Raw genomic sequence first — 57,671 nt, 5'->3', positions numbered from 1 at the left:
CACAACGATTCCGTCGATTGTTCAGACAAATCCTGACAACTGAAAGGGTCATCCTGTAATCGGATTGAGAATGATTTGCGTTTACGTTAAATTGCGCTATCTCGGAATTAGACGGAGCAGATCGATGGCCATGGCGGAAGTGCTCGACCGACCGGCGGCGGCAGCGGCGAACCCGTTCCTCGGCAGTTGTCCGGACCTGCCGCCGCGCGCCGCGCCGCGTACGCGCCGTGCGTCGGAGCCCCGCGCGCAGGGCGCGCTGCTCGATGTGCTGATCTCGCATCGCACGATGCTCGTCAATGTCGCGCGCGGCTTCGTCGGGTGCGCGAGCCGCGCCGAGGACGTCGTGCACGACGTGTTCGTAAAGCTCGTCGAATTCCCGAACCAGGACGCGGTGCGCCAGCCGGTCGCGTACGTGACGCGGATGGTGCGCAATGCGTCGATCGACGCGTGCCGCCGGCAAAGCCTCGAAAACGTCTATCACACGGAAGAGGACGACGGCTTCGACGTGCCGTCGCCCGAGCCGACACCGGAAGCCGCGCTGATGACGCGCGACACGCTACGGCGCGTGTGGGCCGCGCTCGACGACCTGCCGGCGCGCAGCCGCGCGGCCTTCGAGATGGTGCGGCTGCGCGAGGAAACGCTGCAGACCGCGGCGCGCGCGCTGAACGTATCGCAGACGCTCGTGCATTTCATGGTGCGCGACGCGGAGCGCCACTGCGCGGAATGCCTCGACGCGTGCCATCGCGGCGTCGCGTGCCCGGTGTTCCTGGGCGGCCGCGCGCGGCGGCGGTAAAAAAACGCGCCGGCCAATCGTCTATCAGACAGGAGCGGCCGAAACCGCCGCTTCGCCTCCTTCAACCGCCTCAGCGATTTCCGATCATGACGCAAGCCCCGACGCCTACCGCCGACACCGACGATCTCGTCTACACGGTCGTCATCAACGACGAAGAACAGTATTCGATCTGGCCGACGTTCCGGCCCGTGCCGGCCGGCTGGCGCGAAGTCGGCGTGAGCGGCCCGAAGGCGGACTGTCTCGCGCACATCGAGACCGTCTGGACCGACATGCGCCCGGCGAGCCTGCGCCGCGCGATGGACGGCGAGCGCGCGACGCGCGCATCGTGACCTGCTGCGCCGTGCCGGCGCGCCACCTGAAGAGGACGTTGCATGACCCTGCTTTCGTTGCCGACGCTCGACGACCTGCGTATCGAGCCGGGGCTGCCCACCGTCGTGTCGCCGCGCGGCGGCGACGGGATGTCGATCGACGATGTCGCGCCGCTCGCGCGCGAGATCGCGGCCGACACGCTCGAACGGGCGGGCGGTGTGCTGTTCACGGGTTTTCACGTGCCGTCGATCGACGCGTTCCAGCAGTTCGCGGCATCGTTCGGCGATCCGCTGATCGGCTATGAATACGCGTCGACGCCGCGCAGCCAGGTCGAGGGCGCGGTCTACACGTCGACCGAATATCCGCCGCACCGCGCGATTCCGCTGCACAACGAGCAGTCGTACACGCGCGAATGGCCGCTGCGGATCTGGTTCCACTGCGCGCTCGCCGCGCCGAAGGGCGGCGCCACGCCGATCGCGGACAGCCGCGCGGTGTATCGCGCGCTCGATCCGGCGCTGGTCGCGCGTTTCAAGAAGCGCGAGCTGCTGTACGTGCGCAATTTCGGCCAGGGGCTCGACCTGCCGTGGCAGCAGTCGTTCGGCACCGACGAGCCGGCCGAGGTCGAGCGGATGTGCGCGGCGCGCGGCATCGAATGCGCGTGGCGCACCGACGACGACGGCGAGCTGCTGCTGCGCACGCGCGAACGCTGCCAGGCCGTCGCGCGCCATCCACGCACCGGCGACCGCGTGTGGTTCAACCAGGCGAACCTGTTCCACCTGTCGGCGCTCGACGACGACATGCAGGAAGCGCTCGTCGATGCGGTCGGGCTCGAGAACGTGCCGCGCAACGTGTACTACGGCGACGGCGAACCGCTCGAGGCCGACGCGCTCGCGGAGATTCGCGGCGTGCTCGACCAGCAGCGCATCGTGTTCCCGTGGCGCACCGGCGACGTGCTGATGCTCGACAACATGCTGACCGCGCACGCGCGCGACCCGTTCGAGGGGCCGCGCAAGGTCGTCGTCGCGATGGCGCAGAGCTATACGGTCCCGCGCGACCGAACGGAGGATTGATGACGCGTAGTACCGCCGCGCTTGCCGCGCGCGGGCTGTCGGTAGGGTATCGCGACCATGTCGTGATCGACGGGCTGGACCTGTCGATCGCGGCCGGCCGCGTCACCGCGCTGTGCGGACCGAACGGCTGCGGCAAGAGCACGCTGCTGCGCACGCTCGCGGGCCTGCAGCCCGCGCGTGCCGGCCATGTCGAGGTGAACGGCCGGCCGCTCGCATCGTTTCGCCGTCGCGCGCTCGCGCGCGAGCTGACGATGCTCGCGCAGTTCAACCAGATTCCGTCGGGCCTCACGGTGCGCGAACTCGTCGCCTACGGGCGCTATGCGTACGGCGGCTTCCTGCGCGGCCTGTCGCGGGCCGACCATGCGGCGATCGACGAGGCGCTCGACACGAGCGGCCTCGCCGACGACGCGGAGCGCGACGTCGGCGCGCTGTCGGGCGGGGAACGCCAGCGCGCGTGGATCGCGATGGCGCTCGCGCAGCAGGCGCCGATCGTGCTGCTCGACGAACCGACGACCTATCTCGACATCCATCACCAGCTCGACATCCTCGACGCACTGCGCACGCTGAACCGCACGCGCGGGCTGACGATCGTATGGGTGCTGCACGACCTGAACCAGGCGGCCGCGTACAGCGACGAGATCGTGCTGATGCGCGCAGGCCGTCTCGTCGCGCAGGGCACGCCCGACGCGATGCTCGATCCGGCGCGGCTGCGCGCGGCGTTCGGCGTCGACATGCTGAAGCTCGCGCATCCGCAGACGGGCGCGCCGATGTGCGTACCGGCCTACGGTCCGACCACCGACGGCGCGCCGCGGGCGGCCGGCGTCTTCGACCGGGATCTCGCCGTATGACGACGTTCGCGATGCGCAAGCGCCTCGCGGCGGCGGGCAAGGGCGCGGCTACCGGGCGGGCCGGCGCGATCGCGTTCGGCCTTGTCGCGCTGATCGCCGTACTCGCGGCGCTGCGTGTCGCGCCCGACCTGCGCGTGTGGTGGGACGCGGCGCCCGGCAGCGATGCCGCGGCGCTCGCGCACGTGTTCCTGTTCGACCTCAACCTGCCGCGCGTCGCGGCCGCGCTCGTCGCGGGCGGTTGCCTCGGGATCGCCGGCGCGTTGTTCCAGTCGCTCACGCGCAATCCGCTCGCGTCGCCCGACCTGCTCGGCGTCACGGGCGGCGCCCAGCTCGGCCTGCTCGCGGCGATGCTCGTGCCGGCGCTGGCGGGCGTCGCGTCGGTGCCGCTGCTGTTCGTCTGTGGGCTGGCCGCCGCCGCGTGCGCGATCGCCGCGGCCGGCGGCTGGCGCGCGACGCCGCTGCGGCTCGTGCTCGCGGGCAGCGTGTGCATGCTGCTGTTCGCCGCGCTGTCGACGCTCGTGCTCGCGTTTTTCGAGCAGAACATCGCGGGCGCCGCGCTGTGGACCAACGGCAGCCTTTACCAGCCGGGCGCGACTGGCCTCGCGCTCGCCGCGCGCTGGCTCGTCGTGCCGCTGGTCGCGCTGCCGTTCGTGATCCGGCCGCTGAATCCGCTCACGCTCGGCGACGACGCGGCGGCCGCGGCCGGCGTGCGCGTCGATGCGACACGGCTCGCCGCGACGATCGTCGCGGTCGCGTTCACGAGCGTGGCCGTCAGTATCGCGGGCCCGCTGTCGTATGTCGGCCTCGTCGCGCCGAACCTGCTGCGCCAGGTGCGCGGCGCGCGCGCCGCGCGGCTCGGCGTGCTGGTGCCGCTGTCGGCGCTCGCCGGCGGCGCGCTCGTGCTCGTCACCGACAGCGCGGTACTCGCGTCGGGCCTCGACGCGACGCTGTCGACCGGCGTCGCGATCGCGCTGGTCGGCACGCCGTTGATGCTCGCGATGATCCGGCGCGGCGCCGCCTGGTCGGGCGTGCTCCATGCCGCGGCGGAACCGGCGGCGGGCGGCGGCTCGGCGCGGCTCGTCGGCTGGCTCGAACGGCTCGGCTGGCCGCTGCGCACGGCGCTGTTCGTCGTGGTCGGCGCACTCGCGGTGTGGGTCGGCGTGTCGGCCGGCCCCGAATGGCTGTCGCCCGCGCGCTGGTCGGCCGCGCTGTCGGGGCAGGATGGGCTCGCGCGGATGCTGATCGACCTGCGCATGCCGCGCCTGCTGTGCGCGCTGCTCGCGGGTGCGCTGCTCGCCGTCAGCGGCGTCGCGATGCAGAGCGTCGTGCGCAATCCGCTCGCGGGCCCCGAAGTGCTCGGCGTCACGCAGGGCGCGGGGCTCGTCACGTTGTTCGCGTTGTCGACGTGGCCGCTGATGGGCCACGTGACGCTCGCGGCCGCCGCGCTGATCGGCGGCGGCCTGTCGCTCGCGATCACGCTCGCGCTGAATCACCGGCATCGCTACGCGCCGCTCGCGGTCGCGCTGACCGGGATCGTCATCGGCGCGTTGTGGACCACGCTCGCGCAATGGCTGATCACGCAGGAAAGCGTGCAGCCCGCGCGCTTCGTCGTGTGGCTCGTCGGCGGCACCTATGGCCGCAGCTGGGGCGAGGTGTCGATGCTGCTGCCGTGGTGCGTGCTCGCGGTGCCCGTGTTCGCATGGCTCGCGAAACCGCTCGACATGCTCGCGCTCGGCGACGACCAGGCCGCCGCGCTCGGCTTGCCGGTGGCCGTGCTGCGGCCGCTCGCACTGACGATCGCGACGCTCGCCGCGTGTGCGGCCGTCGCGGCGGTCGGGCCGGTCGGCTTCATCGGGCTGATGGCGCCGCACGTCGCGACGATGCTCGGCGCGCGCCGGCATCGCACGCGGCTGTGGCTCGCGGCCGCGTGCGGCGCGCTGATCCTCGGTGTCGCGGATCTGGCCGCGCGCACGGTCGTCGCGCCGCGCGAAGTGCCGGCAGGCGTGCTGACCGCGCTGATCGGCGCACCGTATCTGCTCGGGCTGCTGATCCTCGAGGGGCGCCGCGCCCGGCGCGCGGGGCGATGACGCCGGTGCTCGACGAGACGCGCGCCACGCGCTTTTCGGCGTTCGCGCCGCAACCGTTCGCCGAACCTCTCGATGTCGTCTGGCTCGGCATGCCCGACGACGCGCACGCGCCGGATCGCATCGTCGTGCCCGTCACCGAATTGCCCGCGCATCGCGACATCGTGCTCGACGCGATGGTCGGCCACTACGGCGGCGATCCCGCGCGGCATGCGCGCGCGCTGATGTCGCAATGGAGCAAATACTATTTCGGTCGCGCGGCGCCGGCCGGTGTCGTCGCCGCGCTGACGCTCGGCCGGCCGCTCGACATGAACCCGGCGCGCACGTTCGTCGCGCTCGACGACGGGATGCCGGCCGCGCTGTATTTCGCGCCGGACGCGCTCGGCGCGCCGTGCGACGATCCCGCGCCGCGCTATGCGGGGCTCCTCGCGCATCTCGGCGCGGTGATCGACCTGCTCGCGGCGATGGGCCGCGTCACGCCGCGCGTGCTGTGGAGCAACGCGGGCAACCTGCTCGACTATCTGCTCGATACGTATCGTTCGCTGCCGTGCGCGGCCGACCCCGTCCGCGATGCGGACTGGCTGTTCGGCTCGACCTGCGTGCGCGGCGAACCGAATCCGCTGCGGATGCCCGTGCGCGACGCCGTGCCGCGCTCGGCACTGCTGCCGACGCCGTTTCGCGCGCGCCGCGTGTGCTGCCTGCGCTACGAAATTCCTGGAGAAACGCAACTGTGTGGAAGCTGCCCCCTGCTACTGACGATGGACGACGCGGCGCTGGCCGAGCAGGACGCGATCCGGTGACGCACGCCGGCCGCCGGCATGCGCTCGGCGCACTCGCGGCGGCACTCGGCGCCGCGTGTTGCGGCGCGTTTCCCGCCTCGGCTGCCGCGGCTTCCGTTGCCGACGGCGCGCGCGGCACGCAGGGCACCGCGTCGCTCGCCGGCAACCCCGTCGTGTCGCAGGCGAGCGCGAAGATGCCGGTGCGGCCGCAGCGCGTGGTCGCACTCGACTTCATGTTCGCGGAAAGCGTGATCGCGCTCGACCTCGTGCCGGTCGGGATGGCCGATACCGCGTTTTATCCGGGCTGGCTCGGCTACCGGAGCGAGCGGCTCGCGCACGTGACCGACATCGGCTCGCGGCAGGAGCCGGGGCTCGAGGCGATCGCGGCGGTCAAGCCCGACCTGATCATCGGCGTCGGCTTCCGCCACGCGCCGATCTTCGACGCGCTCGACCGGATCGCGCCGACGATCCTGTTCCAGTTCAGCCCGAACGTATCCGACGGCGGCGTACCGGTCACGCAGCTCGACTGGATGCGGCAGATCTTCCGGACGATCGGCGCGGTGACGGGGCGCGACGCGCGTGCGCAGGCGGTCGATGCGCAGCTCGACGCCGGCATCGCGCGCAATGCGGCGCGGCTCGCGGCCGCGGGCCGCACGGGCGAGCGCGTCGCGCTGCTGCAGGATCTCGGCTTGCCCGATCGTTACTGGGCCTACACGGGCAACAGCACGTCGGCGGGCCTCGCGCGTGCGCTCGGGCTCGATCCGTGGCCGCGCAAGCCGACGCGGGAAGGCACGCTGTACGTGACGTCGGCCGATCTGCTTCGTCAGCGCGACCTGGCCGTGATGTTCGTCACCGCATCGGGGATGGACGTGCCGCTGTCCGCGAAACTCGATTCGCCGGTGTGGCGCTTCGTGCCCGCGATGAAGGCGCGCCGGATCGCGCTGATCGAACGCAACATCTGGGGGTTCGGCGGACCGATGTCGGCGCTGAAGCTGGCCGACGTGATGACCGATACGATGCTGACGCTGCCGGCCGTGCGCAAGAGCTGACGGGCAGGGTGTCGCGATCGGCGCGATCAGTGCATTGCCCGCCGGCACGATTCGCTTCCGAAATGCAAATCGCCGACGCACTGCCATGGCAGCGCGTCGGCGATTTTTTTGTCGCCCGTCGCTCAGGCGCTCAGTGCATCGACACCATCCTGCGCACGCGAGCGCGCCGGCATCGTGTCGCTGACGATGCGCCCGTTGTCGAGCTTCAGCAGCCGGTCGGCGAGATCGAAGTAGCGGTCGTCGTGCGTGATCACGATCACGGCCTTGCCGCGCGCGCGCAGCTCGGGCAGCAGCTGCTCGTAGAACACGGCCTTGAACGACGGGTCCTGGTCGGCCGCCCATTCGTCGAACAGGTAGAACGGCCGGTCTTCCAGATAGGCGACGACGAGCGCGAGCCGCTTGCGCTGACCGGTCGACAGCGCGCGCGTCGAGAACGCGCCGTCGACCACCTTCACCTTGTGGTCGAGCGCGAGCTTCGCGACGAGCGCGTTCGCCCGTGCGTCGGCCTGTGCGCGCGACGGATCGTCGGGATCGACGATGCCGAGCAGCGCGTCGAACAGGTGGAAGTCGTTGAATACCGCGCTGAAGCGCTGCCGGTACGCGGCGCGCTCGCGCCAGCCGATCGTGCGGCCGTCGACCTCGATCGTGCCTTCCTCCGGTTCGTAGAGCCCCGTCAGCACCTTCGCGAGCGTCGTCTTGCCGCTGCCGTTGCCGCCGACGATGAACACGAGTTCGCCCGGCTTGATCGTCAGGTCGATCGGCCCGATGCTGAACATCCGTTCGTCGCGTTCGTGGAAGTACGCATGCGTGACGCCGCGCAGCGTGACGGCGCCGGCCGGCGGCACGTCGGGTGCGTCGGCGGCGGGCGGCACCGTGCGCAGCGCGCCGAATTCGGCCATCACGCCTTCGATCCGCGTGAGCGACACGCGCGCGGCGTTGACGGTCGGCAGGTTGTTCAGCAGACCGTCGAGCGGCACGAGCATGAACAGGAACACGACGACGTAGCCGGCGGCGGCGGCCGGGTCGGCATGCACGCCGAGCTGTGGCCAGAACGACGCGACGCCGAGGAACACGTAGAACAGGAAGATGATCCAGCCGACCCCGACCGCGTATGCGCTGAACGCGCGGCGGCGGTGGTCGCGCACTTCGCCGATCGCGGCGCCGAGCTGGCCGTCGACGAACTGGCGGGCACGCGCGTCGTGCAGCTTCAGTTCCTTCGCGCCGGAGAACAGCGAGCCCAGATAGCCGAACAGGCGGTCCTGCGCGTGGCCGGCCGCCTCGAGCGACGCGATCGCGCGGCGGTCGCCGGTGTGATAGCCGAGCGAGCCTGCGATGATCGCGGCCAGCGCCAGCAGGCACACGGGCCACGACAGCCAGGCGAGATAACCGAGGCAGCCGAACACGATCGAACCGTGCATGACCAGGTTCGGCAGCGCGAAGAACAGCATCGACACGTTGGTCGCGTCGTCGGTCAGCACCGACTGCACGGGCGCCGCGCCGATCCGCTCGATGTCGCGCAATTCGGCGGCGCCGACGCGTCGCGCGAGATGGACGCGCAACCGCGCCATCGTGTCCTGCGACAGGCGGGCGAACAGCGTGCCCGACACGATCCGCGTGACGAGCGCGATCACCGCGCACAGGGCGAAGCGCCACGCGAGCGATGCATCGGCCGCGCCCGGTTGAGAGAGCGCGCGGTTCAGCGTCGCGACGAGCAGCACGCTCGCGACACCATTCAGGACGCACGCAGTGAGCGCAAGCGTGAGCGACACGCGGCTTTCGCGCAGCAGCGCAAGGATCAGGCGCGCCGCGGGGCGGCCGGGAGAGGCGTCGAGGGACGGCGGGGAGGAAGGCTCGTGGGCGGCTGTCATCGGCAACGTCGGTAAAGGGAAGGCAGGCAAAAACGCGGAAACGGTGAATCTGACGCGAAAGCGGCGGGCGAGGCGGGGCCCCGTTCCGGCTTCCTCCCTGATAGACGAACGGGGCACGCAAATATTTAGCGGCACCGTCAAAAAAATGCGGCCGCACGCACTTTGCGTGCAAAACGGTAAAAAATCGGCCGCGTCGTTCGTCACACCAGTGAAGCCGCCCCAAGCGGCCCCGAGACTTGGCCGAAGCGGCCGGACCGAAGGACTTCACGCACATGACGAGTTTCCCGACTGCGCTGCATCACCGAATCCGCGAACTGGCGCGCATCGCGCCCGACGCACCCGCGATCGCGGTTCCTTTCCAGAATGACCTGCGCCTGTCGCGCGGCGCGCTCGACGCGCGGGCGGCGTACCTGGCCCGGCAACTGCGCGCGGCCGGTGTCGGCGCGGAAGTGCGGGTCGGCGTCTGCGTCGAGCGTTCGTGCGAACTGTTCGTCGCGCTGCTGGCCGTGCTGAAGGCGGGCGGCGTGTTCGTGCCGCTCGATCCGCGCCATCCCGCCGCGCGCCTCGACTGGATCGTCCAGGATGCGCAACTGCGGCACGGCATCGTCGACGCGGCCGGCCGCGCGGCGCTCGGCACGCCGTTCGAACATGCGTTTGATCCGGCGGCGGCATCGGGCGAGCAGGATCTCGTCGCCGGCGACGAAGCCGTGCCGGTTCACCCGCGTTCGGCCGCCTACATGATCTATACGTCGGGCTCGACCGGCACGCCGAAGGCGGTCGTCGTCGAGCACGGACCGCTCGCCGCGCATTGCGCCGCGCTCGCGGCCGCGCTGCCGATCGAGGCCGGCGACCGCCTGCTGCATTTCGCATCGGTCAATTTCGACGCCGCGCACGAATGCTGGCTCGCGCCGCTCGCCGTCGGCGCCGGCATCGTCGTGGCGCCGCCGCAGCCGTTCGCGCCGGACGCCGCGCATGCGCTGCTCGTGCGCGAGTCGGTCAACGTCGCCGCGTTCCCGCCTGCCTACCTGCGCGAATTCGCGGCCGTCGCCGCGCGCGACGGCGTGCCGCCGGCGCTGCGCGTGCTCGCGTTCGGCGGTGAAGCGCTGCCGCAACAGGCATTCGAGTTCGTACGCGGCACATTTCCGTCGGTACGACTGATCAACGGCTACGGGCCGACCGAGGCCGTGATCTCGCCGATGCTGTGGCCGGTCGAGCCGGGCGAGACGCCCGTGCTGGCGGCCGACGACGCGTATGCATCGCTGCCGATCGGCCGCGTGATCGGCCCGCGCGTCGCGCGCGTCGACGGCGCCGCGGCCGATGGCGTGGGCGAGCTGCTGCTCGGCGGCGTCTGCGTCGCCCGCGGTTATCACGGTCGCCCGGCCTTGACGGCCGAACGTTTCATTCCCGATGCGCAGGGTGAACCCGGCGCGCGCGTCTACCGCACCGGTGACCTCGCGCGGCTGCGCGACGACGGCGCATTCGATTATCTCGGCCGCCTCGACGATCAGGTCCAGGTGCGCGGCGTGCGCGTGGAGCCGGCGGAAATCGCCGCGTGCCTGCGCTCGCACCCGGCCGTGGCCGACGCGGCCGTGGTCGCCGAAACCGGCAACGGACCGACGCGGCTGATCGCGTGCGTCGCGCTGCGCGGGGCGGCCGACGATGCGGCGCTGAAAGCGCACGTGGCCGCGCAATTGCCGGCCGCGTGGCAACCGCACCGCTTCGTGCGGGTCGATGCGTTGCCGTATACGTTGAACGGCAAGATCGACCGTGCCGCGCTGCGCGAACGGATTGCCGCCGCGCGCGACACGGTGCAAGGCGCCGGCGATGCGCCGCGTACGCCGACCGAGCGGCAGCTCGCCGCCCTCTGGCAGACGCTGCTGGGCCTTGACGTCATCCCGTCGCGTGACGACCGGTTCTTCGCGCTGGGCGCCGATTCGCTCGCCGCGATGCAGCTGCAGGCCGCGATTCGGGCGACCCTGCGCGTGAACCTGCGGCTCGACACGCTGTTCGCCGATCCGGCGCTGGCCGAACTGGCCGGGACGGTCGATCGGGCGGAACGCGAGACCGGCGAGCCGCTGGCCGCGATTTCCGCCCGTCGCGCCGCGGCCGATCCGGCGGCATCGGGCGCGCCGCATGTCGACCGTGCGGCCTCGCTTGCGCAGCAACGTTTCTGGGTGCTCGCGCAAACGCGTGACGCGAGCGCCGCGTATCACATCGCCGCGCACTGGACGATCGACGGTGCACTCGCGCGCGACGCGCTGCAGCGCGCGCTCGATCACGTGATCGGGCGTCATGAGGCGTGGCGCACGACGCTCGTCGACAACGACGACGGCATCGTGATGCAGCGGATTCATGCGCATCTGCCGGTGCCGATCGCCGATATCGACCTGCGCGACCAGCCGCCCGCCGCGCGCGACGCACAAGCCGCGCGCCTCGCCGAGCGCGACGCGGCCGAGCCGTTCGACCTCGCGCGCGGCCCGCTGCTGCGCGCGACGCTCGTCGCGCTCGCCGACGATCGTCACCGCCTGCTGTTGACCGCGCATCACGCGATCACCGACGGCTGGAGTTCGCGCTGCGCGTTCGACGAACTGTCGGCCGCGTACCGCGCGTACGCCGAGGGCCGCGAGCCGTCGCTGCCCGAGCTGCCGATCCAGTACGCCGACTACGCGGACTGGCAGCGCGACATGCTGGCCGGCGGCGAGGGCGAGCGCCAGCTCGACTACTGGCGCGGCGCATTGCGCGACGTGCCGGGCCCGCTTGCGCTGCCGGTCGACCGCCAGCCGGGCGCCGTGCGCACGCTGCAGGGTGCGCGCGTGTCGGTGCGCCTGCCCGACGCGGTCGCGGCAGACGTGCGGCAACTCGCACGCGACGCGCAGGCGACCGTCTTCACGGTGCTGCTCGCCGCGCTCGACGCGTGGCTGTCGCGCCTGACCGGCGCAACGGATGTCGTCGTCGCGGTGCCGGTCGCGCATCGCCAGCGCCCCGAAACGCGCGCGCTGCTGGGCCTGTTCCTGAATACCGTCGCGCTGCGCGTGCAAGTGGCGCCCACGCTGCCGTTCCGCGCGCTCGTCGACGCGGCGCGCACGGCGGCGCTCGATGCGGTCGCGCACCAGGACGTGCCGTTCGAGCGCGTCGTCGATGCGGTGAAGCCGCCGGTCAAGCGCGGCGACGAATGGCTGCGGGTGAAGTTCGCGCAACAGTTCGATGCGCGGCACGACAGCGTGCTGCCGGGCGCCACGGCAGTCGCGACGCCGGGGCCCGATCTCGCCGCGCGCTTCGATTTCGCGGTGGATTTCACCGACGACGCGAACGGGATCGAACTGGTCGCCGCGTACGCGACCGACTGCATCGACGCGGACACCGCGCGTGCCTGGCTCGACAGCTATGCGGCGCTCGTCGGCGCGGCCGCGCACGATCCGCAACACCCGACGGCCGTACTGCCGTGCGACGCGTCGGCAAGCTCGCGCCAGCCGCGCGACGGGCGCGCACTGCGCATCGAGCATGCCGACGTCGTCGCCGCGTTTGCGCGGCAGGCGGCGGCCTACCCGCATCGCGTCGTGCTGTCCGACGCATCGACCTCGCTGACGTTCGCCGAGCTCGACGACGCGTCGAACCGCGTCGCCCGCGCACTAACGCAGCGCGGCGTGGCCGCCGAGGCGCCCGTGATCGTCTGCGTCGAACGGTCGGCACGTTTCGTCGTCGGCCTGCTGGGCGCGCTGAAGGCCGGCGCGCTCGCCGTGCTGCTCGATCCCGCGCAGCCGGCCGCACGACTCGGTGCCGCGGCGGCCGACTGCGGCGCACGCTGGGCGCTCGTGGCGGACACGGCCGCGTGGCCGGCCGGCATCGATACGCAGCCGCTCGACGTCGACACGCTCGCGCAGGATGCGACGCTCGCCCACGCGGCCGGCGTGCGCGTCGCGCCGCATCCGGAGCAGGGCGCGTACCTGATCTACACGTCGGGCTCGACCGGCACGCCGAAGGGCGTCGTCGTGTCGCACGGCGCACTGGCCGACTACGTGCAGGGGATGCTCGATGAACTCGCGTTCGCACCCGACGCCTCGTTCGCGATGGTGTCGACCGTCGCGGCCGACCTCGGCCATACGACGCTGTTCGGCGCGCTGTGCGCCGGCCGCACGCTGCATCTGCTGCCGGCCGCCTGCGCGTTCGATCCGGACCAGTTCGCGGACGAAATGCGCCGCCGTGAAGTCGGCGTGCTGAAGATCGTGCCGAGCCACCTGCAGGCGCTGCTCGACGCGCGCGTGCCGGCCGACGTGCTGCCGCGCCACGCGCTCGTGACGGGCGGCGAGACGCTCACGTGGGCGCTCGTCGCGCGCCTGGCCGCGCTCGCGCCGGCCTGCCGCGTGATCAACCATTACGGGCCGACCGAAGCGACGGTCGGCGCGATCGCGTGCGACACCGCGTCGATCGCCGCCGATGCGCGCGACCCCGCGAGCGGCGTGCCGCTCGGGCTGCCGCTGCCGAATGCGCGTGCGCTCGTGCTCGACGCGTTCGGCGCCTGCGTGCCCGCCGGCGCGACGGGCGAGCTGTATCTGGGCGGGCCGGGCGTCGCGCGCGGTTACCTCGGGCGCCCGGCGCAAACCGCCGAGCGTTTCGTGCCCGATCCGTTCACGCCCGGTGCGCGGCTGTATCGCACGGGCGACCGCGTGCGACTGCGCACGGATGGCCGTCTCGCGTTCCTCGGCCGTATCGACGACCAGGTGAAGATCCGCGGCTACCGCGTCGAGCCGGGCGAGGTGAGTGCGGCCGTGCGCGCGGCCGCGCCGGTCGCGCAGGCCGAAACGCTCGCGATCGAGCACGACGGCCGCCTGCGGCTCGCGACGTTCGTCGTGATGCGCGACGACGCGGCCTTCGACGAAGCCGCCGTGCGCGCGGCACTTGCCGCGAAGCTGCCCGACTACATGGTGCCCGCGCAGTTCGTCGCGCTGGCTCGCCTGCCGGTGACGGCGAACGGCAAGATCGATCGCGCGGCATTGCGCGAGCTGGCTGCCGCGCCGGTTGCGGTTGCGTCCGGCGATGCGCCGCGCGGTGCGGTCGAAACCGTGCTCGCCGACGTCTGGCAGGCCGTGCTGAAAGCGCCGAAGGTCGGCCGCGACGACAATTTCTTCGAACTCGGCGGCGATTCGATCCTCGTGCTGCAGGTGATCGCCCGTGCCCGCAAGCGCGGCGTGCGCTTCACGCCGAAGCAATTGTTCGACGGCCCGACGGTGGCCGAACTCGCGCGCATCGCGAAGACCGACGACGCGGCCGCCGCCGTCCAGCCCGCGAGCGCTGCCGCGACGCCGGTGGCCGCATCGGTCCTGACGCCCGCGCAGCAGCGCTTCTTCGCGCTCGACGTTCCGCATCCGGGCCACTGGAACCAGTCGGTTGCGTTCGACGTGCGCGGTGCATTCGACGCCGACGCATTCGCGCGCGCATTCGACGCGCTGCTGACGCATCACGACGTGTTCCGCCAGCGCTTCGCGCGCGGCGCGGACGGCGTCTGGCGCGCAAGCGAGGCAGCCAAGCCGTACGACGCATTGCCGTTCGTCGAAGTCGCCGCACGCGACGCAGCCGACGGGCTCGCACGCTTCGACGCGCTGCAGCGCCGTCTCGACCTCGGCCGCGGGCCGCTCGCCTGTGCATGCGCGGCGCGCCTGCCGGACGGCTCGACGCAGCTGTATCTGGCGATTCACCACGCGATCGTCGACGGCGTGTCGTGGCGCATCCTGCTCGACGACCTCGACACGGCCTACCGCGCCGCATGCGAACGCACGCCGGTTCGCCTGTCGCAGCCGGGCCTGCGCGCAGACGCATGGGCCGCGCGGCTCGCGCGTGCCGCGACGGAACCGGGCTCGCCGTTCACGGCGGAGGCCGCATACTGGGCCGGCATGGCGCAGGGCGACGACGTCGTCCCCGATCATCCGGACGCAACGGCCACGAACGCCGATGCGGCCGTCGTCGTGCAGACGATCGACGCGGCATTGACCCGCGCCGCGTTGACCGACGCGCATGCCGCCTATCGCACGCAGACGATCGAGCTGCTGGGCGCGGCGCTCGCGCTGGCGCTGGCCGGCGCGCGCGACGCCGCTGCGTGCCGCGTCGAACTGGAAGGACACGGCCGCGAAGCGCTGTTCGACGATGCGGACGCGAGCCGGACGATCGGCTGGCTGACGAGCCATTACCCGGTGACGCTGCCGGTCGCGGCAACCGCGCGCGACACGCTGTGCGCGGTCAAGGACACGCTGCGCGCCGTGCCGCACAAGGGGCTCGGCTTCGGCGTGCTCGCGCACTACGGCGATGCGGCGACGCGCGCGGCGCTGGCCGCCGTGCCGCGCCCGCGCGTCACGTTCAACTATCTCGGCCAGTTCGACGCGCCGCGCGATGCCACGCTCGTACCGCGCTTCGGCGGCACCGGCGTCGAGCGCGATCCGCGGGGGCCGCTCGGCAACACGCTCGCGATCCACGCATACCTCGATACGGACCGCGACGGCGCGCGCACGCTCAAGGTGCACTGGGTCTACGGTGCGCCGCAGTTCGAGCGCGCGACGATCGACGCGTTGGCCGAACGCTTTGCGTCGGCACTGCGCGAACTCGTCGACGCGTGCGCGTCGCGCATCGCGCATCGCGGCGCCGGCGCGACGCCGGGCGATTTCCCGCTCGCGCAGGCCGCCGGGCTCACGCAGGCCGCGATCGAACGCACGCCGCTCGACTGGCGCGCGATCGACGACGTGTATCCGCTGTCGCCGATGCAGCAGGGCATCCTGTTCCACGCGCTGTTCGCACCGGGCCACGCGAGCTACGTGAACCAGCTCGTCGCGACCGCGACCGCGCTCGACGCCGACCGGCTCGCGACGGCGTTCGACGCGTCGATCGCGCGTCACGACATTCTGCGCACGAGCGTGATGCCGGACGAAGCCGCGCCGCTGCAGTGCGTGCACCGCCATGCGCGGATCCCGGTCGAGCAGCTCGACTGGCGCGAGCGCGGCGACACGCTCGACGCCGATTTCGACGCCTGGCTCGCGGCCGACCGCACGCGCGGCTTCGACTGGCGCGAGCCGCCGCTGATGCGGCTGACGCTGATTCGCGTGTCGGACGACGCATGGCGCGTCGTGTGGACGCGTCACCATGTGCTGCTCGACGGCTGGAGCACGGCGCGCCTGCTCGCGGACGTGCTGCGCGACTATCGCGACCCGGATGCCGTGTCGCCGTTCGCGAGTCGTCCGGCGCTGCGCTACCGTGACTTCATCGCATGGCTCGGCACGCGCGACCGCGACGCCGACGAGCGTTTTTGGACCGGGCGTCTTGCCCGCCTGGATGCACCGACGCTGATTGCCGACCGGTCGGCCGATCGCGCCGAGGCCGAGATGGTCACGTGGCGTGCGACGCTCGATGCGCACGCGCTGGCGCGCGTCGCGCAGACGGCGCGCGCGCTGAAGCTGACCGTCAACACGCTGGTGCAGGGCGCCTGGGCGCTCGCGCTGCAGCGGATGACGCACCAGCCGGCCGTCGCGTTCGGTGCGACCGTCGCGGGCCGTCCCGACGCGCTCGCGGACGTCGACTCGGTGCTCGGTCTGTTCATCAACACGCTGCCGGTCATCACCGCACCGGCGCCGCAGCAACGCGCGGCCGACTGGCTGCAGGCGCTGCAGCGCGAGAACGCGGCCGCCGCCGAACATGCCCACACGCCGCTGGCCGACATCCAGCGCTGGGCGCGCGGGGCAGGCGGCGCACTGTTCGATACGCTGGTCGTGTTCGAAAACTACCCGGTCGACGACACGGCGCGCGACGCCGATCCGCGCGCGCTGGCATTGAGCGGCGTGCGCAGCATCGAGGCAACCGATTTCGCGCTGACGCTCGTGATCGAAAGCGGCGCCGAACTGACGATCGACTACGGTTACGACACCGCACGTGTCGATGCGCGTCAGGTCGAGACCTGGCATCGTGCGTTCGCATGTGCGCTCGATGCACTGGCCCGTACGCCGGACGCGCTGCTCGGCACGCTGTCGATCGCCGACGCCGCCACCCGCGACGCACTGGCGCATGCGCAAGACACCGCGCATGCGTGGCCGATCGCGCAACGGCAGCCGCTGCACCTGCAATTCGCCGAGGCGGCGCGGGCGACGCCGGACGCGATTGCACTCGAATACGCCGACGTTCATGGCGGCGTGCATCGTGCGACCTATCGCGAGCTCGACGTGGCAACCTCGCGCATCGCGGCCGCGCTGCGTCGGCGCGGTGTGCGGCCCGACACGCCGGTCGCGCTGTGCGTCGAGCGTTCGTTCGACATGGTGATGGCGCTCGTCGGCGTGCTGAAGGCCGGCGCCGCGTACCTGCCGGTCGACCCCGACTATCCGGCCGAGCGCATCGCGTACCTGCTGCGCGACGCGCGGCCGGCCGTCGCGATCACACAGGCCCATCTGCGCGAGCAGGTCGAGGCCGCGCTGGGTGAAGGCGCCGACACGCAGTTGCTGACGGTGGCGGACCTGCTTGCCGATGCGGCGGACGAAGCGGACGGCGCGCCCGCAAGCGGCACCGCCGCGATCGACGACGCACGGCTCGCCTACCTGATCTATACGTCCGGCTCGACCGGCAAGCCGAAGGGCGCCGGCAACACGCACGGCGCACTCGCGAACCGGATTGCGTGGATGCAGCACGCGTACCGGCTGACGCGCGACGACGTCGTGCTGCACAAGACGCCGTTCGGTTTCGACGTGTCGGTCTGGGAATTCGTGTGGCCGCTGGCGATCGGCGCGAAGCTCGCGATCGCCGCGCCGGGCGACCATCGCGACCCGGCGCGTCTCGCGGCCGCGATCCACGCGCACGGCGTGACGGTGCTGCATTTCGTGCCGTCGATGCTGGCCGCGTTCGCCGCTCATCTCGACGACTTCTCGGCCGCCGCGCAATGCGACAGCGTGCGCCTGATCGTCGCGAGCGGCGAAGCGCTCGCGCCCGAACTCGTCGCGAAGATGGCGCGGCTGCTGCCGAATGCCACGCTCGTGAACCTGTACGGACCGACCGAAGCCGCGATCGACGTGTCGCACTGGACTTGCGGCCCCGACGACGCGAATGCGGTCGCGGTGCCGATCGGTCATCCGATCGCGAACCTGCAGCTGCACGTGCTGGACGCCGCGTGGCAGCCGGTGCCGGCTGGCGCGACAGGCGAACTGTACCTGGCGGGCGCCGGTCTCGCGCGCGGTTATCTCGGCCGCCCGGCGCTGACCGCCGAGCGCTTCGTGCCCGATCCGTTCGTGCCGGGCGCGCGCATGTACCGCACCGGCGACCTCGCGCGCCGGCGCGCCGACGGCGCGCTCGACTACCTTGGCCGCGTCGACACGCAGGTGAAGCTGCGCGGCCAGCGGATCGAGCCGGGCGAGATCGAAGCGCTGCTGCGCGCGGCGCCCGGCGTGAACGATGCGGTCGTGATCGTGCGCGACGAGCAATTGATCGGCTACGTGGCCCGCGGCGATGCGGGCCCGCTCGACCGCGCGGCGTTGCTCGACGCACTGCGCGCGCAACTGCCGGCGTACATGGTGCCGTCGCAACTGATCGCGCTCGACGCGTTGCCCGTCACGCCGAACGGCAAGTGCGACCGTCATGCGCTGCCCGCGCCGGTGCGCGACACGGCCGAAGCCGTCGAACTCGCGACCGACACCGAACGCGCGCTCGCGGCAATCTGGCAGCGCGTGCTGCACGTGGACGCGATCGGCCGCGACGGCGATTTCTTCCTGCTCGGCGGCCACTCGCTGCTCGCGACGCAGGCCCACGCGCAGGCCAACCTGCACTGGGGTCTTGCGCTGCCGCTGCGCACGCTGTTCGACACGCGCACGCTGGCGCGCTGCGCGGAAGCGATCGACGCGGCCTGCGCGGCGCGCGGCGAGACCGATGCGGCGAGCGCGATCGACGCGCTGCTCGGCGAACTGGAAACCCAATAAGGACGACGGATGACGAAGGCTCAACCCGACTGGCTCGCGCTCGCGACGCGTTTCGCGCAACTGCCCGACGCGCAGCGCGCGGTCTTCATCGACAAGCTCGGCGCGGCCGGCATCGACTTCCGCGTGCTGCCGATTCCGCCGCGCGCGCCGCGCAGCGAGCGCGTGCCGGCTTCGTTTGCACAGACGCGGCTGTGGTTGCACGCGCGGCTGATCGACGCGCCCGACGCGTATCACATCACCGAGCGCCTCGCGCTGACGGGCCCGCTCGACGTGCATGCGCTGCGTCTCGCGTGCGATGCGCTGATCGCACGTCATGAAGCGCTGCGCACGACCTTCGACGAAGCGCAGGACGGTGTCGCGCAAACGATCCACGCGCCGCTGCGCTGCCCGTGGCGCGAGACCGACCTGGAAGCGTTGCCGGCCGCGCAGCGCGCGGCGCGCGCGGAGGCCGTCGCGACGGCCGACGAAGCCGAGCCGTTCGATCTCGGCACGGCGCCGCTCGTGCGCGCGCACCTGGTGCGCTTCGACGCGACGCATCACTGGCTCGCGCTGACCGTCCATCACATCGTGTCGGACGGCTGGTCGTCCGGCGTGATGCTCGACGAACTCGCGGCGTTCTATCGTGCGTATGCGTCCGACCGGCCGGTGCCGCTCGCGCCGCTGCCGATCCAGTACGCCGACTACGCGCTGTGGCAGCGCCGCTGGCTCGATGCCGGCGAGCGCGACCGTCAGCTCGCGTTCTGGCGCGAGCGCCTCGACCCGCAGCGCGGCGTGCTGACGCTGCCGGGCGCGGCCGCGCGGCCGGCGCGCCGCAGCGCACGCGGCGCGCGTCATGTGTTTTCGCTCGACGCGCGCGTCGGCGCGCAACTGCGCGCGTTTGCGGCCGCATCGGGCGCGACGCCGTTCGCCGTGCTGCTGGCCGCGCTCGATGCACTGCTCGCGCGCGCGACCGGCGACGCGCGGATCTGCGTCGGCGTGCCGGCCGCGAACCGCGAACGCGCGGAAGTCGCCGGCCTGATCGGCTTCTTCGTCAACACGCTGGCGATCGACGTCGACGTGCCCGCGCACGGCGATTTCTCGTCGCTGGTCGCACGCACGCAGCGCGCGCTTGTCGACGCGCAGATGCACCAGGACGTGCCGTTCGAGCAGGTGGTCGACGCGCTCGGCGTGCCGCGCAGCGCGAGCCATCATCCGCTGTTCCAGGTCATGGCCGCGTATGGCGAGCGGCGCGCGCTGCCGGCGCTCGGCGCGGCGTCGGCCGCGTTGCTGCCGTCCGGCACGCCGTCCGCGAAATTCGACCTGACGCTGTCCGTCGAGGCGACGCCCGACGGCACGTTCGACGCCGCTTTCATCTACGCGCTCGACCTGTTCGACGCGGACGCGATCGCGCGGCTGGCCGCGCGATTCGTCACGTTGCTGACCGATGCGCTCGCACGCCCCGACAGGCCGGTCGGCGATCTCGACTGGCTGCCCGCCGACGAGCGTGCCCAGCTCTTTGCATGGAACGCGCCGGCCGGCGCGACCGATGCCGAACCGTTCGTGCCCGTGCATGCGCGTATCGCCGCGCATGCGCAAGCGCGGCCGCACGCGCGCGGTGTCGCCGATATCGACCGCGCGCTGACGCGCGGCGAAGTCGATGCACGCGCGGCGCGCCTCGCCCGCCATCTGGTCGCGGCCGGCGTCCGGCCCGAGATGCGCGTCGGCGTCGCGCTGCAGCGCTCGGTCGACCTGCTCGTCGCGCTGATCGCGGTGCTGAAGTCGGGCGCCGCGTTCGTGCCGCTCGATCCCGCGCATCCGCGCGAACGGCTCGCGCAGATCGTCGGCGACGCGAACATCGCGCACGTGCTGACCGACGGCGCGAGCGCCGCGTCGCTGCCCGAACTGCCGGCGCTGCGCGTCTGGCGCGCCGATGCGATCGATGCGCTCGACGAGGCCGGGCACGTCGTGCTGCCGGACGTGCTGCCGGGCCACGCGGCCTATGCGATCTACACATCGGGCTCGACCGGCAAGCCGAAGGGCGTGATCGTCGACCACGCGTCGTTCGCGCTGCATTGCGCGGCGATCGCCGAGCGCTACGGCGCGGGCGAGCACGACGTGTTCCTGCTGTTCCAGTCGGTCAACTTCGACGGCGCGCATGAAGGCTGGTTTTCGCAATACATGTCGGGCGCCGCCGTGTCGGTGACGGCCGACGTTCTGTGGCCGCCCGCGCAGACCTGCGCGATGATGGTGCGCGACGGCGTGACGATGACCTATGTGCCGCCGGGCTGCGCCGCGCAACTCGCCGAATGGGCGCTCCAGCACGGTGCGCCGCCGACGCTGCGTTCGCTGACCGTCGGCGGCGAGGCCACGTCGCGCGAAGCGTTCGCGATGCTGCGCCGTGCGCTGCCGAACGTGCGCGTGGTCAACGGCTACGGCCCGACCGAGACGGTCATCACGCCGACGCTGTGGATGTTCCGGCCCGGCGACGATCTGGCGAAGCTCGGCGACGCCGCGTACCTGCCGATCGGCACGCCGGTCGGCGCGCGCACCGCGCATGTGCTCGACGCGCGGCTGCATCCGCTGCCGGTCGGCGTGATCGGCGAACTGTATCTGGGTGGCGAGGGGATCGGCGTCGCGCGCGGCTATCTCGACCGTCCGGCACTGACGGCGGAGCGCTTCGTGCCCGACCCGTACGGCGCGGCGGGCGCGCGGCTGTACCGCACCGGCGACCTCGTGCGCCGCCGCGCGGACGGCGTATTCGACTTCATCGGCCGCGTCGACCACCAGGTGAAGCTGCGCGGGCTGCGCATCGAACTCGGCGAAATCGAGGCGCAGCTGGCCGCGCACGATGCGGTGCGCGAGGCGTGCGCGGTCGTGCACGGGCAGGGTGCGCTCGCGCAGCTCGTCGCGTATGTCGAGCTGACCGCCGATGCGCGGGCCGCCGCGCAGCCGGTCGAAGCCGCGACGCTCGATGCGCACCTGCGCCGCACGCTGCCCGATTACATGGTGCCCGCGCAACTGATCGTGCTCGACGCGCTGCCGCGCAACGCGAACAGCAAGGTCGACCGTGCGCGGCTGCCGGCGCCGGTGCGCGTCGAACGCGCGTACGAGGCGCCGCACGACGGCGACGAAGCCGCGCTCGCGGCGATCTGGTGCGACGTGCTGAATCTCGAGCGCGTCGGCCGCGGCGATCACTTCTTCGATCTCGGCGGCCATTCGCTCGCGGCCGTGCGGGTCGCGACACGCGTGGCGGAACGGCTCGGCCGCGACGTGCCGGTACGCGCGCTGTTCGAGGCGCCCGTGCTCGCCCAGTACGCGCGGCAGGTGGCCGATGCGCCGCGCGCCGCGCATGCCGGCGCCGCCGCGCCGGGCGTCGCGGTGGCGAAGCCCGACGCGCATGGCGTGTGGCCGCTGTCGCCCGCGCAGCTCGGCCTGTGGTTCCTGTGGCGCGCGCAGCCGGACAGTGCCGCGTACAACATTCCTGTTGCGCTGCGCGTGCGCGGCCCGCTCGACGTCGATGCGCTGCGCGCGGCGTTCGCGGATGCCGCCGCCGTTCATCCGGCATTGCGCGCGCGGCTCGTGGCGCGCAACGGCGCGCTGCCGGGCCAGCGGATCGACGCGGATGTTGGCGTCGAACTGCCCGTGATCGACCTGTCGGCCCAGGCCGATGCGCTTGCCCGAGCCGCCGCACTGACCGACGAGGATGCCCTCGCGCCGTTCGACCTTGCGGCCGATGCGCCGCTGTGGCGTGCCCGCGTGCTGCGGCTCGACACGGACGACCACGTGCTGTCGGTGACGATCCATCACATCGTGTCGGATGGCGAATCGATCGAGCTGTGGCTCGATGCGGTGCGCACGCGGTATGTCGCTCGGGTGCACGGCGACGCGCTGCCGGCGCTGGACGCGATCCAGCCGGCCGCGCCGCTCGTGCTGCCCGCGCCGTGCCATCCGGCCCGCGTCGCGTATTGGCAGGATGCGCTGGCCGATCTGCCGTCGCGCGTGCTGCCGCAGCGTGCGGACGCGCCGGCCCATCCGCAATGGCGAGCGGCCCGTCTCGCATTCGAATTCGATGCGCACCTGATCCGCGCCGCACGCGACGCCGCATCGGCCGCGCACGCCACGTTGCCGATGCTGCTGCACGCGGCGCTCAATACCGCGCTGTTCCGCGTGACGGGCGCGGCCGACCAGCCGGTCGGCGTGCTGGCGTCGACGCGCGCGCTCACCGGCGATGCGGCCCGCGACGCGCTCGGTCTCTTCATCAACTCGGTCGTCGTGCGCACGCGGATCGACCCGGCAGACCGCCGCGCGGACGTGCTCGCGCAGGTGCGCGATACGGCGCTCGCCGCGTATGCGCATGCCGACGTGCCGTTTGCCGACGTCGTCGCCGCGCTGCGCGCACCGCGTGCCGCGCAGGCCAATCCGCTGTTCCAGGTGATGTTCAACTACCTGCGTCCGACCGGCGCGGCCGCGCGCGACTGGGCCGGTCTGTCGCTCGCCGAATTCGACGACGTGCGCCATCGCGTCGTGTTCACGCTGGAGCTGGACGTCGTCGAGCATCCGGACGGGCGCGTCAGCGCTGCGTTCTCGTATGCGGACGAACTGCTCGACCGCGGTTTCGTCGATGCGCTCGTCGATGTCTATCACGATGAAGTTGCCCGCTTCGCCGGTGCGTCGGAAGCGGCGCTCGGCGTGCCGGACGCACGCGACGCCGCGTTCGGCGCGCATGCACACGCGGCAGCACGGGGCCACGCGCCGTCGTCGCATGCGGCGGCGGTGCTGGCGGCCTTGTGGTCCGACACGTTCGCGACCGCCGCACCCGAGCCCGATGCGGACCTGTTCGAAGCCGGCGCGACGTCGTTCGACGTCGTGCGCTTCGTCGACGCGGCCGGCCGTGCCGGTCACGCGCTGACGGTCGCCGACGTGTTCGCGTCGCCGACGCTCGCAGCCCTCGGTGCACGGCTGGATGCGCGTGCGGAAACAGCACAGGAGGCGCGCCATGCTGGCTGAAGTGCGTCCGGACGGATTCACGATGCTCGATACGTACCGCCTCGCATTCGCGGACGGCCTGTTCGCGCTGCGCGACGGCACGGAGATCCGTGTCGCGCAGGGCGACGGCATCGGTGCGCAGCTGCTGCGCGCGCAACTCGGCGACGACGGTGCGCTGCGCCTCGTCGCATACAACCATCGCGCGGCGCCGGCCGACCAGCGGCGCGCGCTGCTGGCGGCGCTGGCCGCGGCGTTTTCGGACAGCGCGCGCCATGCGGCGATCCGGCTCGACCCGGCCGCATGGCCGGCGGTCGCGCTCGATGCGCTGCGCGCGAGCGGCGTGCTCGCCGACGGCGGCCGCTGCGTGCGTGACGGCTGGGCGCAACAGGCCGACCTGTGGCTCGTCGGCCCGCATCTGCCGTGCGCGACGCTGCCGATGCTCACCGACGGCCGGCGCCACCCGCGCCGGCCGCCCGCGCCGCGCGGCGAGGTCTACGCGCGCGACCTGCCGGCGCTCGGCGTGCGCTTCACGCTGCGCGGCTGGCAGCCGGCGGAGGACACCGAACGGCTCGCGCGCTGGTTCGACGAACCGCGCGTGCGCGACGGCTGGCCGGGTGCGCACCCCGCGCCGCGCGGCACGGACGGCGCGCGAGGCGCCGCCCTCGACGCCGATCCGCACGTGACGCCGCTCGTCGGCTGCTTCGACGGCGAGCCGTTCGCGTATTTCGAAGCGTTCTGGCTGAAGGAAGACGCGCTCGCGCCGCACGTCGCAGCGCGCGACTACGACCGCGGGCTGCGGATGCTGGTCGGCGAGTCGCGCTGGCGCGGCCCGCATTGCGTGGCCGGCTGGTTGCCGTCCGTCGTGCATTACCTGTTTCTCGACGACCCGCGTACCGAAGCGGTCGGCTGTGCCGTTCCGGCCGGCCACGCGCGGGTTGCCGACCATCTCGCGCGGCATGGCTTCGCGCGGCAGCGCCGTCTCGCGCTGGCCGACGCGCAGCCGCTGTGGATGCGCACGCTGCGCGAGACGTTCTTCTCCGGCCGTCACGTCTGACGGGCCGGATTCACCGACAAGGGAGCTGAGACATGCAGAGAGAAACCGTATTCGACCTGATCGGCGTCGGCTTCGGGCCGTCGAATCTGGCGCTGGCCGTGCGCCTCGCGGAGCGCAGCGGCGCGCGCACGTTCGCCCATTGCTTCGTCGAGCGCCAGCCGGAATTCGGCTGGCATCGCGGGATGCTGCTCGACGACTGCCGGATGCAGATTTCGTTTCTGAAGGATCTCGTCACGATGCGCGATCCGAAAAGCCGCTACACGTTCATCAACTACCTGTTCGAGCGCGGCCGGCTGAACGAATTCGTCAACCTGAAGAACTTCTATCCGACCCGCGTCGAATTCCACGACTACCTGAGCTGGGTCGCCGACGCATTCGACGACCGCGTGCACTACAGCGAGACCGTGCTGGCGATCGAGCCGGTACGTGGCGATGGCGCGAAGATCGACGCGCTGCGCGTGCTGTCGCGCGACGCGGCGGGCCACGAGCGCCAGCGCGTCACGCGCGCGCTGTCGGTCGGCGTCGGCGGCACGCCCGCGATTCCGGACGCGTTCGCCGCGCTCGGCCGCGACCGCGTGATCCATTCGTCGTCGTACCTGACCGACATCGACCGGCTCGTCGCATCGCCCGACGGCGAGCGCCGCCGCGTCGCGGTGATCGGCGCGGGGCAGAGCGCGGCCGAGGTGTTCATCGATCTCGCGCGCCGCTTCCCGCATGTCGACGCGAGCCTCGTGATGCGTGCCGGCGCGCTGAAGCCGGCCGACGACAGCCCGTTCGTCAACGAGATCTTCAGCCCCGAGTTCACCGACGTCGTCTATGCGCAGCCGCACGACGCGCGCCGCGCATTGCTCGAGCGCTACCGCGACACCAACTACGCGGTGGTCGACCGGCCGCTGATCGAGCAGATCTACGAAATGCTGTACCTGCAGCGCATCGACGGCACGCCGCGCCATGCATTGCTTGCGAACAGCGCGATCGAGGCCGCGGTGCGCACGGCCGACGGCCGCATCGAGCTGACGCTGCGCGACCGGTTGAGCGGCGCCACCCGCGTCGAGCGCTTCGACGCGCTTGTGCTCGCGACCGGCTACCGCCGCGACACGCACTCGGCCTTGCTCGAAGGGCTGGCGCCGCACCTCGGCGATGCGCTCACGCGCGGCGACGTCACGCGCGATTACCTGCTCGCGACGCCCGCGGACTTCGCGCCGCGCATCTACCTGCAAGGCTGCTGCGAAGACAGCCACGGATTGTCCGACACGCTGCTGTCGGTACTGGCGCGCCGCGCGGACGAAATCTGCGCGTCGCTCGAAGACGGGATCGCGCCCGCCCATGACGAAGGCGCGGCCCGGGCAATGCACGAAAAACGACCGGAAAACGGGGTGAGCGCGGGCCGGATGGCTTTCGCTCTTTGACAAAGGCGCGGTCGGAGACCGCATGAAAAAAGTGGAGCAGAGAAAGATGGAGTGGGCAACAGGCACGCGTTTGCGTGCGATCGCAGCCGCGGCGAGCGTGGCGTTCGGTACGGCGGCGGCAGGGCACGCATACGCCCAGACGGCGCCGGCCGTGGACGCGGGCGTCGCGGCGTCGGCCAGCAGTGCACAGAACGGCGCGGCGGCCGGTTCGTCGACCAGCGCGCAGAACGGCACGCTGCCGGCGATCACCGTCAACGCGGCCTCGGCCGGCGACGGCACGGTCGGGCTCGTCGCGAAGCGCAGCCGGTCCGGTACCAAGACCGACACGCCGATCAACGAGATCCCGCAGACGATCAACGTCGTCACCGCGCAGCAGATCGAGATGACCGGCGCGACCGACGTGAACGCGGCGCTGCGCTACGTGCCGGGCTTCTCGTCGTACGGTTCGGACAACCGTTCGGACTGGTATGCGGCGCTGCGCGGCTTTACGCCGACGGCCTACGTGAACGGCCTGCAGGTGCCGAACACGATCAACCTCGCCAGCTGGCGTGTCGATCCGTACATGATCGACAGCATCAGCGTGCTGCGCGGGCCGACCTCGGTGCTGTACGGCGCGGGCGACCCGGGCGCGATCATCGACGTGCAGACCAAGCTCGCCGACGGCGAGCGCGTGCGCGAGGCCGGGGTGCAGATCGGCAACTACGCGCGCAAGCAGTTCATGATCGACGTCGGCGACAAGCTCGACCCGGACGGCAAGTACGCGTACCGGTTCGTCGGCGTCGCGCGCGACGGCAACGCGCTGACCGGTCCGAACAACGACCAGCGCGTCTCGCTCGCGCCGTCGTTCCGCTGGCGCCCGGACGCGGATACGTCGCTGACGCTGTCCGCGACGTACCTGCAGGACTGGGGCGACATCTCGTCGAACTTCGTCCCGGCGGTGGGCACGGTGCTGCCGAACCCGAACGGGCAAATCAACAAGGACGTCTACGAAGGCGACCCGAACTTCAACTACTACCGCAAGAAGCAGTGGTCGGTCGGCTACCAGTTCGAACGAAACCTGACGCCGGCGTGGACGTTCCGCCAGAACACGCGCCTGATGCACCTGTCGCTCGACAACGGCTCGGTGTTCGGCAACGGCTTCGTCGACGGCAGCACGACCGACGTGTCGCGCTGGGCCGGCGTGTTCCAGATGAACTACAGCCGCTTCGACATCGACAACAACCTGGAAGGCCGGTTTGCAACGGGCCCGCTCCAGCACACGCTGCTGCTCGGCTTCCAGTACAACCGCCAGACCGCGACCGACAGCGAATGGCTCGCCGCCGCGTCGCCGCTGAACATCTACAACCCGGTCTACACGCCGGTCACGCTGTCGGTGTTCTCGAATCCGGACACCACGTTCCGTACGAACACGTACACGACGATGAACACGTTCGGCCTGTACGCGCAGGACCAGATCAAGTGGAACCGCTGGACGCTGACGCTCGGCGGCCGCGAGGACTGGGTCAACATGCGGATGGACGACCGCGCGGGCGGCACGTCGACGAAGGCGGACGTCACGGCGTTTACCGGCCGCGTCGGCCTCACGTACCAGGGCGATTACGGGCTGTCGCCGTACGTGAGCTATGCGACGTCGTTCAACCCGCTGATCGGCGTGAACCTGCTCGGCGGCGGGCTGCCGCAGCCGACGCGCGGCAAGCAGATCGAGGCCGGCCTGCGCTGGCAGCCGCCCGGCAAGAACCTGATGCTGAACGCGGCGATCTACCAGATCAACCAGACCAACGTGCTCACGTCGGCGTTGCCGAGCCAGGACCCGACCGGCACGAAGTCGGTACAGACGGGCGAAGTGCGTTCGCGCGGGATCGAGCTGAGCGCGACCGGCAAGGTCACGTCGAATCTGTCGGTGATCGCGTCGTACGTCTACCAGGACGTGAAGAACGTGCAGGCCAACGACGTGTCGCTGAACAACTGGCCGGTCGACATTCCGCGGCCGCGCCAGATGGCGTCGCTGTGGACCGACTGGACGTGGCACACGGGGCCGCTCGCGGGCTTCGGCCTCGGCGGCGGCATCCGCTACCAGAGCGCGTCGGCCGGTGCGGCGGACAACTCGCTGACGGTGTCGAGCGTCACGCTGTTCGACGCGGGGCTGCATTACGACGTGCGTAACTGGCGCTTCGCCGTGAACGGGACGAACCTGTTCAACCGCCATTACATCAGCGGTTGCCAGTCGTACAACGTCTGCGTGTTCGGAACCGACCGCACGGTGATCGCGACCGCGAAATACAACTGGTGACGTTGCGCGCCGCGGCCCGCCGGCCGGCCTTCGCGGCCGGCGCGGGCGGGCCGCGGCGCCTTCGTCCGCTTTTCCTCGACGCATCCATGCCGAAAAAAAATCTCGTCTACATCCAGTCGCTGCGCAACGGCGCGGCCGATCGCGCCGGCCAGCCGGTCGCTTATCGGGGCGGCACGCGCTACATGAAGGCGCCGCTCGAATTCCTCGTCGAACGCCTGAACGATTCGCCGCTCGGCGAGCGCTACACGCTCAAGGGCGTGATCGTCGACGACGACGAAGGCTCGCCGGCCGACCGCGCGAAAGTGGCCGACTACGGCTTCGCGCGCACGCCGGGCCGCCCGTGGATCCTGCCGGAGGGGTTGACGGTGCAGGGCACGCCGGTCGACGCGCTGTTCAGCGCGATTCCGTCGACGTACCGGCGGCTGCCGCGCGACGCGCGCGAGCGCGTGGCCGGCAAACAGGCGTTCGAGCGCCGCCTGCTCGAGCGCCTGCTCGACCTCGACGCCGACATCGTCGTGCTCGACGGGCTGCTCGTGATTCTCGACGAGCTCGTGCGGCCGGGCGCGCGCTTTCACCGGCGCATCGCGAACATCCACCCCGGCATCACGGCCGACGATTCGCCGTACCAGCGGCGCGGCGCGTGGGCGACGCTCGATGCGCTGCACGGCGCGCGCGGCGAACGGGTCGACTGGGCGAGCGGCACGACGTCGTCCGTCGAGCCCGTGACGATGACGGGCGCGTCGTTTCACTACGTCGACAATGGCATCGATTCCGGCGAGGTGATCTGCGACGTGCTCGACACGCCGATCGCGCCGGACGACACGATTCTCGAACTGCGCTGGAACAACTTCCAGCGCAGCCTGTTCCCGGCGCTCGAGCGGGGGCTGCATGTCCTCGCCGACCGCCACGACGCGGGAGTACTGTGATGGAAGACACGCTGACGAAACCGGCCGGTGCCGCCGACGCCGTCGCAGGCGAGGTGGCTGCCGCGCTCGACGGCGCCGCGCAGGGGCAGGCCGTGGAGGTCGTCGAGCACACGCTCGACGCCTGGCGGCCCGACGGTGCGCCGGACGAGCTGCTCGCGGCGTTCGTCGCGCTGTTCAACACCGACACGCGGTACGACATCGCGACGATTTCGGTGCCGCTCGCCGGCGCGGAGGCGGCAGCCGTCGAGTCGTACGTCGCGCGCGCGGTGCGCGAGGGCGTGATCGACGGCGCGCAGGTCGTGGGCGACACGCTGCGGCTCGCCGTGTCGCGCACGACGTTCTGGCAGAACCCGCGGCCGTGGCTGAAGGCGCCCGCGTCGGGCGGGATGCCGCTGCGCTACGCGATCACGAACGGCCACCGGCATCCGGTGCGCCCGCCGTCGCCGGCCGGCGAGATCTATGCGCGCTACATGCCGCAGGTCGGGATGACCTTCAGCCTGCGCACCGTCGACGTCGACGCGCATGCGGACCTGTTCAGCGGCTGGATGAACCTCGATCGGGTCGCGCATTTCTGGGACCAGCGCGGCACGCGCGACGAGCACGCGGCCTACCTTGCCGAGCGGCTCGCCGATCCGCACATGCACCCGATGATCGGTTATTTCGACGATACGCCGTTCGGCTATTTCGAGTTCTACTGGGCGAAGGAGGACCGCCTCGCGCCGTTCTACGACGCGCACGACTACGACCGCGGCTTGCACCTGCTGATCGGCGACTCGCGCTTCCAGAGCGCCGGCAAGCTGCATGCGTGGTGGAGCGGGGTGCTGCACTACATGTTCGTCGACGAACCGCGCACGCAGCGGCTCGTCGGCGAGCCGCGCGTCGATCACGTGCGGCACATCGCGTACATGCACCGGCTCGGGTTCTACACGCTGAAGGAATTCGATTTCCCGCACAAGCGCGCGGCGCTCACGGTGATCGAGCGCGATACGTTCTTTGACACTTTCCGCTTGCCGTGACGGCGCGGGCGCGCGGCGTCGGCACGCGCACGGGCCGCGCATCGAAGCGCCGGGTTGCGCGGCCGAACGCAGGGCAGGCTTCGTCGAGAAGGTGCTGTTTCGACCTCGGGAGCGTGGTGTTCTTGCGCATCAGGAAGGATCGCTTGTTCACTTTTGCATCAGCGCACACAAAAAACGTACAAGCGTCGAAAAGTGAACAGGATTTCGCAAGCCTTTGATGTAAAGGCACTATTTTCTCTACATGAGCGGCCACGCTTTCCTCTCATACGAACCATCGATGTGAAGCGCGCAGTTTTGCGTGTCGACGGCACGCCGGGCAGTCGTCCAGATGGTCGGGCCCCTGCGGCGCGAGTCGTGCCCGCATCCGGCAACTCCAGGTTGCCACCGCGACGACTTTCCGTCTGTCCGGTTGCCGTCGAATCGACTATCGTTGCCTGCATGTTCCGCACCGTACTTCAGGAGACGACACCGTGACGCACAGCGTGATCCCCGCAGGCCTGGCCGACGAAATGATCCAGATCCGGCACCGCATTCATGCCCACCCCGAACTGGGTTTCGAGGAATTCGCGACGAGCGACCTCGTCGCGGAGCAGTTGCAGTCGTGGGGTTATACGGTGCATCGCGGGCTCGGCGGAACCGGCGTCGTCGGGCAGTTGAAGGTGGGCGATGGCGCGCGGCGCCTCGGCCTGCGCGCCGACATGGACGCGCTGCCGATCCACGAGGCGACCGGGCTGCCGTACCAGAGCACGATCGCCGGCAAGATGCATGCGTGCGGCCACGACGGCCACACGGCGATGCTGCTCGCGGCCGCGAAGCATCTCGCCCGCGAGCGCCGTTTCTCGGGCACGCTGAACCTGATTTTCCAGCCGGCCGAGGAAGGGCTCGGCGGCGCGAAGAAGATGCTCGACGAAGGGCTGTTCGAGCAGTTCCCGTGCGATGCGATCTTCGCGATGCACAACATGCCGGGCTTCCCCACCGGCCAATTCGGTTTCCTGCCGGGGCCGTTCATGGCGTCGTCGGATACCGTCGTCATCGACGTGCAAGGCCGCGGCGGCCACGGCGCGGTGCCGCACAAGGCGATCGATCCCGTCGTCGTGTGCGCGCAGATCGTGCTGGCGCTGCAGACGATCGTGTCGCGCAACGTATCGCCGCTCGACATGGCGATCGTCACGGTCGGCGCGATTCACGCAGGCGACGCGCCGAACGTGATTCCCGATCGCGCGCAGATGCGCCTGTCGGTGCGCGCGCTGAAACCCGACGTGCGCGACCTGCTCGAAACGCGCATCAAGGAAGTCGTCCACGCGCAGGCCGCCGTGTTCGGCGCGACCGCGACGATCGACTACCAGCGCCGCTACCCGGTGCTCGTCAACGACGCGGAAATGACGGCGTTCGCGCGCGGCGTGGCGCGCGAGTGGGTCGGCGATGCAAACCTGATCGACGGGATGGTGCCGCTCACCGGCAGCGAGGATTTCGCGTTCCTGCTCGAAAAGCGGCCGGGCTGCTACCTGATCATCGGCAACGGCGACGGGGAGGGCGGCTGCATGGTGCACAACCCGGGCTACGACTTCAACGACGCGGCGCTGCCGACCGGCGCGTCGTACTGGGTCAAGCTGGCCGAGGCGTTTCTGGTGTGACGCGGTTTCGCGAACGTCGTCGTTGCCGGGCTCGCATGAGCTTTTCCGGCCGCGACGGATGTGCTCGGATTTGACGCTCCTTGACATCGGCGGGACAGGTCGCGTGCTACGCTGCGCGCGACGCCGGATTGGCTCGATGAATACAGGTGTGAATGACATGCGAAAACAGCTTCTGACCGTGCTGACGGCCTGTGCGGTGGGCGTTCTGGCGGCCGGGTGTGACGACCAGAAGGTGGCGGACGCGGTGAATTCGATCAAGCCCGACCCGCTCGCGTTCGGCAAACTGCAGCCGGGTGTCTCGACGACCGAGGACGTGCTCCGCCAGGCGGGCAAGCCCGAGATGGTCAGGCAGGGCGACGATGGCTCGCAGCGCTTCGAGTATCCGCGCGGCCCGTACGGCACGCGTACCTACATGCTCGATTTCGGGCCGGACGGCCGGCTCGTGTCGATCACGCAGGCGCTGACCGCGGCCAACATCGCGAAGGTCGTGCCCGGCATGTCGAAGGACGACGTGCGGCAACTGCTCGGCAAACCGACCGAAGTCGCGCAATACGCGTTGAGCCATGAAGAGGTGTGGAGCTGGCACTGGGCCGAGGGCGGCGTATCGGGCGACGCGATGTTCAACGCGCATTTCTCGCCCGACGGCACCGTGATCCGGACGTCGCGCTCGGAGGCGCCGGGGCGCGAAAAGCCCTGACGTCGCGGCACGCACGCAGGCTGTTCCGTCAGAATGCCGTGCCGCCGAACAGGGCCGCCGCCATCTCCGGATTCGACGGCCAATACATGTGCATGTACGTCGCGACGATCGCGCCGCTGCGGTAGACGGCTTCGCCGCTGCCCGGCGCGCCGTCGGGGCGCGCGGCGCTCGCGACCGGCACCAGCGGCGTCGCGAACCGCGAATAGTGGAACGTATGGCCGCGCATCGGCCCGTTGCGCGTCTCGAGTTGCTGCATGCCGAGCGCCGCGAACCGGCGCTGCATCGTCGCATGACCCGGCAACACGCCCAGCATCGGCGTCGTCACGCCGTCCACGTCGGTCAGCGATTCGCACAGGTACACCATCCCTCCGCATTCCGCGACGATCGGCCGGCCGGCCGCCGCGTGCGTGCGAATCGTCCGCGCGGTCCCGGCATTCGCCGCGAGCGTCGCCGCATGCAGTTCCGGATAACCGCCCGGCAGGAACAGCGCGTCGCAATCGTCGGGCACCGGTTCGTCGGCGAGTGGCGAGAAGAACCGCACCGCCGCACCGAGCGCATCCAGCAGCGCGAGGTTCGCCGGATAGATGAACGAGAACGCCGCATCGCGTGCGACGGCGATCCGCTTGCCCGCAAGCGCGCGCGGCAGCGGCACCGCGGCGTCCGGTGCCGCGAACGCGACGGCCGGCGGCAATTCGGCGAGCGCCGTCCGCGCGAGCACGTCGGCCGCGCGCTCGAGCCGCGCATCGAGATCGTCGATGTCGGCCGGTTGATGCAGGCCGAGATGCCGCTCCGGCAGCGTGATGCCCGCATCGGCCGGCACGTGTCCGAGCCAGCGGAGGTCGCCGGGCAGCGCCTGTTGCAGCAGTTCCGCATGCCGCGCGGAGCCGACGCGGTTTGCCAGCACGCCGTGAAACGGCAGTGCCGGCCTGAACCGGGCGAGCCCGAACGCGATCGCCGCGAATGTCTGCGCCATCGCCTTCGCCGAAATCACCGCGACGACCGGGACGCCGAACGCGGCCGCGAGATCGGCGCTGCTCGGCGTGCCGTCGAACAGCCCCATCACGCCTTCGATCAGGATCAGATCCGCGTCGCGCGCGGCATCGGCGAGCAGCGCGCGGCAGCCGGTTTCGCCGACCATCCCGAGATCGAGCGCATGCACGGGCGCGCCGCTCGCGCGCTCGAGCAGCATCGGATCGAGAAAGTCGGGCCCGGTCTTGAACACGCGTACGCGGCGGCCCAGCCGGCGGTGCAGCCGTGCAAGACCGGCCGTCACCGACGTCTTGCCCTGGCCCGACGCGGGTGCGCTGACGAACAGCGCGGGGCAGGCCGGCACGCTCAGAACTCCACGCCGCGCTGCGCCTTCACGCCTTGCTCCTTGTACGGGTGCTTGACGAGCCGCATTTCGGTGACGAGATCGGCCGCGTCGATCAGCGCATCGGGCGCGTGCCGCCCCGTCACGACGACGTGCACCGAAGCGGGACGTGCGGCGAGCGTCGCGAGCACTTCGTCGAGCGGCAGGTATTCATACTTCAGCACGGTGTTCAGCTCGTCGAGGATCACCATCCGGTAGTCGCCGCTCTCGATCATCCGGCGCGCCTCGTCCCAGCCCTTGCGCGCGGTCGCGATATCGGCGTCGCGGTTCTGCGTGTTCCACGTATAGCCGTCGCCCATCGTCACGAAATCGCACTCCGCGACCGCGCCGAGAAAGTCGCGCTCGGACGTATGCAGCGCGCCCTTGATGAACTGCACGACACCGAGCCGCATGCCGTGGCCGAGCACGCGCACGGCCATGCCGAACGCGGCCGTGCTCTTGCCCTTGCCGTTGCCGGTATTGACGATCAGCAGGCCCTTTTCCAGGGTGGCGGCGGCCTGCTTCTTCTCGTGGCCGGCGCGGCGGCGTTCGGTCATCCGCTGATGGGATTCGGCATCGGTCTTCATCGGAAATCGTCCTGTCGAAAGCGAAACAAAGGGTTCAGAGCGGGCCGGCGAGGGCAACCGTCACGCCGTCCCGGATGGATTTGGGGCCCAGCAGCCGGCCATGCGGCGCCGCGAGCTGCGCGCAGGGTTCGGCCACGCCCGCCACCCCGAAGCGCGCCAGCGCGGCGTCCGACGGGCCGCTCGCGGCCAGTTCGGGACGGCTCGCCAGCTGCGCCGCGTCGAACGCGACGAGCGGCCAGCCGCGGCGCGCGCACAGCACGCGCAGCGCCCGCGCACACGCCTTGTCGGCGAGCGTCGCGACGAGCGCCGGTTCGGCGGCCGGGTAACGCGCCAGCGCCGCCCGGATCGCGGCATCGAGCTGCGCGGCCGTGACGCCCGCGCGAAAACCGATGCCGAGCGCGACGCGCATCATGCGCGGCCGCCGAGCGCCGCACGCACGGCCGGGTCGTCGGCAAGCGCCGCGACGCGGCCGATCACGACGATGGCCGGTGAACCGATGCCGGTTGCGCCGACGCGTTCGACGAGCGTGTCGAGCGTCGCGAGGACCTGCCGCTGCTCGGGGCGGGTCGCATGCTCGATCGCCGCGCACGGCGTATCGCCGGGCAGGCCGCCGCCGCGCAGCGCGGCGGTGATCGCGTCGAGCCGGCGGATGCCCATGTAGATCACGATCGTCATGCGCGTGGCCGCCAGCGCGCGCCAGTCGGGCTCGTCGGCGCCCGCGCCGTGGCCCGTGACGAAGATCACGCCCTGTGCGGCGCCGCGCTGCGTGACCGGGATGCCGAGCGCGGCCGGCGCGGCAATGCCTGCGGTGATGCCGTTCACGATCTCGACCGCAAAACCCGCCGCGCCCAGCGCGGCCAGTTCCTCGCCGCCGCGGCCGAACACGAACGGATCGCCGCCCTTGAGCCGCGCGACGCTGCGGCCCGCCCGCAAGTGCGCGAGCATCGCGGCGACGATCGCTTCCTGCGGCGTCGACGCATGGCCGCCGCGCTTGCCGACGTGCTCGACCTGCGCGTCGGCGCGTGCATGGCGCAGCACGTCGGGATTCACGAGATCGTCGACGAGCAGCACGTCGGCCGCGCCGATCGCACGCACGGCCTTGAGCGTCAGCAGGTCGGCGTCGCCGGGGCCGGCGCCGATGAGCCACGCGCGGCTCATCGCACGCGGCACGGCACGCACCGTGTCGAAACAGTGGAAAGGAACAGGCGGGCGGCACATCGGCGGCCGGCGGGCAGGCAGTGCATGACGGATCGGACGAAGCCCGCGCGGACGCGGGCGGAATGCGCACCCCATCCGTCCCCCGCGGATCGGGCGTTCGGCGAGCATCGGGCTCGCCCCTTGCGTCGGCCGGTATCCGGGCTGGCCGCTTGCCAGGCCGCAGCCTTCCCGCCCGCTGAAGGGCAGTGGCATCGCGGGCGGCCTGGGCGCGTGCGCGGGGAGCGCGTCGCGCGGGCGGCGTACCGTTGCGGGGACAGCACAGGCCGGGCGGTCGTCCGCCTCCTGTTTCCCGTTTAACTGCATGCGCGGAATGCGCATGCGAGCACCGAACGCGGCGCATACGATAGCACAGCGGTTCGCCCGCGCGAACCGGCCACGGCCGGCCTCCGGCACGGTGCGCCGGCGGTGCGCAACGCAGTCCGGCGCCCCGTGCCGCCTTGACGCTCCCGGCCCCGCCGCCTACACTCGCACGCGTTTTGGTGCTCGCGCGTGCCGCTCCGGCGCGCGCAGTTAAACGGGAAACAGGGAGCCTGCCTGCACCGCAGTCGAGCCAACCTGTGCTGCCCTCGCAACGGTAAGCGAACGTGTCGCGCGCGAGCGCGATGCAGCGCCGCTTCGCCGCCTGCCGCGAGCAGGCGGACGACCGCCACTGGATGCCGCGCGCATCCGGGAAGGCGAAGCGGCGTGTTCGCCAGCCCGGATACCGGCCTAAACGTTGGGGTTCAGCGCCGCGGGGAGGCGGCGCATCGTCCACGGCCGCAGCAGGCCCGACGCCCGGGGTGTTCCGCTTCCTCCGCCGATCTGCCCCCCGCGCGAACGCGCCGGGCCGGGACGGCGAACGGCAGGCGGCGCGGGCAGGGCCGGCGGCAGCCGTGTTGGCATTCACGATGTCGACCGTTCGCAAGGAAGCACCATGTCCGATTCGTTGTTCCGCCCGTCGCGCGGTTGTTCGCGCGGATCGCGCGGCGGTCTGCCTGCGCGTCGCCCGATGAATGGCCTCGCCGCCGCCAACGCGACGATCCCGTCCTGATTCCCTCTTCGACACCGGACCTACCATGACCCTACGCAAGCTTCCCGTCACGATCGTCACGGGCTTTCTCGGCAGCGGCAAGACGACGCTGATGCGCCACATCCTGCAGCACGCCGCGGGCCGCCGCATCGCGGTGATCGTCAACGAATTCGGCGAGCTCGGCATCGACGGCGAGATCCTCAAGGGCTGCGGCATCGGCTGCGAGGACGCCGACGGCGCGCAGGGCGAAGCGTCGGGCCAGCTGTACGAACTCGCGAACGGCTGCCTGTGCTGCACCGTGCAGGAAGAGTTCTACCCGGTGATGGAGGCGCTCGTCGAACGGCGCGCGGACATCGACCACGTGCTGATCGAGACATCGGGCCTCGCGCTGCCGAAGCCGCTCGTGCAGGCGTTCAACTGGCCGACGATCCGCAACAGCTTCACGGTCGACGCGGTCGTGACCGTGGTCGACGGGCCGGCCGCCGCGAGCGGCCAGTTCGCGGAAAACCCGCAGGCCGTCGACGCGCAGCGCCGCGCCGATCCGAATCTCGACCACGAATCGCCGCTGCACGAACTGTTCGCCGATCAGCTGTCGTCGGCCGATCTGGTGATCGTGAACAAGGCCGATCTGGTCGGCGACGCGGAATTCGCCCGGATCGAAACCGCGATCCGCGACGAGATCCCGCCGCAGGTGAAGATCGTTCGCGCGACGCGCGGCGAGCTCGATCTCGCGATGCTGCTCGGCCTCGAATCGGCATCGGAAGAAACGATCCACCTGCGTCACGATCATCACGGCTCGGCCGACGACGGTGATCACGATCACCATCACGACGATTTCGACTCGGTGGTCGTGTCCGGCGACGCCGGCACGCGCGAGGCGACGATCGCCGCGCTGCAGCGCGTGGTCGAAGCGCACACGATCTACCGCGCGAAAGGGTTCGCCGCGCTGCCCGGCGCGCCGATGCGGCTCGTGATCCAGGGCGTCGGCCGCCGCTTCGACAGCTATTTCGACCGACGCTGGCAGGACGGCGAAACGCGCGCGAGCCGCTTCGTGCTGATCGGCGAGGATCTCGACGCGGCCGCGCTGCAACGCGCGTTCGACGCCGCGTGCGCGGCCGAGCCGCAACAGGCGTAACGCACGATGCATCTGCTGCGCACCACGCCGGGCGGCTTCGTCGACGATACGCAGGGCGTCGTCCGGATCGACCAGCAGCCGGCCGACATCGTGATCCTGAGTTCGGCCGACACGACGCTGTCGCTGCTCGCGAGTGTCGTGCCGCGGTTGCCGGCCGGGTTCCCGAGCGTGCGGCTCGCGAACGTCACGTTCCTGCGGCAGCCGGCGTCCGTCGATTTCTACGTCGATGACGTGCTGCGTCATGCGAAGACGGTCGTGATCGATCATCTCGGCGGCGAAGCGTACTGGCCGTACGGGATCGAGCAGGCCGTGTCGCTCGCGTCGAAGCGCGGGCAGCAGCTCGCGATGTTCTCGGGCGACCTGCAGGAAGATCCGAACCTCGTCGCGAAGAGCACCGTCACGCCGGCGCTGTGCCGGCTGTGGTGGCGCTATCTGCGCGAGGGCGGCGTGCACAATGCCGACGCGCTGCTGCGCAGCATCGCGTTCCATACGCTCGGTTTCGGCGCCGAACCCGAGCCGCCGCGCCCGCTGCCGGCCGCCGCGCTGTATCACCCGGCGCGCGACCGCGCGAGCGTCGACGACTGGCGGCCGCGCTGGACGCCCGGCGCGCCCGTCGTCGCGATCCTGTTCTATCGCGCGCACTGGCAGGCCGCGAACACGGCCGTGTTCGACGCGCTGGCCGACGCACTGATCGCCGAGGGGCTGAATCCGTTGCCGATCGCGGTGACGTCGCTGAAGGATGCGGTGAGCCGCGAAGTCATCACGCAACTTTGCGACACGCACGGCGTCGCGCTCGTATTGAACACGACCGCGTTCGCGGCCGGCGCGATCGACAGCCCCGAACACGACGTGCTCGCCGGCGACGCACCGGTGCTGCAGGTGATCCTGTCCGGCGGCAACCGCGACGCGTGGGTGGCCGACAACCAGGGCCTGCATGCGCGCGACATCGCGATGCATATCGCGCTGCCCGAAGTCGACGGGCGCATCGTCACGCGTGCGGTGAGCTTCAAGGGGCTCGCGTATCGCTGCCCGCATACCGAGGTCGACGTCGTGCGCTATCAGCCGGACGCCGAGCGGATCGCGTTCGTCGCGGCGCTCGCGCGCGGCTGGTGCCGGCTGCGCACGCTCGACAACGCCGACAAGCGCATTGCGCTGATTCTCGCGAACTACCCGCAAAGCGAAGGGCGGATCGGCAACGGCGTGGGGCTCGACACGCCGGCATCCGCGCTGCGCGTGCTCGCGGCGCTGCGCGACGCGGGCTACACGCTGGCCGACCTGCCGCCCGATGGAGACGCGCTGATCGCGCGCCTCACCGAAGGCGTGACCAACGACGCGGCCGTGCATGCATTGCGACCCGCGTTCCAGAGCTTCCCGCTGGCCGACTACATCGCGCGCTTCGCGCGGCTGCCGGCCGCCGTGCGCGACGCGCTGAACCAGCGCTGGGGGCCGCCCGAAGCCGACCCGACGCTGCGCCATGGACGTTTCACGATCGCCGGCTGGCGCGCCGGCAACGTGTTCGTCGGCATCCAGCCGTCGCGTTCGCGCGGCGAGAACGACTACGCGAGCTATCACGATGCGGATCTCGTGCCGCCGCACGCGTATCTCGCGTTCTATTTCTGGCTGCGCGATGCGTATCGCATCGACGCGGTCATCCACCTCGGCAAGCACGGCAACCTCGAATGGCTGCCGGGCAAGAGCGTCGCGTTGTCCGACGCGTGCTGGCCCGACCTGACGCTCGGGCCGTTGCCGCATCTCTATCCGTTCATCGTCAACGATCCGGGCGAGGGCAGCCAGGCGAAGCGCCGCGCGCAGGCCGTGATTATCGATCACTTGATGCCGCCGCTCACGCGCGCGGAAAACTACGGACCGCTGCAGGATCTCGAGCGGCAGGTCGACGAATACTACGAAGCGCTGATGGTCGACGCGCGGCGCGCGAAGCTGCTGCGCAAGACGATCCTCGCGACGATCGCCGAGCATCGCCTGCACGACGAGCTGAGCGTGTCGCCGCCGCGCGATGCGGGCGACGAGGATGCGCTGCTCACGCGCGTCGACGCGTGGCTGTGCGAACTGAAGGAAGCGCAGATTCGCGACGGGCTGCACGTGTTCGGCGCATCGCCGGCCGCTCGCCAGCGCCGCGACACGCTGCTCGCGCTCGCGCGTTTTCCGGTCGGCGATGGCAAGGGCGCGCGGGCGGGGCTGATCGGCGCGCTGGCGCGCGATCTCGCGCTCGGCGACGACTTCGATCCGCTGTCGGCGGACTGGGCCGCGCCGTGGGTCGGCCCACGCCCGGCGATCCTGCAGGCGCTCGACGCATCGCCGTGGCGCCACGCGGGCGATACGCGCGAGCGCCTCGAATGGCTCGCGCAACAATGGCTGGACGGGCTGTGCGCGGCCGACGGCGGAAACACGGGTGCCGACGCGACGCCGCCCGGCGAATGGCCCCACACGCTCGCGGTGCTCGGGCGCGTTCGCGCGACGCTGCTGCCCGCGCTCGACGCGTGCGGCGGCGAGGAAATGCGCCAGCTGCTGCGCGGGCTCGACGGCCGTTTCGTGCCGCCGGGGCCGAGCGGTTCGCCGTCGCGCGGCCGCCCCGACGTGCTGCCCACCGGACGCAACTTCTACTCGGTCGACACGCGGGCGGTGCCGACGCAGGCCGCGTGGTCGCTCGGCCTGAAATCCGCGCAGCAACTGATCGAGCGCCATCTGCAGGATCACGGCGACTATCCGCGCGCGATCGGCCTGTCGGTATGGGGCACGGCGACGATGCGCACGGGCGGCGACGACATCGCGCAGGCATTCGCGCTGCTCGGCGTCCGGCCGAAATGGGCGCACGGCAGCCATCGCGTGACCGACTTCGAGATCCTGCCGATCGAGATCTTCGACCGGCCGCGCATCGACGTGACGCTGCGCGTGTCCGGCTTCTTCCGCGACGCGTTCCCGAACCTGATGCACCTGTTCGACGCGGCCGTGCAGGCCGTCGCCGCGCTCGACGAGCCCGAGGAACTGAACCCGATCCGCACGCGCGTCGAGCGCGAGCGCGCGAAATGGATCGCGCAAGGGGTGACGCCCGACGAAGCGCGGCGCCGCGCCGGCTGGCGCGTGTTCGGCGCACGGCCGGGCAGCTACGGCGCGGGCTTGCAGGACCTGATCGACCAGCGCCGCTGGCAGACCGACGCCGATCTCGCCGATGCGTATCGCCAGTGGGGCGGCCACGCGTATGCGCAGAACAGTGCCGGCGACGCGGCGGCCGACGTCTTCGGCGAGCGGCTCGCGACGATCGACGTCGTCGTGCAGAACCAGGACAGCCGCGAGCACGACATCCTCGATTCGAACGACTACTACCAGTTCCAGGGCGGGATGACGGCGGCCGTGCGGCACTTGTCCGGGCAGCAGCCGAGCATCTACCACGGCGACCATGCGAACCCGGTCGCGCCGACGATGCGCACGCTGCGCGAGGAAATCGCGCGCGTGATCCGCTCGCGCGTCGTCAACCCGAAATGGCTCGACGGCGTGAAGCGTCACGGCTACAAGGGCGCGGCCGAGATGGCCGCGACCGTCGACTACCTGTACGGTTATGACGCGACCGCGCGCGTGCTGTCCGACCACCAGTACGCGCTCGTCGCCGACGCGTACCTGTTCGACGACGCCACCCGCGCATTTCTCGAACGGCACAACCCGAAGGCGCTGCACGGCATCTGCGAACGCTTCGTCGAGGCGATGCAGCGCGGCCTGTGGCAGCAGCCGGGCGACTATCGCGAGCGGATCGAAGCGGTCTGGCTCGCGAGCGAACAACTTCAGGAAGGGGGACGGCGATGACCGATCCGACGACGCACCGCGCCCGCGCGGTCTTTCCGTTTGCGGCGCTCGTCGCGCAGGACGCGCTGCAGCAGGCGCTGCTGCTCGCCGCGATCGACCCGTCGCTCGGCGGCGTGCTCGTGAGCGGCCCGCGCGGCACCGCGAAATCGACCGCCGCACGCGGCCTCGCGGAACTGCTGCCGGAAGGGCAGTTCGTCACGCTGCCGCTGTCGGCGAGCGACGAGCAGGTGACGGGCACGCTCGATCTCGCGCATGCGCTGGCCGGAAACGGCGTGCGCTTCCGGCCTGGATTGCTCGCACGCGCGCACCTCGGCGTGCTGTATGTCGACGAAGTGAACCTGCTCGCCGACGGGCTCGTCGATACGTTGCTGGACGTCGCCGCGAGCGGCGTGAACATCGTGGAGCGCGACGGCGTGTCGCACGCGCACGACGCGCGCTTCGTGCTGGTCGGCACGATGAATCCGGAAGAGGGGGAACTGCGCCCGCAACTGCTCGACCGCTTCGGGCTGATGGTCGAACTGGAGAACTGTTTCGACGCCGCGCAGCGCGAACGGATCGTGAAGGCGCGACTCGCGTTCGATCTCGACCCGGACGCATTTCGTGCACGTCATGCGCCCGTCCAGCGTGAACTCGGCGACCGGATCCATGCGGCGCGCGCGCGGCTGGCGACGCTGGATTTCGACGATGCAGTCCATGCGCGCGTCAGCGCGCTGTGCATCGACGCGGCCGTCGACGGGTTGCGCGCCGACCTCGTGATGCTGCGCGCCGCGCGCGCGCTGGCTGCGCTGGAGCAGGCCGACGCGGTGACGGTGTCGCATGTCGAGCGTGTGGCGCAAGCGGTGCTGCGGCACCGGCGCCATGCGGATACGCCGCCGTCGCACGGGTCGTCGCAACACGGCGGCGAACACGACGAACGTTCCCCGCTGGATGCGCGCCAGCGGGACGACAACCGGCAGGACGAGACGCGAGGCGGGGCATCCGCCGCGCAGAGCGACTGGGGTTATCTGCCGCCCGAGCCGGCCGGCCTGCGCGAAGTGAAAGGCGTGGTGCCGCTGCCGCTAAAAAAACGCTGAGCCATCGAGCCGGCGCCGCCGCGAACGCCGTTCGCGGTCCTCGATGGCAGTCAGGCGCGGCCGCGCACGTACCGGGCACGGCCCGCGCGGGCACGACCGTTGCGTGGCCGGCGACGCTCGCCGCGAAACGTGGCGGCCCGCTGCTTCACGAACATGTGCGGTTCCGGAAACGCGCAGGGACGCCGCATGCACTGCATTGCTTCGTGCTCGACTGTTCGGCGTCGATGCTGTCGAACGACCGGCTCGCGCTCGCGAAGGGCCTGATCGTCGCGTATTTCGATCGGGCCGCGCGCGATCGGGTCGAAACCGCGCTGATCTGCTTCGGCGGTCAAGGCGCTGCCCGGCGTTTCGGCCCGGCCGTCCCGCGCTGGTGGAACGCACGCTGGCTCGAACCGGTCGACGGCGGCGGCGGCACGCCGCTCGCGGACGGCATCGCCGCGGCCGCGCAGCTGCTCGCGCGCGACGCACGGCGCGAGCCCGGCAAGCAGCGCTGGCTGTGGGTGCTGTCCGACGGACGCACGCGCGAAACGCCGCCGAAACCCGCGTCGGCCGACCACGTCGTGTTCGTCGACTTCGACGATGCGGCCGTGCGGATCGGGCAGGGCGCGCGGCTCGCCGCCGCCTGGGGCGCGCAGTGGCTGACGGCCGACGCGCTTCGCACGGATCTCGCGCGCCGAGGGCCGGCCGGCGGTGCGCTATGATCGCCGCTTCTGCTCATGCTTACCGGAAAACCCCGCCATGCAAGTACTGGTCGATGCCGACGCGTGTCCCGCCGTCATCAAGGACATGCTGTTTCGCGCCGCGCGTCGTGCCGAAATCAGCGTGACGCTGGTCGCGAACCAGTTCCTGCGCACACCGCCGTCGCCGTTCATCAAGGCCGTCCAGGTGCCGGCCGGCTTCGACGTGGCCGATGCGCGCATCGTCGAGCTGGCGGAAGCCGGCGACCTCGTGATCACGGCCGACATCCCGCTGGCCGCGGCCGTCCTCGACAAGGGCGCGCATGCGCTCGACCCGCGCGGCAACTGGTTCAGCCGCGAGAACATCGAGGAGCGCCTGTCGACGCGCGCGATGATGGACCAGTTGCGCAGCGCGGGCATCGACACGGGCGGGCCGGCGCCGTTCAGCGCGCGCGACGGCAAGGCGTTTGCGTCGCAGCTCGACCGGTTCCTGGCGCGGCAGGGCAAGCCGTAAGGCTGCATGTCGACAGGCACGCGTTGCCGCGTATGTGCAGATGGAACCGAAGCGCGCACACGTGGTGTATGAATCGTCCGCCGATGCGCAGCGGTGCGCGCGCATCGCGCCTGTCCAGGATGCAGGGTTGCGCCGACGCTGCTATCGTGACGCAAACCACAATACAGGAGCGCACGCGTGTCACCGACCCAACTTCTCGTTCCGACCTTCACCCAGATGCTGCGCGCGCAGTCCGCATGGCTCGACAAGGCCGTCGCGCACCGGCAGGCCGCGGGGATCGAACCCGACGCGGTGACGACGTTGAAGCTCGCGCCCGACATGTACCCGCTCGCCGCCCAGGTGCGCTTCTCGTGTTTCCAGGCGATGGAACCCGTCTACCGGCTGCGCGGCGAAGCGTTGCCGGCTGCGTTGCTGTCGTTGCGTGAAGCGGGATGGAACGCGGATGCGCAGCCGGGTTCGCCGGGCGACGCGCAGTCGATCATCGCCGGCACGCTCGCATTTCTCGGCGAACTCGCGCCAGATGCGCTCGATGGGGGCGCCGCGCGGCCGATCGCGCTCGAACTGCCGAACGGGATCGCGTTCGACATGACGGGCGAACAATACGCGCGCGACTGGGCGCTGCCGCAGTTCTACTTCCACGCGATCGCCGCGTACGCGATCCTGCGCCATCACGGCGTCGATCTCGGCAAGGCCGACTACGTGCCGCACATGCTCGCGTACGTGCGGCCGGACACCATTCCGCAAGGGTAAGCGGGCCGCCCGCGGCCAAGCGCGAAGCGACATGACACGGACACTGTTCATCTGCAGCCGCAACCGGCTGCGCAGCCCGACGGCCGAAACGGTGTTCGCCGCATGGCCGGGCATCGAAACCGACTCCGCGGGCCTCGCGCCCGATGCCGACACCCGCCTGTCCGCCGAGCAGCTCGACTGGGCCGACATCGTGTTCGTGATGGAGCGCGCGCACAAGGCAAGGCTGTCCACGCTGTTCGGTGCGCATCTGAAGGGCAAGCAGATCGTCTGCCTCGAGATTCCCGACCGCTACGCTTTCATGCAGCCCGAACTCGTCGCGCTGCTCGAGCGCAAGGCCGGGCCGTTCCTGCGCGCGTGACCGGCGTGCGCAGCACGGCCCTCAACGAAGCGGGCCGTTGACGATCGCCGAAAAACAGTCGAGACGCAGCAGCTCGATGATCTTGCGCGTCGGCACGCTCGCATGGAGCGTGTCGAGCCGGTCGGCGGCGAACCACTTGCAGCGGGCGATCTCGTTGCTCGCGCGCGGCGTCAGGTGCGCCGGCACCTCGGCCACGAACACGTGATGGAGCTTCGTCAGCCCGCCGAACTGCACCGCGTAGTCGAGCGCGAGCCCTTCCAGCCGCGTTTCCTCGGCAAGCTCCCGCCGCGCGGCTTCGAGCGGCGTCTCGCCGCGCCGGATCGTGCCGCCCGGCAGCGACCAGCGCGATGCCGTGCGGGCGACCAGCAGCACGCTGCCGCGCTGACGGCACACGATGGTGGCGCGTTCCTTGGTGACGGCGAGGGTATCCGGCCCGGTGCTCATGTTCGGCAAAGCAGGTACTGAATCGTGGGGAAGTGCGCGGCGGCGGCGGGTTGTCCGGCAACGGGGCGCGACGGCGTACAAGCTGCCGCGTGGAGGTTACCCGCCGTTCGTGACAGTTCCGTGCATGGCGCCGGGCGCCGCGTTACGCGTGCGTATAGATGCCGTTGCGCGTCGGCTTCGCATGGCGCGAGTGGCGACGTTTGTGAACGGCGCGCCGGTGATGCGGCGACGGCGCGTGCCGGGCCGTGGGCGCGCCGGCCTGCGGTGCCGCGGCGGGCATGCGCGTCTGTCCTTCGCCGAAATGGAAAGTTTGGGTTTGCGCGCGCGCGACGCCGAGCGTCGACGCCAGCATGAAGGCCGCCAGCCATATCCGTTTCATGAATGCTTCGCCTGACTATTTTCGGGATGAACGTTTCCGCCAGCTTAACGAAGGGCGGGCCGGCCTCGCAACCGGCCCGCATTCGGTGTCGTCCCCACTTGCGCTCGACCACGTTATCCGCGCGGCACGCCGGGTGTATCCGGGCTTGACAATGAAATTCCTGAGTGTGAATATAAATTCACACACAAGAATTATTCGTCGAGTCCGACGGGCGCGCCGCAGGCATTGGCCCGCCGGTGCCGACAGTCCGATCAACCGGAACCAGGAGCGGGACGCATGGCGGAACACGAGCAGCAGGGCGCGCTGGCGGGATTGCGCATCATCGACCTGTCGCGGGTGCTGGGCGGCCCGTACGCGACGCAGATCCTCGCCGACCATGGCGCGGAGGTGATCAAGGTCGAGCCGCCGTCCGGCGACGAGACACGTACCTGGGGGCCGCCGTTCGACGGCGACACCGCATCGTATTTCCTCGGCGTGAACCGCAACAAGCTCGGCGTTGCGCTCGACCTGACGCAGCCGGCCGACCGCGAGCGGCTGCTGGGCCTGCTCGAACACGCGGACGCCATCGTCGAGAACTTCAAGATCGGCACGATGGAGCGCTGGGGGCTCGGCTTCGACGCGCTGCATGCGCGGTTTCCGCGCCTCGTCCATTGTCGCGTGTCGGGGTTCGGCGCGGACGGGCCGCTGGGCGGGCTGCCCGGCTACGACGCGGCCGTCCAGGCGCTCGCGGGGCTGATGAGCGTCAATGGCGAAGCGGGCGGCGCACCGCTGCGCGTCGGCGTGCCGATCGTCGATCTCGTCACGGGTCTGAACGCGGCGCTCGGCGTGCTGATGGCGCTGCGCGAGCGCGATGCGAGCGGCCGCGGCCAGTTCGTCGAATCGACGCTGTTCGACTGCGCGCTGTCGATCCTGCATCCGCATACGCCGAACTTCTTTCATTCGGGCAACGCACCCGTACGTACCGGCAACGCGCATCCGAACATCACGCCGTACGACAGCTTTCCGACGGCGAGCGTCGACATTTTCCTGGCGGTCGGCAACAACGGGCAATTCGCCGCGTTGTGCGACGTGCTCGGCACGCGCGGCTGGCTCGACGATCCGCGTTTCGCGGACAACCGCGCGCGCAGCGCGTACCGCGCCGCACTGCGTGCGCTGCTCGAAACGGCGCTGGCCGGACATGACGGCGCGGCGCTCGCCGAGCAGCTGATGCGCCGCGGCGTGCCGTGCGCGCCGGTGCTCGGACTCGATGCGGCGCTCGATCATCCGCATGTCGCGCATCGGGAGATGAAGGTGACGCTGGGCCGGCATCGCGGCATCGCGTCGCCGATCAAGCTCGGTCGCACGCCGGCGACGTACCGTCGACCGCCGCCCGCGCTGAACGAGCACGCGGCGCAGGTGTTTGCGGACCGCGACGGCCGCCACGACGATCGCAGGGACTGACCGGCATCACGGCCGCCGGCCGTGCGGGCCGGCACACCATCATTCGGACATCACGCCGGCTTGCGCACGGAAGACGCCGTACCGGCGGAAGAGGAGACGCATCATGCTTGCATGGATCGGCGCGATCGCCATCGTCGCGCTGTTCGGCCTGATCATCACGAAGCGGCTGTCGCCGCTCGTCGCGCTGATCGTCGTGCCGGTGGCCGCGTCGCTCGCGGCCGGCTTCGGATTGACGACCGGCAAGTTCGTCGTGCACGGCGTACAGAACATCGGCCCGATCGCCGGGATGTTCGTTTTTGCGATTCTATTTTTCGGAATCCTCACCGATGCGGGGATGCTCGACCCGATCATCGCCGGCGTACTGCGCTTGATCGGCTGCCATCCGCCGCGCATCGTGATGGGCTCGGCGCTGCTCGCGCTGCTGATCCACCTCGACGGCTCGGGCGCCGTCACGTTTCTCGTCACGCTGCCGGCGATGATGCTGCTCTACACGCGCCTCGGGATGGACCGGCGGATTCTCGCGTGCGTCGCGTCGATGGCGGCCGGCGTCAATTTCCTACCGTGGGTCGGGCCGATGCTGCGCGCCTCGGCGGCGCTGCACATCCCCGGCTCGGCGATCTTCACGCCAATGATTCCGGTGCAGATCGTCGGGCTCGCGTTCGTGTTCGGCACCGCTTACGTGCTCGGCGTGCGCGAGGCGAAACGGCTCGGGCTCGACCGCGCCGGCGCCGCGTCGCTGGCGATCGCGCCGCGCGAGCTGACCGACGCCGAACGCGCGTTGCGCCGGCCGGGCCGCTTCGGGATCAACGTCGTACTGACGCTCGTCGTGCTCGTCACGCTGGTGTCGGGCATCGTCGACCCGATGGTGTTGTTCATGCTCGGCACGGTCGCCGCGCTCGTGATCAACTACCCGGACGTGCAGGCGCAGCGCGAGCGGATCGACGCGCACGCGAAGGCCGCGCTGATGATGGCGAGCGTGCTGCTCGCGGCCGGCGCATTCACCGGCATCATGTCCGGCACCGGCATGCTGAAGGCGATGGCCGAGGTCGTCGTCGCGCACGTGCCGGTCGAGCATGCGCGCCACATGCCGTTCGTACTCGGGCTGCTGTCGATGCCGCTCAGCCTGTTGTTCGATCCCGATTCGTTCTACTTCGGCGTGCTGCCGGTGCTCGCGGAGAGCGGCAAGCTGCTCGGCGTGCCGCCGATCCAGATGGCGCAGGCCGCGCTGCTCGGCCAGATGACGACCGGCTTTCCGGTGAGCCCGCTGACGCCCGCGACGTTCCTGATCGTCGGCCTGACCGGCGTCGAGCTCGCCGAGCACCAGAAATTCACGATTCCGTTCCTGTTCGCCGCCACCGTGCTGATGGTGTTCGCCGCAGTCGCGACGGGCGTGTTTCCGCTATGAACGGCCGGGCCGTTCACGTTTCCCGGGAGAGCAGTCCATGCAGTTCGACCTGACCGACGACCAGCGCGCGATCGAAAGCGCGATCGAGAAAATCTGCGAGCGCTTCGGCGACGACTACTGGCTCGAACGCGATCGCGCGGGCGGCTTTCCGGCCGACTTTCACGCGGCGCTCGCCGAAGCCGGCTGGCTCGGCATCGCGATGGACCCGGCCCACGGCGGCGCCGGTCTCGGGATGACCGAGGCCGCGCTGATGATGCGCACGATCAGCGCATCGGGCGCCGGCCTGTCCGGCGCGTCGGCCGTGCACATGAACATCTTCGGGCTGAATCCCGTGCAGGTGTTCGGCAACGACGCGCAGAAGGCGCGCTTCCTGCCGCCACTGATCGCCGGGCGCGACAAGGCGTGCTTCGCGGTGACGGAGCCCGACGCGGGCCTCGACACCACGCACCTGAGCACGCAGGCGCGCCGCGACGGCGACCACTACGTGCTCAGCGGGCGCAAGATCTGGATCTCGACCGCGCAGGTCGCGAACAAGATGCTGATCATCGCGCGCACGACGCCGCTCGACCAGGTCGCGAAGCCGACCGACGGGCTGAGCCTGTTCTACACCGACCTCGACCGTTCGCATGTCGAGGTACGCGAGATCGAGAAGATGGGCCGCAAGGCCGTCGATTCGAACATGCTGTTCATCGACAACCTGCGCGTGTCGCGCGACGACCTGATCGGCAACGAAGGCGACGGCTTCCGCTACCTGCTGCACGGGCTGAATCCCGAACGGATCCTGATCGCGGCGGAGGCGATCGGGCTCGGGCAGGCCGCGCTGCGCCGCGCGACGCAGTATGCGTGCGAGCGCGTCGTGTTCGGTCGGCCGATCGGGCAGAACCAGTCGATCCAGCATCCGCTCGCGCAGGCGTGGATGCAGCTCGAGGCCGCGTGGCTGATGGTGATGAAGGCCGCGGCGCGCTACGACGCGGGGCAGTCGTGCGGCGCGGAGGCGAACGCGGCGAAATACCTCGGCGCGGAAGCGGCGTTCCAGGCGTGCCAGACGGCGGTCGCGACGCTCGGCGGGATGGGTTACGCGAAGGAATACCATGTCGAGCGCTACCTGCGCGAGTGTATGATTCCGAGGCTCGCGCCCGTGAGTCCGCAACTGATCCTGTGTTACATCGCGGAGAAGGTGCTCGGGCTGCCGAAGTCGTACTGACGCGCGGCGGCTCGCCCGGCGCGCGGTTTCCCGTTTCGATTCAAGCGCTCGTCATGGACGTCAAACTCGTTGCCCGCACGCTCGACCTGTTCGAGCTGTTCGCCGCCGAACGGCGGCCACTGCCGCTCGCCGAACTCGCGCGCCTGCTCGATGTGCCGCCGTCGAGCTGCCTCGCGATGGCGCGCACGCTCGTGAGCCGCGGCTATCTGTACGAAGTGCGCAAGCGCGGCGGCTACTACCCGACGCGGCGCCTGCAGACGATCGCCGCCGCGATCGACGCGACCGATCCCGTCGTCGACATCGTGCACCCGCACCTCGTCGCGCTGCGCGACGCGAGCCGCGAGACAGCCGTGCTCGGCAAGATCCAGGGCGTGTCGGTCACGTATCTCGACGTCGTCGAGTCGGAGCAGGCGATCCGCTATACGCGCCAGCCGGGCGAGCTGCGCCCGCTGCATGCGAACTCGATCGGCAAGGCGATCTTCGCGGAACTCGCCGGCGACGCGCAGCAGGCGCTCGGCATGCAACTGCCGTTCGAACGTTTTACCGACGCGACGGTGGCCGACCTGCCGGCGCTCGTCGCGCAGACCGCGCGGTTTCGCGAACTCGGCTGGGCCGAGAACTTCGGCGAGAGCGCGCCCGAGCTGTCGGCGATCGCGGTCGCGCTGACGCTCGACGGCGACTGGTACGGGCTGTCGGTCGTCGGGCCGACCGAACGGATTCGCCAGCAGCGCGACGCGCACGCGGCGCTGCTCGTCGACGCGAAGGCGCGGCTGCTGGCCGAGCACGCGCGCGGGTAGGGCCGCCCGCCGGCGCACGATCCTGCTGCGCCGGAAACGGCCCGCCGCGCGTCGCGGCATCACGACTTCATCACGACTTCACCCACACGCCGCCCGCACTCGGGTTGTCGCCCTGTGTCCACCATTTCGCGCAGTACTTCGCGCCCTGGTACATCACGCAGGTGCCGCCCGGGTAGGCGGTCGTCGCCGACCACACCGGCGAGCCGCCGCCGACCGGCTTCCATACGGCCGCCTGGCCGGGCACGTCGCCCTGGGTCCACCACTGCGCCTGGTACGTCGTGCCCTGGTAGGTGACCGTCGCGCCGGCCGTATAGACCTGGCCGGCCGCCCAGGGCGCGCCGGGCTGCGGCGTGCCGCCGTCCGAGCCGCCGCCGTAGTTCGGATCCTGCGTGACGCCCGCGCCCCACTTGCCGTCGATCTGCCTGAAGATCGTCGCGAACGCGTACGGCTGCTGCGCGACGCCCGAGCAGGTCGGCGACGCATACGTGCCGCCGGACGGGCACGCCTGATCGCGGCCGACCGACCAGTTGCCGAAGAAACCGTAGCCGTTGCCGATCGCCGCGTTCACCACGCTTTGCGCATTCGCGAGCGTGAAGGTTTCACCCTGCACGTCGTTCACGCCGATCATCGGCGTGACGCCGACCATCTGCCAGAGCTGCGCATGGGTTTTTGGTTGGCCGGCCGACTTGAACGCCGTGTCGAGCTGCGCGTACAGCGCCTGCGCGGCGCTGATCGCGGCGGCGCCCATGTCGATGTTCGCGGGGCCGTAATCCATCGCCATCACGTTGACCGCATCAAACGCGGCCCGATTCGCGAGCGCCGCGTTGACGACGTTCAGGCCGTCCTGCGTGAGTCCGGTCGGCATCGTCGGTAGCGTCAGCGTGACGTGCAGCGGCTTGCCCTTCGCCGCGTAGTCGGACTGCAGTTGCGCGACGGCCTGGAAGTTGCGCGCGACCGCGGCCGTGTCCTGCTGCGACGCGCCTTCGATGTCGAAATCGATGTGCGTGAGGCCGTACGTGTCGATCACGGTCTGGTAGGCCGCCTTCAGCGCGGGGACCGTCGAGCACGCCTGCATCAGCGGCGTGCCGTTCGCGCCGCCGAACGAGACGGCGACTTCGCCGCCTTTCGCGCGGTAGCTCGCGATCGACGTCGACAGCGCTGTCAGGAGGCCGCCGCTCGCGCCGTTGCCGATCGGCTGCACGCCGCCCCACGACGGCACGCAGCCGTTGCCCGCGACCACGAACGCGAGCGTGAATTGCTGGATGCCTTGCCGGACGCCGATCTGATCGACGAGCGGCGTCGGATAGAGCGTCACGTCGACGAAGGGCGCATAGACGCCGGCACCCTGGGACACGCTCGCCACGGCAAGCAGACAACCCGCGGCAAGTGCACGCGGGATGAAACGCGGCAACAGATTGTTGTTCATTGTGTTCTCCAAGTGGAAGAGGGATACGCTGGCCTGCGTATCGCTGCCGGCTGGGCGACCGGGCATGCCCGGCCGGCAGCGTGCTCATCTTGGAGGATTCGCGGCGAATAGTGAATGGTTAGGTGTTCTTTTTGTTATTTGATTCCCGATACGTAACGATCTTGCCGATTCGACACGGTCGTGCAACGCGGGGCGGGCGATTTTCCCGATCGGTGCCCGCGGCGCGATACGTGCCGCTTACGTCGATGCCGGCTGCGCCAGCGAACGAGCCAGCGCAACGAAGCGCTCGACGCACGCCGACGAAAACGGCGCGTTCCACGACACGATCTGCTCGACCGCGCGCGCGCCGGCGAGCGGCACGTAGACGACACCGGCGCGCTGCAGCGTCGCCGTGAAGGCCGGCACGATCGCGATCCCCCGTTCGGCGGCGACCAGCGACACGAGCGTCGTGATTTGCGCGGCGGTCGCGCCGAGCCGCGGCGAGAATCCGGCACGCGCGCACAGGTCGTCCAGCGCGGCGGTCAACGCCGAACCGTAACCGGGCGGAAAGGTGACAAAGGTGGCGTCGGCCAGTTCCGCAACGTCGAGGCGCGCACGGCCCGCGAGCGGATGGCCGGCCGGCACGGCCGCGACGAGCGGCTCGCGCGACACGACGATCGACGCGACCGGCACGCCGGGCGCGCCGTCCCACGCCCAGCCGAAGCCGACGTCCATCGCGCCGTCGGCGATCTGCCGGCGCTGGCTGGTGGTCGCCGCTTCACGGAACGCGAGTTCGACGTCGGGCATCGTGCGGCTCGCGGCGCGGATCACATCAGGGAACGTGTCCGACATCGGAATCGCGCTCGCGTAGCCGATCACGATGCGCCCGGCGATGCCCTGCGCGATCTTGCGCGCGCTCGCCTCGGCTTCGACGGCCGCGCTGACGACGTGGCGTGCATGCTCGAGGAACAGTTCGCCTTGCGGCGTGAGCCGCACCGCGCGCGTCGAACGCTCGAACAGCCGCACGCCGAGCTCGCTTTCCAGCGCGGCGATATGGCGCGTCAGTGGCGGCTGCGCGACGCGCAGGCGCAATGCCGCGCGGCCGAAGTGCAGTTCGTCGGCGACGACCACGAAATAGCGGAGGCGGCGCAGGTCGAGCATTGTTGTCGTTCCGGTATCAATGGCGGTGAAAACGGTATTGGCGCACGCGTGGCGCGCTCGTCAGACTGGCGGCATCGATGACGAGGCATTTCCGATGAACGACAGGACCACACGCATCGCATTCTTTCTCTGCGGTTTCGCCGCGTTTCTCAATCTCTATTCGACGCAGGGCATCCTGCACGCACTCGCGGCGACGTTCGGCGTCAGCGCGGAACGCGCGGGGCAGGGCGTCAGCGCGACCACGACGGCCGTCGCCATTATCGCGCCGTTCGTCGGCGTGCTGGCCGCGCGCATCGAGCGTCGCATCGCGATCTCGCTGGCGGCGGTGGCCGTCGCGCTGCCGGTCGTGTGGTCCGCACATGCGGCGGGTTTCGCGTCGTTTCTCGGCGCGCGCTTTGCGGCCGGGCTGGTCATGCCGTTCATCTTCGCGCTGTCGATCGCCTATATCGGAGAGCGCTTCGATCGCGGCACGTCGGCCGAGATCGGTGCGTTGTTCGTCGCCGGCACGACGCTCGGCGGGTTCGCCGGCCGCTTCGTCACGAACCTGCTGACGTCGATGTGGGGCTGGCGGCATGCGCTCGATGTCGTCGCGGCGCTGTGTCTCGTCACGGGCGTCGCGATCTACGCGAGCCTGCCGGCATCCGGTGCGGTTGCGCGGCAGGCGTCCGGCAACGATGCGGAGGCGGGGCCGTCGTCGCGGCTCGTCATGCGCGGCCCGCTGCTCGCGTCATTCGCGATCGGCGCATGCGTGCTCGCGTCGCAGGTCGCGACGTTCACGTTCATCGGCCTGCGGCTCACGCGCGCACCGTTCGGCTTCGACACGGTCGAGATCGGCGCAATTTATGCGGTGTTCCTGGTCGCGGTGGTCGTGACGCCGCTGGCCGGGCGCCTCGCGCGGCATCGCGGCCCGCGCGCGCCGGGGCTCGCCGCGGCCGCGCTCGCGATCGGCGGAGCGTTGCTGACGTTGTCGGACAGCGTGCCGGTGATCCTGGCCGGCCTCGCGCTCAGCTCGACCGCCGTATTCGTCGAGCAGGCGTCGGCGAACACGTTCATTTCGCAGGCGGCGTCGAGCGCACGCTCGACGGCGATCGGCATCTACCTGTCCTGCTATTACTTCGGCGGCAGTCTCGGCTCGATCCTGCCGGTGCCCGGCTGGCATCGCTGGGGCTGGGCCGGCTGCGTCGCGTTCGTAGTCGTCGCGCAGGCCGCGGTCGGCGTGCTCGTGTACCGGTTCTGGCGTACCGGCGGCGCATCCGGCCTTACGCATGCCGACGCGCGCACCGTCACGCTGCCGCGGTAACCGCGATCAGCGATACCAGCGCGGCGTATAGACCCATTCGCGCGCGTTGCCGATCGCGAAGCGCCGCGTCGTCGACGAGCCGACGATCACCATCGTCCGCATGTCGACCTGGTCGCCGCGCAGCGCGCCGAGCGTCGTCGTCGCGAGCGTCGCGCCCGGCCGGCCGATGTCGCGGCCGAGTACGACCACCGTATCGGCGGCGCGATGCGCACGCACGAGGTCGAGCGCGAGGTCGAGCTGCCACGGCCGCGCACGCGAGATCGGGTTGTAGAACGCCATCACGAGGTCGGCTTGCGCCGCATGCCGCAGGCGCGTCTCGATCACGTCCCACGGCTTCAGGTTGTCCGACAGCGAAATCGCGCAGAAGTCGTGACCGAGCGGCGCGCCGGCCTGCGCGGCCGTCGCGAGCGACGCCGAGATGCCGGGCTCCACGCGCAGGTCGACCGCGGCCCATTGCGGGTCGCGCGTGTCGTCGAGCGCTTCGAGCACGGCCGCGGCCATCGCGAACACGCCGGGGTCGCCCGACGACACGACCGCGACGCGCCTGCCTTCGGCCGCGAGTTCGAACGCATGGCGCGCGCGCTGCATTTCCTCGCGATTGTCGGTGCCGTGCACGCGCTGGTCGCCGCGGAACGGGCCGGCCATGTTCACGTAGGTCGTGTAGCCGAGGATGTCGGTCGCTTCGGCGAGCGCGGCGCGAGCGGCCGGCGTGAGCCACGCGGCGCCGCCCGGGCCAAGGCCGAGCACCGTCAGGCGGCCGCGCGCGCGGCCGAGCGTGGCGGGATCGACCGGATGCGACGCGACCGCGCACGCGAGACCGTTCGATACCGGACGCAGCGTATGCGCGACACGCAACGTGCGGCCGAGCAGCGCGGCTGCATCGGCGGGCGCGCTGCCGTCGGCATCGGCGAAACGCAGCGGCACGTCGAGTGCCCGCGCGGCTTCCTCCAGCGCGGGTTCGCCGATCGACGACGCCGGCGCGACGAGGGCCGCGAGTGCCAGCCGCGCGAGACCTTGTGCGTCGAGCATGGCGGCGATGCGTGTGGCAAGCGCCTCGTGCGCGTGCATGGCATCGCCTGCGATGCCGACCACCACGCTGCGAGGATGGATCACGAGTTCGTCGTGCGTGCCGCGCCATGCGTCGGGCGTCACGCGAATCGCATGCTTGGCCGCGTCGTCGCGCGGCAGCGCGGCATCGTCGAGCCACGCCGCCGCGCCGTCGACACGCGTCGATGCGCCCGCGAGCAGGTCGGACACGAAGCGCTTGCCCTGCGCGAGATCGGCGAGCGCATACCCGTCGGGCGGATTGAGCACGCATGCGCCGAAACGCAGTTCGCCGCTGGTCGTGATCGCCGGCGCGACGCCCACGCATGCGGCGATTTCGCGCGCGATCACGTTGACGCCCGTCAGCCCGCCGAGCAGCGGCACGACGGCCGACCCGTCTTCCGCAACCGCGAGCACGGGCGGCTCGACGCCCTTGTCCGCGAGCGCGGGGGCGAGGCAGCGGATCACGATGCCGGCCGCGCACAGCGCGACGATCGGCAGGCCGCGTGCGTAGAGTTCGCGCAGGTGCGCACCGAGTTCGTCGAACCGCACGTCGGCATCGACGCGCGACGCGAGGCCATGCACGCTAGCGCCCGGATAGCGCGCCTGGATGCGTCGCGCGGTGTCGAGCGCGCCGGCACCGAGGATCACGATCGCCGGCGGGGTCGTCATCCTTGCCATTTTTCCCCCGGCACGACGAGCAGCGAGAAATACGGCGACGCCATCGGATCGACTGCGTCGAGCGGCACGATGCGCTGGTTCGCCATCGTCGCGCGCTCGACGTACAGCGCGCGCTTCGCGAGCCCGAGTTCGTCGAGCACGCGCCGCACCTTGTCGAAATTGCGACCGAGCTTCATCACGACGGCCGCGTCGGCGCGCGCGAGCCGCTCGCGCAGTTCATGCTCGGGCAGCACGCCGGACAGCACCGACAGGCTCTGGTTGCGATAGACGAGCGGCTGGCCGAGCACGGCCGTGCCGCCGAGCATCGCGCAGACGCCCGGGATCACCTCGGTGTCGTAGCGCGGCGCGAGGCGGTCGTGCAGGTACATGTACGAGCCGTAGAAGAACGGGTCGCCTTCGCAGATCACCGCGACGTCGCGTCCCGCGTCGAGATGGGCGGCGACGATCTCGGCGGCCGTGTCGTAGAAGTCGGCGATCACGGTCTCGTAGCAGAGCGGCGGCGGCAGCACTTCGGTCGTCACCGGATAGACGAGCGGCAGTTGCGTCTGCCCGTCGAGCAGGTGGGCTTCGACGATGCCGTACGCATTGCCCTTCTTGCCCTTCGCGACGAAATACGCGACCACGGGCGCCGCCTGCAGCACGCGCAGCGCCTTGATCGTCATCAGTTCGGGATCGCCGGGGCCGACACCGACCCCGAACAGCCGGCCGCGCATGGTCGTCATTCGACCTCCGTCGCCAGTGCGTTGACCGCGGCGGCGGCCATCGCGCTGCCGCCGCGCCGGCCGAGCAGCGCGACGTACGGCACGCCGCGGCTGTCGGCATCGAGCATCGCCTTCGATTCGGCCGCGCCGATGAAACCGACCGGAAAACCGAGGATCAACGCGGGACGCGGCGCGCCGGCGTCGATCATGTCGAGCAGGTGGAACAGCGCGGTCGGCGCATTGCCGATCACGACGACGCTGCCCGCGAGATGCGGACGCCACAGTTCGAGCGCCGCCGCCGAGCGCGTGTTGCCGAGATGGCGCGCGAGATCGGGCACCTCCGGCTCGCCGAGCGTGCAGATCACGCGGTTGTCGGCCGGCAGCCGCGCGCGCGTGATGCCTTCGGCGACCATCCGCGCGTCGCACAGGATCGGCGCGCCGGCCGCGAGCGCGGTGCGGCCGGCCGTGCCGGCGCCAGCCGAAAAGCGCAGGTCGTAGA

Annotated in this window: 40 protein-coding genes and 2 riboswitches (1 of these 42 cut by a window edge); of the genes, 28 read left to right on the top strand and 12 right to left on the bottom strand. The window is 70.8% G+C overall.

Annotated elements, in window-relative coordinates; genetic code table 11:
- Positions 1-124: 124 nt before the first annotated feature.
- The 7 genes from AC0KUR_RS19545 (at position 125) to AC0KUR_RS19515 (ending at position 6,932) form a co-directional block, all read left to right on the top strand.
- Positions 125-793 carry an RNA polymerase factor sigma-70 gene (locus tag AC0KUR_RS19545; RefSeq protein ID WP_049029660.1) on the top strand — a complete coding sequence of 223 codons (669 nt, stop codon included), beginning with the start codon at positions 125-127 and terminating at the stop codon, positions 791-793.
- An 86-nt stretch (positions 794-879) separates the two neighbouring features.
- Positions 880-1,122, top strand: coding sequence for an MbtH family protein (locus AC0KUR_RS19540; RefSeq protein ID WP_034186926.1), 243 nt, complete (start codon positions 880-882; stop codon positions 1,120-1,122).
- 42 nt (positions 1,123-1,164) lie between these two features.
- Positions 1,165-2,172, top strand: a complete 1,008-nt coding sequence (locus AC0KUR_RS19535; RefSeq protein ID WP_034186925.1) for a TauD/TfdA family dioxygenase — start codon at positions 1,165-1,167, stop codon at positions 2,170-2,172.
- Positions 2,172-3,020: an ABC transporter ATP-binding protein gene (locus AC0KUR_RS19530; RefSeq protein ID WP_069705159.1), complete on the top strand. Its 849-nt coding sequence runs from the start codon at positions 2,172-2,174 to the stop codon at positions 3,018-3,020. Before AC0KUR_RS19535 ends, AC0KUR_RS19530 begins: the two co-directional genes overlap by 1 nt.
- The gene (fhuB, locus tag AC0KUR_RS19525; protein WP_473376322.1) at positions 3,017-5,107 is read left to right on the top strand and encodes a Fe(3+)-hydroxamate ABC transporter permease FhuB; all 2,091 of its coding nucleotides are present in this window, start codon (positions 3,017-3,019) and stop codon (positions 5,105-5,107) included. Before AC0KUR_RS19530 ends, fhuB begins: the two co-directional genes overlap by 4 nt.
- On the top strand, positions 5,104-5,904 hold the full coding sequence (fhuF, locus tag AC0KUR_RS19520; protein ID WP_059557739.1) for a siderophore-iron reductase FhuF: 801 nt from the start codon (positions 5,104-5,106) through the stop codon (positions 5,902-5,904). The genes fhuB and fhuF overlap by 4 nt, the downstream gene beginning before the upstream one ends.
- On the top strand, positions 5,901-6,932 hold the full coding sequence (locus AC0KUR_RS19515) for an ABC transporter substrate-binding protein (protein WP_473376321.1): 1,032 nt from the start codon (positions 5,901-5,903) through the stop codon (positions 6,930-6,932). The genes fhuF and AC0KUR_RS19515 overlap by 4 nt, the downstream gene beginning before the upstream one ends.
- Positions 6,933-7,054: 122 nt before the next feature.
- Here the strand turns inward: AC0KUR_RS19515 and AC0KUR_RS19510 are convergent, their stop codons facing one another.
- Positions 7,055-8,800, bottom strand: a complete 1,746-nt coding sequence (locus AC0KUR_RS19510; protein WP_034186920.1) for a cyclic peptide export ABC transporter — start codon at positions 8,798-8,800, stop codon at positions 7,055-7,057.
- A 272-nt stretch (positions 8,801-9,072) separates the two neighbouring features.
- Between AC0KUR_RS19510 and AC0KUR_RS19505 the strand changes: the two genes are divergently transcribed.
- The 9 genes from AC0KUR_RS19505 (at position 9,073) to bamE (ending at position 32,723) form a co-directional block, all read left to right on the top strand.
- On the top strand, positions 9,073-18,732 hold the full coding sequence (locus tag AC0KUR_RS19505) for an amino acid adenylation domain-containing protein (RefSeq protein WP_473376320.1): 9,660 nt from the start codon (positions 9,073-9,075) through the stop codon (positions 18,730-18,732).
- Positions 18,733-18,741: 9 nt separating this feature from the next.
- On the top strand, positions 18,742-23,718 hold the full coding sequence (locus AC0KUR_RS19500) for an amino acid adenylation domain-containing protein (protein ID WP_473376319.1): 4,977 nt from the start codon (positions 18,742-18,744) through the stop codon (positions 23,716-23,718).
- Positions 23,708-24,751 (top strand): GNAT family N-acetyltransferase, encoded by a 1,044-nt coding sequence (locus AC0KUR_RS19495; RefSeq protein ID WP_473376318.1) that lies wholly within the window; start codon positions 23,708-23,710, stop codon positions 24,749-24,751. Before AC0KUR_RS19500 ends, AC0KUR_RS19495 begins: the two co-directional genes overlap by 11 nt.
- A 32-nt stretch (positions 24,752-24,783) precedes the next feature.
- A complete protein-coding gene (locus AC0KUR_RS19490; protein WP_059557730.1) occupies positions 24,784-26,160 on the top strand; it encodes a lysine N(6)-hydroxylase/L-ornithine N(5)-oxygenase family protein in 1,377 nt (458 codons plus the stop codon).
- A gap of 46 nt (positions 26,161-26,206) precedes the next feature.
- On the top strand, positions 26,207-28,450 hold the full coding sequence (locus tag AC0KUR_RS19485; RefSeq protein WP_473376356.1) for a TonB-dependent siderophore receptor: 2,244 nt from the start codon (positions 26,207-26,209) through the stop codon (positions 28,448-28,450).
- Between the two features lie 86 nt (positions 28,451-28,536).
- Positions 28,537-29,376 carry a formyl transferase gene (locus AC0KUR_RS19480; RefSeq protein WP_034187026.1) on the top strand — a complete coding sequence of 280 codons (840 nt, stop codon included), beginning with the start codon at positions 28,537-28,539 and terminating at the stop codon, positions 29,374-29,376.
- Positions 29,376-30,392, top strand: a complete 1,017-nt coding sequence (locus tag AC0KUR_RS19475) for a GNAT family N-acetyltransferase (RefSeq protein WP_200087531.1) — start codon at positions 29,376-29,378, stop codon at positions 30,390-30,392. Before AC0KUR_RS19480 ends, AC0KUR_RS19475 begins: the two co-directional genes overlap by 1 nt.
- A 470-nt stretch (positions 30,393-30,862) precedes the next feature.
- The gene (locus tag AC0KUR_RS19470) at positions 30,863-32,026 is read left to right on the top strand and encodes a M20 aminoacylase family protein (protein WP_034186914.1); all 1,164 of its coding nucleotides are present in this window, start codon (positions 30,863-30,865) and stop codon (positions 32,024-32,026) included.
- A 157-nt stretch (positions 32,027-32,183) separates the two neighbouring features.
- Positions 32,184-32,723: an outer membrane protein assembly factor BamE domain-containing protein gene (gene bamE / locus AC0KUR_RS19465; RefSeq protein ID WP_034186913.1), complete on the top strand. Its 540-nt coding sequence runs from the start codon at positions 32,184-32,186 to the stop codon at positions 32,721-32,723.
- A 28-nt stretch (positions 32,724-32,751) separates the two neighbouring features.
- On the opposite strand, the gene AC0KUR_RS19460 is transcribed toward bamE, so the two are convergent.
- From AC0KUR_RS19460 to cobA, 4 genes are read right to left on the bottom strand one after another with little or no spacing between them, the layout of a single operon-like run.
- Complete coding sequence (locus tag AC0KUR_RS19460) at positions 32,752-34,056, bottom strand: cobyrinate a,c-diamide synthase (RefSeq protein ID WP_226253627.1); 1,305 nt, start codon at positions 34,054-34,056, stop codon at positions 32,752-32,754.
- A gap of 2 nt (positions 34,057-34,058) precedes the next feature.
- The gene (gene cobO / locus AC0KUR_RS19455; protein ID WP_034186911.1) at positions 34,059-34,661 is read right to left on the bottom strand and encodes a cob(I)yrinic acid a,c-diamide adenosyltransferase; all 603 of its coding nucleotides are present in this window, start codon (positions 34,659-34,661) and stop codon (positions 34,059-34,061) included.
- A gap of 34 nt (positions 34,662-34,695) precedes the next feature.
- Positions 34,696-35,073 carry a cobalamin biosynthesis protein gene (locus tag AC0KUR_RS19450; RefSeq protein WP_034186910.1) on the bottom strand — a complete coding sequence of 126 codons (378 nt, stop codon included), beginning with the start codon at positions 35,071-35,073 and terminating at the stop codon, positions 34,696-34,698.
- Complete coding sequence (gene cobA, locus AC0KUR_RS19445; RefSeq protein WP_185732779.1) at positions 35,070-35,879, bottom strand: uroporphyrinogen-III C-methyltransferase; 810 nt, start codon at positions 35,877-35,879, stop codon at positions 35,070-35,072. The genes AC0KUR_RS19450 and cobA overlap by 4 nt, the downstream gene beginning before the upstream one ends.
- 110 nt (positions 35,880-35,989) lie before the next feature.
- A riboswitch (cobalamin riboswitch) is annotated at positions 35,990-36,225 on the bottom strand.
- 114 nt (positions 36,226-36,339) lie between these two features.
- Positions 36,340-36,605: riboswitch (cobalamin riboswitch) on the top strand.
- Positions 36,606-36,934: 329 nt separating this feature from the next.
- On the opposite strand from cobA, the gene cobW reads away from it, so the two are divergent.
- From cobW to AC0KUR_RS19410, 7 genes are all read left to right on the top strand, one after another.
- Complete coding sequence (cobW, locus tag AC0KUR_RS19440) at positions 36,935-38,023, top strand: cobalamin biosynthesis protein CobW (RefSeq protein ID WP_034186908.1); 1,089 nt, start codon at positions 36,935-36,937, stop codon at positions 38,021-38,023.
- Positions 38,024-38,029: 6 nt separating this feature from the next.
- Complete coding sequence (gene cobN, locus AC0KUR_RS19435; RefSeq protein WP_473376317.1) at positions 38,030-41,839, top strand: cobaltochelatase subunit CobN; 3,810 nt, start codon at positions 38,030-38,032, stop codon at positions 41,837-41,839.
- The gene (locus tag AC0KUR_RS19430; RefSeq protein WP_473376316.1) at positions 41,836-42,912 is read left to right on the top strand and encodes a magnesium chelatase ATPase subunit I; all 1,077 of its coding nucleotides are present in this window, start codon (positions 41,836-41,838) and stop codon (positions 42,910-42,912) included. Before cobN ends, AC0KUR_RS19430 begins: the two co-directional genes overlap by 4 nt.
- Positions 42,913-43,052: 140 nt before the next feature.
- Complete coding sequence (locus AC0KUR_RS19425; RefSeq protein ID WP_200087617.1) at positions 43,053-43,613, top strand: vWA domain-containing protein; 561 nt, start codon at positions 43,053-43,055, stop codon at positions 43,611-43,613.
- Positions 43,614-43,650: 37 nt separating this feature from the next.
- Positions 43,651-44,103, top strand: coding sequence for a YaiI/YqxD family protein (locus AC0KUR_RS19420; RefSeq protein ID WP_049028295.1), 453 nt, complete (start codon positions 43,651-43,653; stop codon positions 44,101-44,103).
- 177 nt (positions 44,104-44,280) lie between these two features.
- Positions 44,281-44,853 (top strand): DUF1993 domain-containing protein, encoded by a 573-nt coding sequence (locus AC0KUR_RS19415; protein WP_034186904.1) that lies wholly within the window; start codon positions 44,281-44,283, stop codon positions 44,851-44,853.
- A 31-nt stretch (positions 44,854-44,884) separates the two neighbouring features.
- Positions 44,885-45,211: a low molecular weight protein tyrosine phosphatase family protein gene (locus AC0KUR_RS19410; protein ID WP_034186903.1), complete on the top strand. Its 327-nt coding sequence runs from the start codon at positions 44,885-44,887 to the stop codon at positions 45,209-45,211.
- Between the two features lie 21 nt (positions 45,212-45,232).
- Here AC0KUR_RS19410 and AC0KUR_RS19405 read toward each other — a convergent pair whose 3' ends face one another.
- Complete coding sequence (locus AC0KUR_RS19405) at positions 45,233-45,655, bottom strand: NUDIX hydrolase (protein WP_034186902.1); 423 nt, start codon at positions 45,653-45,655, stop codon at positions 45,233-45,235.
- Between the two features lie 142 nt (positions 45,656-45,797).
- On the bottom strand, positions 45,798-46,034 hold the full coding sequence (locus AC0KUR_RS19400) for a hypothetical protein (protein ID WP_473376315.1): 237 nt from the start codon (positions 46,032-46,034) through the stop codon (positions 45,798-45,800).
- A 276-nt stretch (positions 46,035-46,310) separates the two neighbouring features.
- On the opposite strand from AC0KUR_RS19400, the gene AC0KUR_RS19395 reads away from it, so the two are divergent.
- From AC0KUR_RS19395 to AC0KUR_RS19380, 4 genes are all read left to right on the top strand, one after another.
- Positions 46,311-47,474 (top strand): CaiB/BaiF CoA transferase family protein, encoded by a 1,164-nt coding sequence (locus AC0KUR_RS19395; RefSeq protein ID WP_473376314.1) that lies wholly within the window; start codon positions 46,311-46,313, stop codon positions 47,472-47,474.
- A 103-nt stretch (positions 47,475-47,577) separates the two neighbouring features.
- Positions 47,578-48,879 (top strand): CitMHS family transporter, encoded by a 1,302-nt coding sequence (locus AC0KUR_RS19390; protein WP_473376313.1) that lies wholly within the window; start codon positions 47,578-47,580, stop codon positions 48,877-48,879.
- 37 nt (positions 48,880-48,916) lie between these two features.
- Entirely contained in the window at positions 48,917-50,083 is a 1,167-nt protein-coding gene (locus AC0KUR_RS19385) for an acyl-CoA dehydrogenase family protein (RefSeq protein ID WP_059557707.1), read from the top strand.
- A gap of 53 nt (positions 50,084-50,136) precedes the next feature.
- Positions 50,137-50,880, top strand: a complete 744-nt coding sequence (locus AC0KUR_RS19380; RefSeq protein WP_034186898.1) for an IclR family transcriptional regulator — start codon at positions 50,137-50,139, stop codon at positions 50,878-50,880.
- 70 nt (positions 50,881-50,950) lie between these two features.
- On the opposite strand, the gene AC0KUR_RS19375 is transcribed toward AC0KUR_RS19380, so the two are convergent.
- Together AC0KUR_RS19375 and AC0KUR_RS19370 are read right to left on the bottom strand one after the other, a co-directional pair.
- Positions 50,951-52,306 carry a chitinase gene (locus AC0KUR_RS19375; RefSeq protein ID WP_049034973.1) on the bottom strand — a complete coding sequence of 452 codons (1,356 nt, stop codon included), beginning with the start codon at positions 52,304-52,306 and terminating at the stop codon, positions 50,951-50,953.
- A 237-nt stretch (positions 52,307-52,543) separates the two neighbouring features.
- Positions 52,544-53,446, bottom strand: a complete 903-nt coding sequence (locus AC0KUR_RS19370; protein WP_473376312.1) for a LysR family transcriptional regulator — start codon at positions 53,444-53,446, stop codon at positions 52,544-52,546.
- A gap of 94 nt (positions 53,447-53,540) precedes the next feature.
- Between AC0KUR_RS19370 and AC0KUR_RS19365 the strand changes: the two genes are divergently transcribed.
- The gene (locus AC0KUR_RS19365; protein WP_124607941.1) at positions 53,541-54,746 is read left to right on the top strand and encodes an MFS transporter; all 1,206 of its coding nucleotides are present in this window, start codon (positions 53,541-53,543) and stop codon (positions 54,744-54,746) included.
- A gap of 6 nt (positions 54,747-54,752) precedes the next feature.
- Here the strand turns inward: AC0KUR_RS19365 and cobJ are convergent, their stop codons facing one another.
- The 3 genes in view from cobJ to AC0KUR_RS19350 are tightly spaced (each overlapping or abutting the next) and all read right to left on the bottom strand, a layout consistent with a single transcriptional unit that may run on beyond the window.
- Positions 54,753-56,462 carry a precorrin-3B C(17)-methyltransferase gene (gene cobJ, locus AC0KUR_RS19360; RefSeq protein WP_473376311.1) on the bottom strand — a complete coding sequence of 570 codons (1,710 nt, stop codon included), beginning with the start codon at positions 56,460-56,462 and terminating at the stop codon, positions 54,753-54,755.
- Positions 56,459-57,193 carry a precorrin-2 C(20)-methyltransferase gene (locus AC0KUR_RS19355; RefSeq protein WP_034186894.1) on the bottom strand — a complete coding sequence of 245 codons (735 nt, stop codon included), beginning with the start codon at positions 57,191-57,193 and terminating at the stop codon, positions 56,459-56,461. Before AC0KUR_RS19355 ends, cobJ begins: the two co-directional genes overlap by 4 nt.
- A protein-coding gene (locus AC0KUR_RS19350) for a precorrin-8X methylmutase (protein WP_034186893.1) crosses the window boundary here: on the bottom strand, positions 57,190-57,671 show its 3' portion. 145 nt of this gene lie beyond the right edge of the window; only the last 482 of its 627 coding nucleotides appear in the window; the start codon falls outside the window, past its right edge — the gene reads right to left on this strand; it ends in the stop codon at positions 57,190-57,192. Before AC0KUR_RS19350 ends, AC0KUR_RS19355 begins: the two co-directional genes overlap by 4 nt.

It is taken from the genome of Burkholderia sp. YHN3-13 (genome assembly GCF_055810675.1).
This window is presented reverse-complemented; position numbering and strand designations above follow the sequence as displayed.

Coding starts and splice junctions, on each gene's coding strand:
- cobW (WP_034186908.1), top strand. CDS start 36,935: ATGACCCTACGCAAGCTTCCCGTCACGATCGTCACGGGCTTTCTCGGC.
- AC0KUR_RS19505 (WP_473376320.1), top strand. CDS start 9,073: ATGACGAGTTTCCCGACTGCGCTGCATCACCGAATCCGCGAACTGGCG.
- AC0KUR_RS19420 (WP_049028295.1), top strand. CDS start 43,651: ATGCAAGTACTGGTCGATGCCGACGCGTGTCCCGCCGTCATCAAGGAC.
- cobJ (WP_473376311.1), bottom strand. CDS start 56,462: ATGACGACCCCGCCGGCGATCGTGATCCTCGGTGCCGGCGCGCTCGAC.
- AC0KUR_RS19530 (WP_069705159.1), top strand. CDS start 2,172: ATGACGCGTAGTACCGCCGCGCTTGCCGCGCGCGGGCTGTCGGTAGGG.
- AC0KUR_RS19540 (WP_034186926.1), top strand. CDS start 880: ATGACGCAAGCCCCGACGCCTACCGCCGACACCGACGATCTCGTCTAC.
- AC0KUR_RS19380 (WP_034186898.1), top strand. CDS start 50,137: ATGGACGTCAAACTCGTTGCCCGCACGCTCGACCTGTTCGAGCTGTTC.
- AC0KUR_RS19545 (WP_049029660.1), top strand. CDS start 125: ATGGCCATGGCGGAAGTGCTCGACCGACCGGCGGCGGCAGCGGCGAAC.
- cobA (WP_185732779.1), bottom strand. CDS start 35,879: ATGTGCCGCCCGCCTGTTCCTTTCCACTGTTTCGACACGGTGCGTGCC.
- AC0KUR_RS19490 (WP_059557730.1), top strand. CDS start 24,784: ATGCAGAGAGAAACCGTATTCGACCTGATCGGCGTCGGCTTCGGGCCG.
- AC0KUR_RS19410 (WP_034186903.1), top strand. CDS start 44,885: ATGACACGGACACTGTTCATCTGCAGCCGCAACCGGCTGCGCAGCCCG.
- AC0KUR_RS19480 (WP_034187026.1), top strand. CDS start 28,537: ATGCCGAAAAAAAATCTCGTCTACATCCAGTCGCTGCGCAACGGCGCG.
- AC0KUR_RS19485 (WP_473376356.1), top strand. CDS start 26,207: ATGGAGTGGGCAACAGGCACGCGTTTGCGTGCGATCGCAGCCGCGGCG.
- AC0KUR_RS19475 (WP_200087531.1), top strand. CDS start 29,376: ATGGAAGACACGCTGACGAAACCGGCCGGTGCCGCCGACGCCGTCGCA.
- cobO (WP_034186911.1), bottom strand. CDS start 34,661: ATGAAGACCGATGCCGAATCCCATCAGCGGATGACCGAACGCCGCCGC.
- AC0KUR_RS19430 (WP_473376316.1), top strand. CDS start 41,836: ATGACCGATCCGACGACGCACCGCGCCCGCGCGGTCTTTCCGTTTGCG.
- AC0KUR_RS19355 (WP_034186894.1), bottom strand. CDS start 57,193: ATGACGACCATGCGCGGCCGGCTGTTCGGGGTCGGTGTCGGCCCCGGC.
- fhuF (WP_059557739.1), top strand. CDS start 5,104: ATGACGCCGGTGCTCGACGAGACGCGCGCCACGCGCTTTTCGGCGTTC.
- AC0KUR_RS19375 (WP_049034973.1), bottom strand. CDS start 52,306: ATGAACAACAATCTGTTGCCGCGTTTCATCCCGCGTGCACTTGCCGCG.
- AC0KUR_RS19370 (WP_473376312.1), bottom strand. CDS start 53,446: ATGCTCGACCTGCGCCGCCTCCGCTATTTCGTGGTCGTCGCCGACGAA.
- AC0KUR_RS19405 (WP_034186902.1), bottom strand. CDS start 45,655: ATGAGCACCGGGCCGGATACCCTCGCCGTCACCAAGGAACGCGCCACC.
- AC0KUR_RS19400 (WP_473376315.1), bottom strand. CDS start 46,034: ATGAAACGGATATGGCTGGCGGCCTTCATGCTGGCGTCGACGCTCGGC.
- fhuB (WP_473376322.1), top strand. CDS start 3,017: ATGACGACGTTCGCGATGCGCAAGCGCCTCGCGGCGGCGGGCAAGGGC.
- AC0KUR_RS19395 (WP_473376314.1), top strand. CDS start 46,311: ATGGCGGAACACGAGCAGCAGGGCGCGCTGGCGGGATTGCGCATCATC.
- AC0KUR_RS19495 (WP_473376318.1), top strand. CDS start 23,708: ATGCTGGCTGAAGTGCGTCCGGACGGATTCACGATGCTCGATACGTAC.
- AC0KUR_RS19535 (WP_034186925.1), top strand. CDS start 1,165: ATGACCCTGCTTTCGTTGCCGACGCTCGACGACCTGCGTATCGAGCCG.
- AC0KUR_RS19500 (WP_473376319.1), top strand. CDS start 18,742: ATGACGAAGGCTCAACCCGACTGGCTCGCGCTCGCGACGCGTTTCGCG.
- AC0KUR_RS19450 (WP_034186910.1), bottom strand. CDS start 35,073: ATGATGCGCGTCGCGCTCGGCATCGGTTTTCGCGCGGGCGTCACGGCC.
- AC0KUR_RS19390 (WP_473376313.1), top strand. CDS start 47,578: ATGCTTGCATGGATCGGCGCGATCGCCATCGTCGCGCTGTTCGGCCTG.
- AC0KUR_RS19510 (WP_034186920.1), bottom strand. CDS start 8,800: ATGACAGCCGCCCACGAGCCTTCCTCCCCGCCGTCCCTCGACGCCTCT.
- AC0KUR_RS19385 (WP_059557707.1), top strand. CDS start 48,917: ATGCAGTTCGACCTGACCGACGACCAGCGCGCGATCGAAAGCGCGATC.
- cobN (WP_473376317.1), top strand. CDS start 38,030: ATGCATCTGCTGCGCACCACGCCGGGCGGCTTCGTCGACGATACGCAG.
- bamE (WP_034186913.1), top strand. CDS start 32,184: ATGCGAAAACAGCTTCTGACCGTGCTGACGGCCTGTGCGGTGGGCGTT.
- AC0KUR_RS19365 (WP_124607941.1), top strand. CDS start 53,541: ATGAACGACAGGACCACACGCATCGCATTCTTTCTCTGCGGTTTCGCC.